This is a genomic window from Rhodobacter capsulatus (assembly GCF_003254295.1).
In the GTDB taxonomy this organism is placed as follows: Bacteria; Pseudomonadota; Alphaproteobacteria; order Rhodobacterales; family Rhodobacteraceae; genus Rhodobacter; species Rhodobacter capsulatus.
Genome location: NZ_QKZO01000003.1, coordinates 244068 through 300335, shown reverse-complemented (window position 1 = coordinate 300335; position 56268 = coordinate 244068). Strand labels below are relative to the sequence as shown.

General features: G+C 64.7%; 52 protein-coding genes, 2 tRNA genes and 2 pseudogenes (1 of these 56 cut by a window edge). 27 read left to right on the top strand and 29 right to left on the bottom strand.

The window, feature by feature from the left end; translation table 11 throughout:
* Positions 1-84: 84 nt before the first annotated feature.
* The 3 genes from nth to LY44_RS06030 are packed head-to-tail and all read left to right on the top strand — an operon-like array spanning position 85 to position 2378.
* Complete coding sequence (nth, locus tag LY44_RS06040) at positions 85-729, top strand: endonuclease III (RefSeq protein ID WP_055212655.1); 645 nt, start codon at positions 85-87, stop codon at positions 727-729.
* Entirely contained in the window at positions 726-1712 is a 987-nt protein-coding gene (locus tag LY44_RS06035) for an adenosine kinase (RefSeq protein ID WP_055212656.1), read from the top strand. The genes nth and LY44_RS06035 overlap by 4 nt, the downstream gene beginning before the upstream one ends.
* Before the next feature lie 3 nt (positions 1713-1715).
* Positions 1716-2378, top strand: a complete 663-nt coding sequence (locus LY44_RS06030) for a class I SAM-dependent methyltransferase (protein WP_055212657.1) — start codon at positions 1716-1718, stop codon at positions 2376-2378.
* Between the two features lie 253 nt (positions 2379-2631).
* Here the strand turns inward: LY44_RS06030 and LY44_RS06025 are convergent, their stop codons facing one another.
* Positions 2632-3450: a sulfotransferase family protein gene (locus LY44_RS06025; protein ID WP_055212658.1), complete on the bottom strand. Its 819-nt coding sequence runs from the start codon at positions 3448-3450 to the stop codon at positions 2632-2634.
* 146 nt (positions 3451-3596) lie between these two features.
* Between LY44_RS06025 and LY44_RS06020 the strand changes: the two genes are divergently transcribed.
* From LY44_RS06020 to LY44_RS06000, 5 genes are all read left to right on the top strand, one after another.
* Positions 3597-5171, top strand: coding sequence for a DUF5928 domain-containing protein (locus tag LY44_RS06020; protein ID WP_055212659.1), 1575 nt, complete (start codon positions 3597-3599; stop codon positions 5169-5171).
* An 11-nt stretch (positions 5172-5182) separates the two neighbouring features.
* Positions 5183-5563 (top strand): HIT domain-containing protein, encoded by a 381-nt coding sequence (locus tag LY44_RS06015; RefSeq protein WP_055212660.1) that lies wholly within the window; start codon positions 5183-5185, stop codon positions 5561-5563.
* Positions 5564-5777: 214 nt separating this feature from the next.
* A complete protein-coding gene (locus LY44_RS06010; RefSeq protein WP_055212661.1) occupies positions 5778-5960 on the top strand; it encodes a zinc-finger domain-containing protein in 183 nt (60 codons plus the stop codon).
* Between the two features lie 94 nt (positions 5961-6054).
* Positions 6055-8907 (top strand): DNA polymerase I, encoded by a 2853-nt coding sequence (gene polA, locus LY44_RS06005; protein ID WP_055212662.1) that lies wholly within the window; start codon positions 6055-6057, stop codon positions 8905-8907.
* A gap of 73 nt (positions 8908-8980) precedes the next feature.
* Entirely contained in the window at positions 8981-9394 is a 414-nt protein-coding gene (locus LY44_RS06000) for a cytochrome c family protein (RefSeq protein ID WP_055212663.1), read from the top strand.
* Between the two features lie 66 nt (positions 9395-9460).
* Here LY44_RS06000 and groL read toward each other — a convergent pair whose 3' ends face one another.
* Together groL and LY44_RS05990 are read right to left on the bottom strand one after the other, a co-directional pair.
* Entirely contained in the window at positions 9461-11098 is a 1638-nt protein-coding gene (gene groL / locus LY44_RS05995) for a chaperonin GroEL (RefSeq protein ID WP_055212664.1), read from the bottom strand.
* Between the two features lie 48 nt (positions 11099-11146).
* The gene (locus LY44_RS05990) at positions 11147-11434 is read right to left on the bottom strand and encodes a co-chaperone GroES (RefSeq protein ID WP_055212665.1); all 288 of its coding nucleotides are present in this window, start codon (positions 11432-11434) and stop codon (positions 11147-11149) included.
* Positions 11435-11674: 240 nt separating this feature from the next.
* Between LY44_RS05990 and LY44_RS05985 the strand changes: the two genes are divergently transcribed.
* The 7 genes from LY44_RS05985 to LY44_RS05955 all read left to right on the top strand — a co-directional run bounded on the left by LY44_RS05985 (position 11675) and on the right by LY44_RS05955 (position 22487).
* The gene (locus LY44_RS05985; RefSeq protein ID WP_055212666.1) at positions 11675-12595 is read left to right on the top strand and encodes a manganese-dependent inorganic pyrophosphatase; all 921 of its coding nucleotides are present in this window, start codon (positions 11675-11677) and stop codon (positions 12593-12595) included.
* A gap of 268 nt (positions 12596-12863) precedes the next feature.
* Positions 12864-14600 carry a hypothetical protein gene (locus LY44_RS05980; protein WP_055212667.1) on the top strand — a complete coding sequence of 579 codons (1737 nt, stop codon included), beginning with the start codon at positions 12864-12866 and terminating at the stop codon, positions 14598-14600.
* 106 nt (positions 14601-14706) lie between these two features.
* The gene (locus tag LY44_RS05975) at positions 14707-15831 is read left to right on the top strand and encodes an efflux RND transporter periplasmic adaptor subunit (protein ID WP_055212668.1); all 1125 of its coding nucleotides are present in this window, start codon (positions 14707-14709) and stop codon (positions 15829-15831) included.
* Positions 15832-15840: 9 nt separating this feature from the next.
* Positions 15841-18933 carry a multidrug efflux RND transporter permease subunit gene (locus LY44_RS05970; RefSeq protein WP_055212669.1) on the top strand — a complete coding sequence of 1031 codons (3093 nt, stop codon included), beginning with the start codon at positions 15841-15843 and terminating at the stop codon, positions 18931-18933.
* Positions 18930-19628: a response regulator gene (locus LY44_RS05965; protein WP_055212670.1), complete on the top strand. Its 699-nt coding sequence runs from the start codon at positions 18930-18932 to the stop codon at positions 19626-19628. The genes LY44_RS05970 and LY44_RS05965 overlap by 4 nt, the downstream gene beginning before the upstream one ends.
* The gene (locus LY44_RS05960; protein ID WP_055212671.1) at positions 19618-20709 is read left to right on the top strand and encodes an ATP-binding protein; all 1092 of its coding nucleotides are present in this window, start codon (positions 19618-19620) and stop codon (positions 20707-20709) included. The genes LY44_RS05965 and LY44_RS05960 overlap by 11 nt, the downstream gene beginning before the upstream one ends.
* Positions 20706-22487, top strand: coding sequence for an ABC transporter ATP-binding protein (locus LY44_RS05955; RefSeq protein WP_055212672.1), 1782 nt, complete (start codon positions 20706-20708; stop codon positions 22485-22487). Before LY44_RS05960 ends, LY44_RS05955 begins: the two co-directional genes overlap by 4 nt.
* Positions 22488-22664: 177 nt before the next feature.
* Here LY44_RS05955 and LY44_RS05950 read toward each other — a convergent pair.
* The 7 genes and pseudogenes from LY44_RS05950 to LY44_RS05920 all read right to left on the bottom strand — a co-directional run bounded on the left by LY44_RS05950 (position 22665) and on the right by LY44_RS05920 (position 27465).
* Positions 22665-23393, bottom strand: a pseudogene (locus LY44_RS05950) (transposase).
* Between the two features lie 145 nt (positions 23394-23538).
* Positions 23539-23615 (bottom strand) — tRNA-Met (locus LY44_RS05945).
* Positions 23616-23677: 62 nt separating this feature from the next.
* Positions 23678-24724: a tRNA 2-selenouridine(34) synthase MnmH gene (mnmH, locus tag LY44_RS05940; RefSeq protein WP_055212673.1), complete on the bottom strand. Its 1047-nt coding sequence runs from the start codon at positions 24722-24724 to the stop codon at positions 23678-23680.
* Complete coding sequence (locus tag LY44_RS05935) at positions 24724-25326, bottom strand: L,D-transpeptidase (protein WP_055212674.1); 603 nt, start codon at positions 25324-25326, stop codon at positions 24724-24726. The genes mnmH and LY44_RS05935 overlap by 1 nt, the downstream gene beginning before the upstream one ends.
* Before the next feature lie 85 nt (positions 25327-25411).
* Positions 25412-25912: an acyl-CoA thioesterase gene (locus LY44_RS05930; RefSeq protein WP_055212740.1), complete on the bottom strand. Its 501-nt coding sequence runs from the start codon at positions 25910-25912 to the stop codon at positions 25412-25414.
* Between the two features lie 176 nt (positions 25913-26088).
* Complete coding sequence (locus LY44_RS05925) at positions 26089-26736, bottom strand: GntR family transcriptional regulator (protein WP_055212675.1); 648 nt, start codon at positions 26734-26736, stop codon at positions 26089-26091.
* Positions 26737-26766: 30 nt separating this feature from the next.
* A complete protein-coding gene (locus LY44_RS05920) occupies positions 26767-27465 on the bottom strand; it encodes a M48 family metallopeptidase (RefSeq protein WP_055212741.1) in 699 nt (232 codons plus the stop codon).
* A 116-nt stretch (positions 27466-27581) separates the two neighbouring features.
* On the opposite strand from LY44_RS05920, the gene LY44_RS05915 reads away from it, so the two are divergent.
* The 3 genes from LY44_RS05915 to LY44_RS05905 all read left to right on the top strand — a co-directional run bounded on the left by LY44_RS05915 (position 27582) and on the right by LY44_RS05905 (position 29244).
* The gene (locus LY44_RS05915) at positions 27582-27911 is read left to right on the top strand and encodes an FYDLN acid domain-containing protein (protein ID WP_055212676.1); all 330 of its coding nucleotides are present in this window, start codon (positions 27582-27584) and stop codon (positions 27909-27911) included.
* Positions 27912-28107: 196 nt separating this feature from the next.
* Positions 28108-28183: transfer RNA gene (locus tag LY44_RS05910), tRNA-Ala, on the top strand.
* Positions 28184-28614: 431 nt separating this feature from the next.
* Complete coding sequence (locus LY44_RS05905) at positions 28615-29244, top strand: SOS response-associated peptidase (protein WP_055212677.1); 630 nt, start codon at positions 28615-28617, stop codon at positions 29242-29244.
* Between the two features lie 191 nt (positions 29245-29435).
* Here the strand turns inward: LY44_RS05905 and LY44_RS05900 are convergent, their stop codons facing one another.
* The 5 genes from LY44_RS05900 to LY44_RS05880 all read right to left on the bottom strand — a co-directional run bounded on the left by LY44_RS05900 (position 29436) and on the right by LY44_RS05880 (position 33131).
* Positions 29436-30389 carry an SDH family Clp fold serine proteinase gene (locus tag LY44_RS05900; protein ID WP_081024370.1) on the bottom strand — a complete coding sequence of 318 codons (954 nt, stop codon included), beginning with the start codon at positions 30387-30389 and terminating at the stop codon, positions 29436-29438.
* A gap of 4 nt (positions 30390-30393) precedes the next feature.
* A complete protein-coding gene (locus LY44_RS05895; protein WP_146707205.1) occupies positions 30394-30579 on the bottom strand; it encodes a hypothetical protein in 186 nt (61 codons plus the stop codon).
* 277 nt (positions 30580-30856) lie between these two features.
* Entirely contained in the window at positions 30857-31282 is a 426-nt protein-coding gene (locus LY44_RS05890; protein ID WP_055212679.1) for a hypothetical protein, read from the bottom strand.
* A gap of 213 nt (positions 31283-31495) precedes the next feature.
* Entirely contained in the window at positions 31496-32563 is a 1068-nt protein-coding gene (locus LY44_RS05885; RefSeq protein WP_055212680.1) for a type I restriction endonuclease, read from the bottom strand.
* Between the two features lie 121 nt (positions 32564-32684).
* Positions 32685-33131 carry a hypothetical protein gene (locus LY44_RS05880; RefSeq protein ID WP_055212681.1) on the bottom strand — a complete coding sequence of 149 codons (447 nt, stop codon included), beginning with the start codon at positions 33129-33131 and terminating at the stop codon, positions 32685-32687.
* Between the two features lie 430 nt (positions 33132-33561).
* On the opposite strand from LY44_RS05880, the gene LY44_RS05870 reads away from it, so the two are divergent.
* Complete coding sequence (locus tag LY44_RS05870) at positions 33562-33840, top strand: hypothetical protein (RefSeq protein ID WP_055256385.1); 279 nt, start codon at positions 33562-33564, stop codon at positions 33838-33840.
* Here LY44_RS05870 and LY44_RS17605 read toward each other — a convergent pair.
* Positions 33818-34195 (bottom strand): hypothetical protein, encoded by a 378-nt coding sequence (locus LY44_RS17605; RefSeq protein WP_146707204.1) that lies wholly within the window; start codon positions 34193-34195, stop codon positions 33818-33820. The genes LY44_RS05870 and LY44_RS17605 overlap by 23 nt on opposite strands.
* 218 nt (positions 34196-34413) lie before the next feature.
* On the opposite strand from LY44_RS17605, the gene LY44_RS05860 reads away from it, so the two are divergent.
* The 3 genes from LY44_RS05860 to LY44_RS17860 are packed head-to-tail and all read left to right on the top strand — an operon-like array spanning position 34414 to position 36271.
* On the top strand, positions 34414-34821 hold the full coding sequence (locus LY44_RS05860) for a hypothetical protein (RefSeq protein WP_146707203.1): 408 nt from the start codon (positions 34414-34416) through the stop codon (positions 34819-34821).
* Positions 34818-35678 carry a helix-turn-helix domain-containing protein gene (locus LY44_RS05855; RefSeq protein ID WP_055212686.1) on the top strand — a complete coding sequence of 287 codons (861 nt, stop codon included), beginning with the start codon at positions 34818-34820 and terminating at the stop codon, positions 35676-35678. The genes LY44_RS05860 and LY44_RS05855 overlap by 4 nt, the downstream gene beginning before the upstream one ends.
* Positions 35679-35689: 11 nt before the next feature.
* Complete coding sequence (locus tag LY44_RS17860) at positions 35690-36271, top strand: hypothetical protein (RefSeq protein ID WP_160320016.1); 582 nt, start codon at positions 35690-35692, stop codon at positions 36269-36271.
* Between the two features lie 129 nt (positions 36272-36400).
* On the opposite strand, the gene LY44_RS05850 is transcribed toward LY44_RS17860, so the two are convergent.
* On the bottom strand, positions 36401-37105 hold the full coding sequence (locus LY44_RS05850) for a hypothetical protein (RefSeq protein WP_055212688.1): 705 nt from the start codon (positions 37103-37105) through the stop codon (positions 36401-36403).
* A 315-nt stretch (positions 37106-37420) separates the two neighbouring features.
* On the opposite strand from LY44_RS05850, the pseudogene LY44_RS05845 reads away from it, so the two are divergent.
* Positions 37421-37621, top strand: a pseudogene (locus LY44_RS05845) (ATP-binding protein); the annotation flags it as partial.
* A 581-nt stretch (positions 37622-38202) separates the two neighbouring features.
* Here LY44_RS05845 and proS read toward each other — a convergent pair.
* On the bottom strand, positions 38203-39543 hold the full coding sequence (gene proS / locus LY44_RS05840) for a proline--tRNA ligase (RefSeq protein ID WP_055212690.1): 1341 nt from the start codon (positions 39541-39543) through the stop codon (positions 38203-38205).
* Between the two features lie 271 nt (positions 39544-39814).
* Between proS and LY44_RS05835 the strand changes: the two genes are divergently transcribed.
* The 4 genes from LY44_RS05835 (at position 39815) to LY44_RS05820 (ending at position 46746) form a co-directional block, all read left to right on the top strand.
* Positions 39815-43036: a calcium-binding protein gene (locus LY44_RS05835; protein ID WP_055212691.1), complete on the top strand. Its 3222-nt coding sequence runs from the start codon at positions 39815-39817 to the stop codon at positions 43034-43036.
* Between the two features lie 284 nt (positions 43037-43320).
* Positions 43321-43950, top strand: coding sequence for an outer membrane protein (locus LY44_RS05830; protein WP_055212692.1), 630 nt, complete (start codon positions 43321-43323; stop codon positions 43948-43950).
* Between the two features lie 275 nt (positions 43951-44225).
* Positions 44226-46172 carry a threonine--tRNA ligase gene (gene thrS / locus LY44_RS05825; protein WP_055212693.1) on the top strand — a complete coding sequence of 649 codons (1947 nt, stop codon included), beginning with the start codon at positions 44226-44228 and terminating at the stop codon, positions 46170-46172.
* A 367-nt stretch (positions 46173-46539) separates the two neighbouring features.
* Positions 46540-46746, top strand: coding sequence for a cold-shock protein (locus LY44_RS05820; RefSeq protein WP_055212694.1), 207 nt, complete (start codon positions 46540-46542; stop codon positions 46744-46746).
* Positions 46747-46811: 65 nt separating this feature from the next.
* Here the strand turns inward: LY44_RS05820 and LY44_RS05815 are convergent, their stop codons facing one another.
* From LY44_RS05815 to LY44_RS05765, 11 genes are all read right to left on the bottom strand, one after another.
* Positions 46812-47093, bottom strand: a complete 282-nt coding sequence (locus LY44_RS05815) for a helix-turn-helix transcriptional regulator (RefSeq protein WP_055212695.1) — start codon at positions 47091-47093, stop codon at positions 46812-46814.
* Positions 47094-47223: 130 nt separating this feature from the next.
* Positions 47224-47544, bottom strand: a complete 321-nt coding sequence (locus LY44_RS05810; RefSeq protein ID WP_055212696.1) for an arsenate reductase family protein — start codon at positions 47542-47544, stop codon at positions 47224-47226.
* Positions 47541-48224, bottom strand: coding sequence for an ABC transporter ATP-binding protein (locus tag LY44_RS05805; protein WP_055212697.1), 684 nt, complete (start codon positions 48222-48224; stop codon positions 47541-47543). The genes LY44_RS05810 and LY44_RS05805 overlap by 4 nt, the downstream gene beginning before the upstream one ends.
* Positions 48217-49509, bottom strand: coding sequence for a lipoprotein-releasing ABC transporter permease subunit (locus tag LY44_RS05800; RefSeq protein ID WP_055212698.1), 1293 nt, complete (start codon positions 49507-49509; stop codon positions 48217-48219). The genes LY44_RS05805 and LY44_RS05800 overlap by 8 nt, the downstream gene beginning before the upstream one ends.
* Positions 49510-49646: 137 nt before the next feature.
* Entirely contained in the window at positions 49647-50738 is a 1092-nt protein-coding gene (locus LY44_RS05795) for a DUF1972 domain-containing protein (protein WP_055212699.1), read from the bottom strand.
* A complete protein-coding gene (locus tag LY44_RS05790) occupies positions 50735-51733 on the bottom strand; it encodes a sulfotransferase family protein (RefSeq protein WP_055212700.1) in 999 nt (332 codons plus the stop codon). Before LY44_RS05790 ends, LY44_RS05795 begins: the two co-directional genes overlap by 4 nt.
* Positions 51734-51866: 133 nt before the next feature.
* Positions 51867-52784 (bottom strand): NAD-dependent epimerase/dehydratase family protein, encoded by a 918-nt coding sequence (locus tag LY44_RS05785; RefSeq protein ID WP_055212701.1) that lies wholly within the window; start codon positions 52782-52784, stop codon positions 51867-51869.
* Positions 52781-53995, bottom strand: a complete 1215-nt coding sequence (locus tag LY44_RS05780) for a glycosyltransferase (protein WP_065118426.1) — start codon at positions 53993-53995, stop codon at positions 52781-52783. The genes LY44_RS05785 and LY44_RS05780 overlap by 4 nt, the downstream gene beginning before the upstream one ends.
* A complete protein-coding gene (locus LY44_RS05775) occupies positions 53973-55100 on the bottom strand; it encodes a hypothetical protein (RefSeq protein ID WP_055212703.1) in 1128 nt (375 codons plus the stop codon). The genes LY44_RS05780 and LY44_RS05775 overlap by 23 nt, the downstream gene beginning before the upstream one ends.
* Before the next feature lie 70 nt (positions 55101-55170).
* The gene (locus tag LY44_RS05770) at positions 55171-56241 is read right to left on the bottom strand and encodes a glycosyltransferase family 4 protein (protein WP_055212704.1); all 1071 of its coding nucleotides are present in this window, start codon (positions 56239-56241) and stop codon (positions 55171-55173) included.
* Positions 56238-56268, bottom strand: partial view of an oligosaccharide flippase family protein gene (locus tag LY44_RS05765; RefSeq protein WP_074552495.1) — the end only. Its footprint extends 1292 nt past the window's final position; 31 of the gene's 1323 nt are visible here — the last part of the coding sequence; its start codon lies off the right edge, out of view; the stop codon is at positions 56238-56240. The genes LY44_RS05770 and LY44_RS05765 overlap by 4 nt, the downstream gene beginning before the upstream one ends.

Sequence of the window (56268 nt, the reverse complement as noted above, 5' to 3'; positions counted from 1 at the left end):
GGCGAATTGTCCGCAAATTGCCGAATTCGGTTAATCCTGCGCGCGCCCTCTTGCCCCGTGCGGGAACGGCGGGCAGAAGGGGGCATGGGTGCACAGCTTGACTATCCGACGATGAAAGAGGTCTTCCGCCGGTTTGCGGCGGCCAATCCGCATCCCGAGGGCGAGCTTGAGCATGTGAACGCCTTCACCCTGCTGGTCGCGGTCGCGCTGTCGGCGCAGGCGACCGATGTGGGGGTGAACAAGGCCACGCGCGGCCTGTGGCCCGTCGCCGACACGCCGCAAAAGATGCTGGCGCTGGGCGAGGAGGGGCTGACCGAACATATCCGGTCGATCGGGCTTTACCGCACCAAGGCGAAGAATGTGATCGCGCTCTCGCGCCTGCTGGTCGAGCGCTTTGGCGGTCAGGTGCCGTCCTCGCGCGCGGCGCTGATCAGCCTGCCCGGTGTCGGGCGCAAGACGGCGAATGTCGTTCTGAACATGGGCTGGGGCCATCCGGCGCAGGCGGTCGACACCCATATCTTCCGCGTCGGCAACCGCAGCGGCATCTGTCCGGGCAAGGATGTCGATGCGGTCGAGCGCGCCATCGAAGACAATGTGCCGGTGGAATTTCAGCGCCATGCGCATCACTGGCTGATCCTGCACGGGCGCTATATCTGCACTGCCCGCAAACCCCGCTGCGCCGATTGCCTGATCCGGGATCTGTGCCGTTACGAGGAGAAGACCGCATGAAGAAGTATCAGGTTGTCGGCATCGGCAACGCCATCGTCGACGTGATCGCGCAATGCGACGATGAATTCCTGGCCGCGATGGGCATCGAAAAGGGCATCATGCAGCTGATCGAGCGCGAGCGCGCCGAAAAGCTTTATGCCGCGATGGCCGAGCGCACCGAGGCCCCCGGCGGCTCGGTCGGCAACACCATCGCGGGGCTGGGCAACCTTGGCCTGACGGCGGCCTTCATCGGCCGCGTCGCCGATGACACGCTTGGCCATTTCTACAAGGCCGCGCTGAATGCCGAGGGCACGGATTTCCCGAACCCGCCGGTGAAGGCGGCCGATCTGCCCTCGTCGCGCTCGATGATCTTCGTCACGCCCGATGGCGAGCGCTCGATGAACACCTATCTGGGGATTTCGGCCGAGCTTTCGACCGAGGATGTGCCGCTGGAGGTCGTTGAAAACACCGAAATCCTGTTCCTTGAAGGCTATCTTTTCGACAAGGATCACGGCAAGGCCGGGTTCCTGAAAGCGGCGCAGGGCTGCCACCGCGGCGGCGGGCGGGCGGGGATCTCGCTTTCGGACCCGTTCTGCGTCGATCGCCACCGCGACAGCTTCCGCCGTCTGGTCAAGGACGAGATGGATTTCGCGCTGGGCAATGAACACGAATGGGCCTCGCTTTACCAGACCGATCTGGAAAGCGCGCTGCAACAGGCGGCCTCGGAATGCGGGCTTGTCGTCTGCACCCGCTCGGGCGCCGAGGTGGTGGTGATCCGCGGCGAAGAACGGGTGGAAGTGCCGGTGCATCGCGTCGTGCCGGTCGATGCGACCGGGGCGGGCGATCAATTCGCGGCCGGGTTCCTTTATGGCGTCGCCACCGGGAAAAGCCTTGAGATCGCGGGCAAGATGGGCTGCATCGCCGCGGCCGAGGTGATCAGCCATTACGGCGCGCGCCCCGAGACCGACATTCTGGCGCAGTTCAAACAGGCCGGGCTGCTCTGATCCATGGGCCGCTCGCCCTATCTGGCGCCGGATTTCTACGGCAAGGCGCTGGCCGAGGGGCGGCACCGCGCCATCGTCGGCGGGCGCTGGGACGAGACCGGGCGGGCGCAGATGGCGGCGCTGATCGAGGTGGGGCGGCTGGCGCCCCACCATCATCTGCTCGACATCGGGGCGGGGGCGCTGCGGCTGGGCTGCAAGGCCGTCACGTATCTGCAGCCGGGGCATTACTGGGGCACCGATGCCTCGCGCGAACTGATGCTGGCGGGCCATGCGGCGGAACTGGCGGACCCGGCGCGGCTCGACCCGGCGCAGCTGATCGCGGATGACGCCTTCGCCTTTCCGGGCGTGCCCGAGGTGATCACCCATACCATCGCCTTTGCCGTCTTTCCGCATCTGCCGCATGACTGTCTGGGGCTGGCGCTGGCGAACCTCGCCCGGTTTCCGCGGCTGGAAGTTTTTCTGTTCACGGTGTTTCTGGCGCCCGAGGCGCAGGCGGGGGCGCCCTTCCGTCAGCCTGACGGGGTGGTGACCCATCCGGACCGGCCGCCCCGGCATGTGCTGGAGCGCGATGTTCTGGCCGCCGCCGCGGGCTGGGATCTGACGAAACACGACCGGATGCTGCCGCGCGGTCAGGTGCTGTTCGAGGCGCGGCGGGCGGGGGGCTGAGCCCCGGTTTCGGGCGGAGAAGGAAAGGCATCGCCTTTCCCCGCCCGCAGGACAACGGGTTTGCCGGGACCGTTTCCCCAAGCGCAACAGAGGCCGGCGCCCGTCCCGGCGGGCGAGAAGCGCCCGCCAGGGGCGGGGCGGGCGCTGGCCGAGGGCCTTTGGGCCCCCGGCGGTCGCGGGGCTGATGGTGCGCGGGGCCGGGGCCGATGGCCTCGGTCAGGGCAGGCGGTGCTGATCCGCCCGAAACCCCGTCTCAATCGCCCAGCTTCACATGCACCTCGTCCAGATCGACCTCGCCGATCGGCATCTTGTTGTCGGGATTGTCGAAATCATATTTGAACAGCTGGAAATCCTTGCGGTAGATCTCCCACACCAGATGCCGCGACAGATCGTCGAAATAGGCCGAGACCGGATGCGCCCGCTTCGGCCCGTGGCCCTCGCTTTCGTTGAACTTCGGCACCGCCTTCAGATCGACCGGATGGCGCGTCCGGATGTTGTCCAGCACCACCTGCATCCCGGCGTCGAATTTCTCGGTGAAGAAGATGTGGTCATAGCGCCCGCCGTTGACGATGAAGGTCGCGATATGCCCCGACATCGCCGACCAGTGAATGTCGGGCTCCATCGGGCGGCGCCAGCGGATGGTGTCGCGCGCGAACAGCAGAAACCGGCGGAACGAGGCCACCTGATCGAACTCGAAGCCGTTGTCCGGGCTGCCGACATCGATGCCGTATTTCTGAATGAGCTGCGGCACCAGCGCGCCGCGGTAGCGCTTGCCGTTCCTCTGAATCCCCGCGATCTTGTCGAAAAACGACGACAGGATCCGCGCATAGGGATTGCGCACGCAGGTGAAGGCATAGGATTTGTGCGCCCTCACATTCGCCTCGATCGGCTTCTGGCTTTGCTCCTGGCTCCATTTGTGCAGCCCCGCCGCGCTGTCATGGATGTCGCCGTCGAAAAACCGCCCGTGATCGGAATAGAACATGATCTGCCCGATCGAGGAGCAGGCGCATTTCGGAACGACCCGATAGACGACGCTCTCGCTCTCGGTCATCCAGGTGCCGGGAAACCCCATGATGTGAACCTCCAGTCGCAGTGCGCCAAGCCTGTCACACCACTCTTCAAGAATTCCTACCCTTGAAGCAAAGAACCTCTGTTTTTTCAATGTCCTTTGACGGTATCTAGGCGAATAGGGCATAACTGGCACGGCTTGTTTCCAATATGGCAAAAATCGCCTTCATCCTGCTGACCCACAAGGACCCCGAGGGGATCATCGCGCAGGCCGAACGGCTGACCTCGACGGGGGATTTCGTCGCGATCCATTTCGATGCCCGCGCCAGCCAGGCCGATTACGCGCGCCTCCGCGCGGCGCTGCAGACCAATCCCGCCGTCACCTTCGCGCGCAAGCGGCACAAATGCGGCTGGGGCGAATGGAGCCTCGTCGCCGCGACGCTCGAGGCGGTCCGGGCGGCGCTGACCGCCTTTCCGCAGGCGACACATGTCTACATGCTCTCGGGCGATTGCATGCAGATCAAGACGGCGGAATATGCGCATCGCTTTCTGGACGCCGAGGATGCCGATTACATCGAATGTTTCGATTTCTACGCCTCGGACTGGATCAAGACCGGCTTCAAGGAAGAACGGCTCGCCTATCGGCACTGGTTCAACGAACGCACGCAAAAGACGCTGTTCTACACCTCGGTCGACTGGCAAAGGCGGCTTGGCCTGACCCGCAGGGTGCCCGCGGATCTGCAGATGATGATCGGCTCGCAATGGTGGTGCCTGCGCCGCAGCACCATCGAGGCGGTGCTCGATTTCGTCGCCCGCCGCCGCGACGTGATGCGGTTTTTCCGCACCACCTGGATCCCGGACGAGACCTTCTTTCAGACCATCGTGCCGCATCTGGTCCCCGAGACCGAGATCCGCCGCCGCACCCTGACCTTTCTGATGTTCACCGATTACGGCATGCCGGTGACCTTTTACAACGACCATTACGACCTGCTGGTGTCGCAAGATTACCTGTTCGCGCGCAAGATCAGCCCCGATGCGCTGGCGCTGAAGGACCGGCTGGGCGTCCTGTGGGAGCAGCGCGGCGTCAGCTTCACCGTCTCGAACGAGGGGCGGGCGCTGTTCAACTTCCTGACCGGGCGCGGCCGCGAGGGGCGCCGCTTCGCGCCGCGGTTCTGGGAGCGCGAGGCAAGTCTGGGCCGCGACCGCACCCTGCTTCTGGTCGCGTGCAAGAAATGGCATGTGGCGAAACGTCTGGTCGAACAGGTCCGCCAGCAGGCGGGGCTGGCGGCGGTCGAGTACATCTTCAACGAAGACGGCGGCCTGCCCGATCTGGGCGGCATCGAACGCTCGGTGGAGAAGCGCAACCGGCATCGCCGCGCGCTGTTGCGGATGCTCTTCGAGTATCACGGCACCGACCGGCTGGTGCTCTGCCTCGATCCGGCGGCGATCGATCTGATGCGGGATTTCGCCACCGACAAATGCACGCTGCGGGTGCTTGAGATCGCATGCGACTTTACCGACGCCTATCTGATCGGCCATGCCCGCCGCGTCGGGCTGGCGGGGGAGACGACCCCGCCCGAGGTGCTCGACCGGCTCTTGCCGACGATCCGCAACGATCTGCGCCACGAAAGCGACCAGATGCGCGACGCCGGTTTCCCGGTCTTCCTGCGGATGCGCCAATGCGACAGCCCGGAGGTGAACGCCGCCCCGCTGGCGGCGTTTCTGGGCATTGCGCCCGATCTTGCACATCGCATCGCGGCGACCGATTATCTGTTCGTCGATTGAGGAGAACGCCCTTGGCCTATGTCTATGACACCACGAACATCTTCGCCCGCATCCTGCGCGGCGAGATCCCCAACCGCACGGTTCTGGAGACCGAACACGCGCTGGCCTTCCGCGACATCGCGCCGAAGGCCCCCGATCATGTGCTGGTGATCCCCAAGGGCCCCTATGTCACCTACGATCATTTCTGCGCCGAGGCGTCGGAGACGGAGATCGTCGATTTCACCCGCGCCGTGGCCGCGGTGGTGAAGCTGATCGGCGCCGAGGCGCATTCCGGGGCCAAGGGCTTCCGCGCCATCACCAATGCGGGCGAAAACGGCGTGCAGGAAGTGCCGCATTTCCACCTGCACATCCTGGCCGGGCGCTGTATCGGCCCGATGGTCGTCACCGACTGACCTTTCTCCCAGTCGCATCCGAGAAAGGGCGTATTTGGGCCAAGAAAAAGCCAGCTGTGTTTTTTCTTGGTGCAAATACGCTGGGGGTCCGGGGGCAAAGCCCCCGGCTTTCCACACTTCGTGCTGGGCACTGCGCCGTCTCGGAACGCTTGCGCGCTGCGGCGTTATTTCGCATAACTCCGCCCGACCCATTTGCCGCGCTCAGGAGCCAGCCATGTCGAACGCCCCCGAAATCAAGGTCGTCACCCATTGGAAAGGCGCCTGCGACGGCGGCGAAGGCGCTTTGGGCCATCCCAAGGTCTGGCTGACGATCCCGCGCGAGAGCGGCGAGATCTGCTGCCCCTATTGCGGCAAGAAATTCATCATCGACCGCGCCAACGCCGTCGAAGACCACTGAGCCCGCGCCTCCGCGCGCGCTGGAGGCGGCCGCGCTCCGGCCGCCTTTTCGTTTCCGGGGGGCTGTGGCACAACAAGGAAAAGGGGAGGCGCACATGAGTTTCACCAAGGGCTGCCATCTGCATCTGATCGACGGCTCGGCCTTCATCTTCCGCGCCTATCACGCGCTGCCGCCCTTGACGCGCAAATCCGACGGCCTGCCCGTCGGCGCCGTCGCGGGCTTCACCAACATGATCTTCCGCTATATCGAAGACGCGCGGGGCGCCGATGCGCCCACCCATGCGGCGGTGATTTTCGACTACAGTTCCAAGACCTTCCGCAACGAGATCTATCCCGCCTACAAGGAAAACCGCCCCCCCGCGCCCGAGGATCTGCGGCCGCAGTTTCCGCTCACCCGCGACGCCACCCGTGCCTTCAACCTCGCCTGTCTGGAGATCGAGGGCTATGAGGCCGATGACATCATCGCCACCCTTGCCCGTCAGGCGCGCGAGGCGGGCGGGCGCGTGACCATCATTTCTTCGGACAAGGATCTGATGCAGTTGGTGGGCGATGGCGTCGTGATGCTCGATGCGATGAAGAACATCGTCATCGGCCCCGACGAGGTCGAGGCGAAATTCGGTGTCCGCCCGAACCGGGTGATCGATGTGCAGGCGTTGGCGGGCGATTCCGTCGACAACGTGCCCGGCGCTCCGGGCATCGGCATCAAGACCGCGGCGCAGCTGATTGCGGATTATGGCGATCTGGAAACGCTGCTGGCGCGGGCGGGCGAGATCAAGCAGCCCAAGCGGCGCGAAACGCTGCTCAATTTCGCCGAGCAGATCCGGGTCTCGAAGCGGCTTGTGACGCTCGAGGATCATGTGCCGCTCGACTTCGGGCTTGACAGTCTCGAGGTGAAGGAGCCCGAGCCCGAGGCGCTTATCGCTTTCCTGGAGGCGATGGAATTCCGCAACCTGACCAAGCGCGTGGCCGAGAAATTCGGCCGCGAGGTGCCGGTGGGGGCGCCTGCGCCCAAATCCGATGCCGCCGCGCGCTGGGCCGAGGGGGCGGCGCCGCAGGCCCGGATCCAACCGCAGGCCGAGGATGTCGCGCCGATCGACCCCGCCCGCTATCTCTGCCTCACCGATCCCGCCGCGCTGAGGGAATTTCTGGCCGAGGCCCAGGCAACCGGCGTGCTGGCGGTCGATACCGAGACCACCTCGCTTGATGAGATGCAGGCCGATCTGGTCGGTGTCTCGCTTTGCACCGGGCCGGGGCGGGCCTGCTACATTCCGCTGGGCCACACCACCGGCGGCGACGATCTGTTCGGCACCACGGCGCTTGCGGCGGGGCAGATGCCGATGGACGAAGCGCTGGCGATCCTGAAGCCGGTGCTGGAGGATGAAAGCATCCTGAAGATCGGCCAGAACATGAAATACGACTGGAAGATCTTCGCCCGGCGCGGCATCCGCATCGCACCCTTCGACGACACGATGCTGATGTCTTACGCGATGTTTTCCGGCCTGCACGGGCATGGCATGGACGCGCTGTCCGAGGAATATCTGCAGCACCGGCCGATCCCGATCAAGGAGCTGATCGGCACCGGCAAGGCGCAGATCACCTTTGACAAGGTGCCCGTGGACAAGGCCACGGCTTACGCGGCCGAGGATGCCGAGATCACCTTCCGGCTTTGGGCCGCCTTCAAGCCGCAGCTGCACCGGGCCAGGGTGACCACGGTTTACGAGACGCTGGAACGCCCGCTGGTCCCGGTTCTGGCGGAAATGGAAATGGCGGGGGTCAAGGTCGATCCCGCGGTTCTGGCGCGGATGTCGAATGTCTTCGCGCAGCGCATGGCGGGGCTTGAGGAGGAAATTCAAGCCCTTGCCGGGCAGCCCTTCAATGTGGGCAGCCCCAAGCAGCTGGGCGAGATCCTGTTTGACAAGCTGGGCGTGCCGGGCGGCGAAAAGGGCAAGACCGGGGCTTGGGCGACCGGGGCCGATGTGCTCGAAGACATCACCACGATGGCGGAGCACAAGCAGGCGGCGGAGCTGGCGGCCAAGGTGCTGGACTGGCGCCAGATCGCCAAGCTGAAATCGACCTACACCGACGCGCTGCAGACGCATGTGAACCCGGAGACCGGCCGGGTGCACACCTCTTACTCCATCGCGGGGGCGAACACCGGGCGGCTTGCCTCGACCGATCCGAACCTGCAAAACATCCCCGTGCGCTCGGATGAGGGCCGCCGCATCCGCGAGGCTTTCGTGGCCACGCCAGGGCATCGCATCGTCTCTCTCGACTACTCGCAGATCGAGTTGCGCATCCTCGCCCATGTCGCGAACCTGCCCGAGATGAAGGCGGCTTTCGCCCGTGGCATCGACATTCACGCGATGACGGCGTCTGAAATGTTCGGCGTTCCGGTCGAGGGGATGGACCCGATGGTGCGCCGCCGCGCCAAGGCGATCAACTTCGGCGTGATCTACGGGATTTCCGGCTTCGGTCTGGCGCGCAACCTGCGCATCCCGCGGAGCGAGGCGCAGGGCTTCATCGACCGCTATTTCGAGCGTTTCCCGGGCATCCGCGCCTATATGGACGAGACGGTGGCCTTCGCCAAGGCGCAGGGCTTCGTGCAGACGCTTTTCGGCCGCAAGATCCACACGCCCGAGATCAACGCCAAGGGGCCCGGCGCAGGCTTTGCCAAACGCGCCGCGATCAACGCGCCGATCCAGGGCGCGGCGGCCGACATCATCCGCCGCGCGATGATCCGCATGCCCGCCGCCATCGCCGATCTGCCCGCAAGGATGCTGCTGCAGGTGCATGACGAATTGATCTTCGAGGTCGAAGAGAGCGCGGTCGAGCCGCTGATCGCCGCGGCGCGGGCGACCATGGAAGGCGCGGCCGATCCGGCGGTGCGGCTTTCGGTGCCGCTGGTCGTCGATGCGGGGCAGGGGGCCAGCTGGGCCGAGGCGCATTGAGGCCGGCCATTTGCGCTGCATCAGGGCGGGCGGCCCGGCCGCGTGCTTTGCTGGCCGCAAATGGAGGTGTGCGATGCGTGCGATTCTGATGTGCTTCGGCGGGGCGATGGGGCTGGCGGCCTGCATGGGGGCGGTCGATCTGACGGCGCCCTCGCCTGCAAGGGACTATGCCGATTACTGCGCGGGCTGCCATGGCAGCGGCGGCGATCCCGGCCCGATCGCGCAGGAGCTGGAGCTGCACCCGGTCTCGCTGTCCGATCTGACGATGATGAACGACGGCAATTTCCCCGAAGCGCGGGTGATGTCGAAGATCGTCGGCCACCGCGAACATGGCGAGATGATCGGGGCGCAGGCGGGCGAGATGCCGTCCTTCGAGCCGATGCTGGACGGGCCGGTGGTGCTTTACGACACGGGCGACGGCATCGCGACGCCGACCCCGGCGCGGCTGGTGCGGCTGATGGAATACATCAAGGGCATGCAGAAATAACCGCCTGATCCGCAACGAAAAAGGGCGCCCTTGCGGGCGCCCTTCGATCTTCCCGATTGGGGAAGATTACATCATGTCCATGCCGCCCATGCCGCCCATGCCGCCGGCCGGGGCCGCTTTCGGCTCGGGCTTCTCGGCGATCATGCATTCGGTGGTGATCAGCAGACCGGCGATCGAGGCCGCATCTTCCAGCGCGGTGCGGGTGACCTTGGCCGGGTCGATGACGCCGAAGCCGAACATGTCGCCATATTCCTCGGTCTGGGCGTTGAAGCCGAAGGCCGGGTCGGAGGATTCACGCACCTTGCCCGCCACGACGGCGCCGTCGACGCCCGCGTTTTCGGCGATCTGACGCAGCGGCGCTTCCAGCGCGCGACGCACGATCGAGATGCCCGCATCCTGATCCGAATTCGCGCCGGTCAGGTCGTTCAGCTTCTTCGCGGCCTGAACCAGAGCCACGCCGCCGCCGACGATGATGCCTTCCTGCACGGCCGCGCGGGTGGCGTTCAGCGCGTCATCGACACGGTCCTTGCGCTCTTTCACTTCGACTTCGGTCATGCCGCCGACGCGGATCACCGCAACGCCACCGGCCAGTTTGGCCACGCGCTCTTGCAGCTTCTCACGGTCGTAGTCCGAGGTGGTTTCCTCGATCTGGGTGCGGATCTGGCTGACGCGGGCGGCGATTTCCGCCTTGTCGCCATGACCGTCGACGATCGTGGTGTTCTCTTTCGAGATCGTCACTTTCTTCGCACGGCCCAGCATGTCGAGCGTGACGTTTTCCAGCTTCATGCCGAGGTCGTCCGAGATCACCTGACCGCCGGTCAGGATCGCGATGTCCTGCAGCATCGCCTTGCGACGATCACCGAAGCCCGGCGCCTTGACGGCAGCGATCTTAAGCCCGCCACGCAGCTTGTTGACCACGAGGGTCGCCAGCGCTTCGCCTTCAACGTCTTCCGCGACGATGATCAGCGGACGGGTCGACTGGATCACGGCCTCGAGCAGCGGCACCATCGGCTGCAGCGAGCTGAGTTTTTTCTCGTGCAGCAGGATGTAGGCGTCTTCCAGATCCGCGATCATCTTGTCGGGGTTGGTCACGAAATAGGGGCTCAGGTAGCCGCGGTCGAATTGCATCCCTTCGACGACTTCGACTTCGGTGTCCATGCCCTTGTTTTCTTCGACGGTGATCACACCCTCGTTGCCGACTTTCTGCATCGCGTCGGCGATGAAGCGGCCGATCTGGGCTTCGCCGTTCGCCGAAATGGTGCCGACTTGCGCGACTTCGTCGCTGTCCTTCACCGGGCGGGCGGCGGTTTTGATCGCTTCGACGACCGTGGTGGTGGCCAGGTCGATGCCGCGCTTCAGATCCATCGGGTTCATGCCCGCGGCGACGGCTTTCATGCCTTCGCGGACAATGGCCTGCGCCAGAACGGTCGCGGTGGTGGTGCCGTCACCGGCTTCGTCGTTGGTGCGGGAAGCGACTTCCTTCACCATCTGCGCGCCCATGTTCTCGAACTTGTCGGAAAGTTCGATTTCCTTGGCGACCGAGACACCGTCCTTGGTGATGCGCGGGGCGCCGAAGGATTTTTCGATCACCACGTTGCGGCCTTTCGGGCCGAGCGTCACCTTGACCGCATCGGCCAGGATGTTGACGCCGCGCAGCATCCGGTCGCGGGCGTCGGTGGAGAATTTGACTTCTTTGGCTGCCATTCTTTCGGCTCCTTCAAATATCGTGGGGGATCAGGGTCTTCTCGTCGATTACGAGATGATCCCCATGATGTCCGACTCTTTCATGATCAGCATCTCGACGCCATCCAGCGTGACTTCGGTGCCCGACCATTTGCCGAACAGGATGCGGTCGCCCACGGCGACCGAGGGGGCGATCAGCTCGCCGCTGTCCTTGCGCGCGCCCGCGCCCACGGCGACGACTTCGCCCTCGGCCGGTTTTTCCTTCGCCGTATCGGGGATGATCAGGCCGCCCTTGGTTTTTTCTTCGCTTTGAACGCGTTTGACCAGCACGCGGTCATGCAGCGGTTTGAATGCCATCTGGGTCACTCCCTAAGGTTCCAGGTTCATGCTTTCAGCACTCACAGGTAGCGAGTGCTAACGACCCGGGAGTTAGTCATCGCCCCCCCGGCCTGTCAACACCCGAGCCGTGAAATTTTTGCGACCCCGCGATCCCGCGCCGCGATGCTGCAGCTGCGAAATGGCGCGTGCAAGACGTGACAAGCGGGGGCCAAAGCCCTATAAGGCGCCAAAATCCCCATCCAAACCCCCGAGGAACGCATGACCACCAAGGTTTTCGGCCACAAATCCCCCGACACCGACTCGACCGGCTCGCCCATCATCTGGGCCTGGTACATGACCGAGGTGCTGGGCCAGCCCGCGAAACCGGTGCTTTTGGGCGAGCCCAACACCGAAGCGGCTTTCGTGCTGAAACACTGGGATCTGCCGAAACCCGAGATCATCGCGGGCGTCGAAGCCGGTGAAAAGGTCGTCATCGTCGACACGAACAACCCGGCCGAACTGCCCGAGGGCATCAACAAGGCCGACATCACCGCGATCATCGACCACCACAAGCTGGTCGGCGGTCTGGAAACCAAGGGCCCGATCGACATCACCATCCGTCCGCTGGCCTGCACCGCCACGATCATGTTCGACCTGATGGGCGAAGCCGTGGCAACGGCGCCGCGCGGCATCAAGGGCGCGATGCTCTCGTGCATCCTGTCGGACACGCTCGAGTTCCGCAGCCCCACCACCACCGCGCATGACAAGGCCGTGTGCGAGAAACTGGCCGCCGATCTGGGCGTGAACATCGGCGAACTCGCCACCGCGATGTTCGAGGCGAAATCCGACGTGTCGGAGTTCTCGGATGCCGCGCTGCTGCGCATGGATTCGAAAGAATACACCGTCGACGGCAAGGAACTGCGCGTTTCGGTGCTGGAAACCACCGCGCCGAAGCTGATCCTGGACCGGAAAGACAGCCTGATGGCCGCGATGGTCGATGTGGCCAAGGAAGACGGCGCCGATCAGGTGCTGCTGTTCGTCGTCGACATCCTGAAGGAAGAAGCGACGCTGCTGGTGCCGAATGATTTCGTCAAGCGCATCGCCGAGGCCAGCTTCCCCTGCACCGTGACCGGCGACACCGTGGTTCTGCCGGGCATCATGAGCCGGAAAAAGCAGATCATCCCGGCGCTGAAGGTCTGATCGGATCTCCGCCCCGGACAACCGGGGGGTGGCGGGGGGCCTCGGCCCCCCGTCGCAGTCCCGCGGCGGCCCTGCCGCCGGGCTTGCGAACCGTCCTTGCGAACCGGGCCCGTCGCGCCATCCCGTGCCGTCGCAAGCGCAGCTTCGCACAATCACGTTTTGAACCTTTCCAGCCGCGATGCCCCGAACCGCGGTACAAGGCACGCAGTGAGTCTGCCCGATAATCTGCCGGTCGAAACGCCGGCGTTTTGCAAGTCAGGTCTGCCCCATGCATCCCAGCGTTGAAGACTTCACCGCCCCCGAGCCGCCAGATTTCGAGGCCATGCGCCATGGCGTGATCACCGGGACGCCCTATCAGCCGTCTTTCGGGTGCCGCAGCGATCTTGACGAGCATCTGGCGATGCTGCGCCGCGAATGTGTCGGCCAGCCGGAACTCAAGTTCGCCCATGCCGCCATGACCGTCCTGCTGCGGCGCAAGATTGCCCCCGAAACGGTCTACCGGCACTATCGCGCGCTCTGGTCGGAGCATGCGGACATCCTGCTCGAGATCCTCGACAGCCGCTGGCTTGTCTCGGCCTGCGACACGCTCAGCGACCTGAGCGCGGACCCGGACGAGGCCCGGACCGCCACTTTGCTTGCCCTTTTCGTCAATACCGTGAAGCTTTACGAGACGGAACGTATGATGGACGGGGCGCCACGCCCGCAGGCCGCGCCTTTGGACCAGCGCACCCCGTTGCATGACGGGCTGACCGGCTTCATGGTGGGCGGCGGCGACATGGTCGCCAATCTGCTGCACAGGCTTGACCGGTCGCTTCGACCCGATGCGCTTGTCGACCGGATCGCCCGCCAGCTGATCAGCCGCGCGCTGGCTTCCGACACGGTGTTTTGGCGGTTCGGCCAGCGCCAGTCCCGCAACAGCTGGTCCCCCTGTCTGCCGATGCCGCCGATCCGGCCCGGAGCGGTCGGGCCGAAAGCGGCGCGCAAGCAGACGCCGGTCAAACGGCCGCAATATGTTTTGCTCAATGACACCGCGCGGCTGGGCGGCGGTTTCCATCTGGGCACGCTTTACGCCTGTCATGCGATCCGCAGCCATCTTGCCGCGCGCGGCCTGCAGGAGGCCTTCTGGGCCAATGATCTTGCGGGCTTCCGCGCGCATCTTGAGCGCTGTCCGACGCCGCCGCAGCTTCTGGTCCTCAACGGGGAGGGAACGCTGCATCATGGCGCGCCGCGCGCCCGCGCGCTGCTGGAGGCCTGCCGGATCGGCAAGAGCCTCGGCATGAAAGTGGCGGTCCTCAACACGGTCTGGGAGGCCAATGACGACGAGATGCTCGCCTGCCTGCAGGCGGCCGATGCCGTCCATGTCCGCGACACCCGGTCGCTTGCCGCCCTGCCGCCCGGGTTTCCGGCCCGGGTGACGCCGGATGCCTCGATCCCGGTCTTCCGGGAGGTCACGCGCTCGGCGGGCTTTCCGGCCGCCGTGCATCCGGTCGCGGTCATGGACAATGTCGTGCCGCACGCCGCACAGGCGCTGCTGCGCTTCGCCGAAGCCGGTGCCCTGCCGTTCTTCGCCATGCCCGGGGCCGCGCTGGGCCAGTTGCGGCAGGGCGTTTCCGGCAGAGCCGGGCCGGTCTGGCCGCGCCTGCTGCAGATCACCGATTTGATGGCGGCGCAGGGCTGGGTCACGGGGCGGTTTCACGGCATGATCGGCGCGCTTTGCGCCGGGCGGCCGGTTTGCGCCATCGGGTCGAATACCGCCAAGATCGAGGGTCTGCTGGACGATTTCGAGCTGGGCGCGGAATGTCTGCTGGGCGCGGACTGGCACCTGAAACCGCCCGCCGCGCAGCGCGTCGACGTCGAGAGATGTCTGGACTTGCAGCAGGATCCTGCCTTCATCGCCCGGCGCGAGCGGGCGCTGCACGCGGCCTGCGACCGGATCGGCCGGATGTTCGATCAGGTCGCGGCGCTGGTCGTGGACGCGCCGCCGAGGGCGGCCGGGCAGGGCTGAGCGCAAGCGGCGGGCCGGATCTCCATCAAATCTCCACGAACCCTGCGCAAATCATCGACGCGGCGCTGTCATGGGCTCGGGCCGAACCGCTCGGGGACCGATTGCCATGACCTGCCCGCCTGCCTTGACGCTTTTGCTTGTCTGCGCCCTGATCGCAACGCCGGTTTTCGGCCTGACGGCCGCTGTGCCCGAGGACGAAAGCCCGCCGCCGCTGCGCCTTGGCGTCGCCACCGTGATGCCCGAACCTGTCGTGCTGTCCGACATCGTCCCCGGCCGGGTGGCGGCGTCGCGGCGGGTCGAGATCCGGCCGCAGGTCGGCGGCCTCATCCTGGACCGGCCCGCGCCCGAGGGGGGGCGCGTCGATGCCGGAGAGGTGCTGTTCCGCCTCGATCCCGCGCCGCTCCGGGCCGATCTGGCCAGTGCCGAGGCCGGGCTGGCCCGCGCCCTTGCGGCAAAGGATCAGGCCCGCCGCACGCTGGGTCGTTCCGAAACCCTGCTGGCGCGCAAGGTCGCCAGCGCCGAAAAGACCGAGGCGGCGCGCAATGATCTGGCCTTGGCCGAGGCCAGCCTTGCCGAGGCGCAGGCCAGCGTCGCGCGTCGCAGGCTTGATCTGCAACAGGCGACGCTGCGGGCGCCCATCGCGGGCTACGTCGCGGCGGGGGCGGCCGAGATCGGCGCACTGGCGGTGCCGGGGGCCGAGCGGGCTTTGGCGGTGATCCAGGATCTGGACCGGGTTCGCATCGATCTGCGGCTGCCTGCGGCGCGGCTTGCAGCGATCCGGGCCGCGGCTTCGGCGGGGCCGGGCGATGTCGAGATCCTCGGCGACGGCGAGCAGCCCCATCCGGCGCGGGGGCGGCTCGACTTTGCCGATACCGTCATCGATCCGGGCACCGGCACCGTCACGCTGCGCGTCACGGTCGCAAACCCCGGCCTTGTGCTCTTGCCGGGCCAATATGTCCGGGCGCGGCTGCCGCGCGGCCAAGTGCCCGCGGCGCTCTTGGTGCCCGAGGAGGCGATCTTGCGCGACAGCGCGGGGGCCGCGCAGATCGTCGTCGTCTCGGGCGGCACCCTGGCCGAGCGGCGCGCGGTGACGCTGGGCGAGCGCATCGGCGGGCGGGTGATCGTCACCGCGGGGCTGCGCCCGGGCGAGACCGTCGCCGTTCTGGGACAGGACCGCGTGGCCGAGGGCCCCGCCGTCGCCGTCACGACCACCTCCGCCGAAGCCCAGTGAGCCGAGCCGATGTCGCGTTTCTTCATCGATCATCCGATCTTCGCCACCGTCATCGCGATTTTCATTGCGCTGGCGGGGCTTGTGGCGATCCCGCAGCTGCCCGTCGCGCGCTTTCCCGACATCGCCCCGCCCGCGATCAGCATCTTTGCCACTTATGCCGGGGCGGATGCGCAGACGGTGAATGACAGTGTCGTGCGACCGATCGAGCGGGAACTGGCCAGCGTCAAGAACGTGCTTTCGGTCGATGCCAGCGTCGATGCGACCGGCGGCGCGATGCTTTCCGTGACCCTCAAGCCGGGCACCGACCCGGAACTGGCGCAGGTCGATGTGCAGAACCGGCTGAAGAACGCCGAGGCGCTTCTGCCCGAAGAGGTGCGCCGTGCCGGGATCGGCGTCGAGGCCGCCGAGGCAGGGTTTCTGATGGTGCTGACGCTGAAATCCCGCAGCGGCGCCATGGACGAGCTGAGCCTTGGCGATTATCTCAGCCGCACCCTGTCGGAGGAGTTGAAACGCCTTCCCGGGGTCGGGCGGGTGCAGCCCTTCGGCTCGGAACGGGCGCTGCGGATCTGGGTCGATCCGGCGAAACTGGCGGCTTACGGGCTGGGCCTGTCCGACGTGACCGAGGCGATCGCGCGTGAAAACATCCGCGCGACGCCGGGCCGGGTGGGCGATGCGCCGACGGTGCCCGGAACCCGGGTTTCGACGCCCTTGATCCTGCAGGGCCAGCTGACCACGCCCGAGGCCTTCGCCGCCATTCCGCTGCGCGCGAACGCGGACGGATCGCGGCTGGTGCTGGGCGATGTGGCGCGGGTCGAAATCGGCGCGCAGACGCTGTCCTTCAGCGTCAGCGCGAATGGCAAGCCCGCCGCCGCCGCCGCCGTGCAGATGGCGCCGGGCGCCAATGCCCTGCGCACCGCCGCCGCGATCGAGGCGCGGCTGGACGAGCTGCGACCGGGCCTGCCCGGCGACATGGAGGTGACGATCTCCTACAACACCGCGCCTTTCGTGAAAGTCTCGATCGCCAAGGTGATCAGCACGCTTTTCGAGGCGATGGGGCTGGTGTTCCTTGTCGTGCTGCTCTTCTTGCAAAACCTGCGTGCGACGCTGATCCCCACCATCGTGGCGCCGATCGCGCTTCTGGGCACTTTCGCGGTGATGGCCGTGGCGGGCTATTCGATCAACGTGCTGAGCATGTTCGGCATGGTGCTGGCGATCGGCATCATCGTCGATGACGCCATCGTCGTGGTCGAGAATGTCGAGCGGATCATGACCCGGCAGGGGCTGTCGCCCAAGGAAGCGACGCGGCAGGCGATGGGCGAGATTTCCGGCGCCATCGTCGGCATCACGCTCGTTCTGGCCGCGGTCTTCATTCCGATGGGGCTGGCGGGCGGATCGGTGGGGGCGATCTATCGGCAATTCACCCTGTCGATGGCGGTCTCGATCCTGTTCTCGGCCTTCCTCGCGCTGACGCTGACGCCTGCGCTTTGCGCGACACTGCTCAAACCCGCAAAGGCCCATGCCCGCACCGGATTTTTCGGCGCCTTTAACCGCGGCTTTGCGGCGCTTTCCGCGCGCTATACCGGCTGGGTCGGCCTTGTGCTGCGGCGCGGCGGGCGGATGGCGGTGCTTTATCTCGTCCTGCTTGCCGTGCTGGCCATCGGCTACACGCACCTGCCCACCGCCTTCGTCCCCGAGGAGGATCAGGGCAATTTCATCACCTCGGTCGAGCTGCCCGCCGGGGCCACGGCCGAACGCACCCGCGCCGTCGTCGCCGCCTTCGAGGCCCATGCGGCGACCCGCCCCGCCATCGACGAGACGACGGTGATCCTGGGCTTCGGCTTCACCGGATCGGGCCCCAACGCGGCGCAGGCCTTTGCCAGCCTGAAGGATTGGTCCGACCGCGACGTGAGCGTTGACGACGAAATCGCCGCGGCCGATGCGGCGATGGCCGAGGTTCCCGAAGGCACGGTGAGCGTGATGAAACCGCCCGCGATTGAATCGCTCGGCGCCACCTCGGGCTTTTCGCTGCGGCTCGAAGACCGGGCCAATGCGGGGCCTGTCGCGCTGAAGGAAGCCGTGGATCAGCTGGTTGCGCTGGCCGCCGAAAGCCCGCTTTTGAGCGACGTGATGTCCGAGGGGCTGCCCGACGGCCCGAGCATTTCCCTGCAGATCGACCGGCCCAAGGCGCAGGCGCTGGGCCTGTCCTTTGCCGCGATCAACGACACGATCTCGACCGCGATCGGCTCGGGTCATGTCAGCGATTTCCCGAACCAGGGCCGGATGCAGCAGGTGATCGTGCAGGCCGATGCCCCGGCGCGGATGCATGTCGAAGACGTGCTGCGCCTTGAGACCCGCAATGCCGAGGGTGGCATGGTGCCGCTTTCGGAAGTGGTGCGGCCGGTCTGGACCTTCGCGCCGATGGCCTTGAGCCGCTTCAACGGCTATCCCGCCACCGGGATCTCGGGCGCCGCCGCGTCGGGGGTGTCCAGCGGCGCCGCCATGGCCGAGATGGAGCGGCTGGCGCAGGCCTTGCCGAAGGGCTTCGCGATCGACTGGGTCGGGCAATCGGCGCAGGAAAAGCAGGCCGCGGGGCAGGCGCCCTTGCTGCTCGCCGCTTCGATGCTGGTGGTGTTTCTGGTGCTGGTCGCGCTTTACGAAAGCTGGTCGATCCCGGTCGCTGTGCTGCTGGTGGTGCCCCTGGGCGTGCTGGGCGCGGTCACGGCAGTGCTGATCCGCGGCGGCGAGAATGACGTCTTCTTCAAGGTCGGGCTGATCACGATCATCGGGCTTTCGGCGAAGAACGCGATCCTGATGATCGAATTCGCCCGCCATCTGCGCGAGCAGGGTTTCGGCCCCTACCGCGCCATCTTGCAAGCCGCGCGGCTGCGGCTGCGGCCGATCCTGATGACCTCGCTCGCCTTCATCCTTGGCGTCGTGCCCTTGATGCTGGCCCATGGCGCGGGCTCCGAGATCCAGAACGCCATCGGCACCGGGGTTTTCGGCGGCATGATTTCGGCCACGGTGCTGGCGGTTTTCTTCATTCCCGTGCTCTATATCCTTGTCAGCCTGCGCGCTGACGGTTTCCGACGGACCAAGCCATGATGAACGCTCTGATCCTGATCATCGAAGACGAACCCGAGATTGCCGAGATCCTTGAAAGCTATTTCGCCCGCGAAGGCTTCCGGGTGATCTGCGCGGGTGACGGGCCTTTGGGCCTTGCGCATCACCAGCGGCTGCGCCCCGATCTTGTGGTGCTCGACATCAAGCTGCCGGGGCTGGACGGCTACGAGGTGCTGGCCGCGCTGCGGCGCCGGGGCGAGACGCCGGTGATCATGGTCACCGCGCTGGCCGAGGATCTGGACAAGCTGCAGGCTTTGCGCATCGGCGCGGATGATTATGTCGTGAAGCCCTTCAACCCGCTCGAGGTCGTGGCCCGTGCCCGCGCCGTGCTGCGCCGAACTTTGGGCCGCGCGCCCGAGGCCGTGCTGCGCCTTGGCCCGCTGAGCGTCGATCCGCAGGCGATCCGCGCCGTGGTCGAGACCGCCGCGGGGCCTGTGCCGCTCGATCTGACACCGACCGAATTTCGCATCCTTGCGCATATGGCCGCCGCGCCCGGACGCGCCTTTGCCCGCGCCGATCTGGTCGATGCCTGCCTGCCCGAGGGCGAGGCGCTGGACCGCACCGTCGACAGCCATGTCAGCAACCTGCGCCGCAAGCTTTCCGCCGCCGGGGCCGAGGGGCTTTTGACCGGCGTGCGCGGCATCGGCTACCGGCTGGAGGCGCCGCATGGCCGCTAAGGGCGCCAATCTCCGCTCGCAGATCACCCGCGCGATGATCGGGCTGACGCTGACGGCCTTTGCGGTCGTCTATTTCGGCATGATGGCCTATTTCTTCGTGATCTACGAATGGCTTTACCCCGATGCCACGGCGGATGAAAGCTGGCGGCTCGGCGATACGGTGATGGTCGGGCTGGTGCTGGGCTTTGGTCTTCTCAGCGCCGCGCTGATCGGCTGGCGGCTGGGGCGGCGGATCCTCGCGCCGCTGGAAACCGTGGCCGTCGCCGCCCGCCAGATCGCCAGCGGCGATTTTTCCGCCCGTGCCGGTCTGCCCCGCGGCAGCTTCGGCGAGGCGGGCGATCTGGTGGCCGATTTCAACCGCATGGCCGAGCGGCTGCAACAGGCCGAGGCGGAACTGGCCTATTCGAATTCCGCCATCGCGCATGAGTTGCGCACCCCGCTGACGATCCTGCGCGGGCGCTTGCAGGGGCTGCTTGACGGGGTTTTCGAGCCCGGCCCGCAGCTTTATGCCCGGCTGATCGTGCATGTCGATGACCTGTCCGCCATTGTCGAGGAATTGCGCACGCTGGCCCTTGGCACGGCCGGGCAGCTGGATCTGATCTGCGCCCCGGTCGATCTGGCCGCGGAGGCCGAGGCGGCGCTGGACGCGCTCGACGCGCAACTGGCCGGTGCGGGGCTGGTCGTGACCTGCAGCCTTGCCCCCGCGGTGACCCGGGCTGACCGGGCGCGGCTGCGCCAGGCCTTTGTCGCGGTGCTGGAAAACGCCTGCCGCTACGCGCCGCAGGCCCGGCTGCGGGTCGAAACCGGCACGGCCGGGGATGTGGTCTTCTTCCGCTGCACCGACAGCGGCCCGGGCCTGTCGCCCGAGGGCCGCGCCCGCGCCTTCGAGCGGTTCTGGCGCGCGGAAGACTCGCGCGGGCGCAGCCTTGGCGGCTCGGGGCTGGGCCTGCCGATCGTGCGCGCCATCGCCCGCGCCCATGGCGGCGAGGCGCTGATCCTTGTCCCCGACAGCCCCGGGCTGGCGGTCGAAATCCGTCTGCCCTGCCGCGGACTTTCCCTTTCGGAGCAAGACCTTTCATGACCGATGATCCCGACACCGCCGAGACCTACGACGATCTCGCCGCGCGGCATGTCTCGCTGGCCCGGGTGCTGGCGCTTTTCGCCCCCTATCGGCGCCGGATCGCCGGGGTGGTCGCGCTGATGCTGCTCGCCGCCGCGATCGGTCTGGCCGGGCCGTTCCTGTTGCGCGCCGTCATCGACGTGGCGTTGCCGCGGCAGGATCTGGGGCTGCTCTTGCTTCTGGTCGGCGGCATGGTGACGGTGGCGCTGGCCGCCGCGGCGGTGGGGGCCTGGCAGGTGGTGCTGACCGCGCGCATCGGTCAGGCGATCTTGCATGATCTGCGGGTCCGGCTTTACGCGCATCTGCAAAGCCTGTCGCTGCGCTTCTTCACCGGCACCCGGACGGGCGAGGTGCAATCGCGCATCGCGGGCGACATTTCGGGCCTGCAGGCGATGATGACCGAGACCGCCTCGGAGCTGGGCCGGGCGCTTTCCGCGGTGGTGATGACCGCCATCGCCATCCTGATCCTGGATTGGCGGCTGGCACTCTTCGTTCTGTTCATCGTGCCGGGCACGGTGCTGATCAGCCATCGCGTCGCCAAGCTGCGCGAGGCGCTGATGTGGCAGCGCCAGGCCCGGGCCGCGGATCTTTCCGCCGCGGTGCAGGAGACGCTCTCGGCGCCGGGGATCATTCTGGCCCGCACGATGGGGCGCGGCCCGCATCTGACGCGGCGCTTTGCCCGGCTCTCGGACGATCTGGCGCGGCTCGATGCGCGGGCGCAGACGGCGGGCGAGGGGCAATGGATGCTGATCGGCTTCGCGCTCGCCGTTCTGCCCGCGCTGACGCTGCTGGCGGGCGGGCTGTTGATGCGCAGCGACGATCCGGCCAGCATCGGCACGCTGGTCGCGATGATCGCGCTGCAGGAACAGCTTTTGTGGCCCTTTGAACAGCTTCTGGAAATCGGCCGCGACATGCGCAAGACGCGCGCGCTTTTCGCCCGCGTCTTCGAATATCTCGACACGCCGGTCGAAATCACGGAACGCCCGGCGCCGGTGACGCTGGAGCGCGCCCGGATGCGCGGTGCGATCGAGCTGGATCACGTCGGCTTTTCCTATGCCGGCACCACCCGCCCGGCGGTGGACGACCTGACCCTGAACATCCCGGCGGGCAGCCATGTCGCCATCGTCGGGCCGACCGGCTCGGGCAAGACGACGCTCGGCTATCTTCTGGCGCGGCTTTACGATGTCGACCGCGGCGCGATCCGCTTCGACGGCGTCGATCTGCGCGATCTGAGCTTCGAGACGCTGTCGCAGATGCTCGGCGTGGTGTCGCAGGAGCCCTATCTGCTGCATGCCTCGGTGGCGGAGAACCTGCGCTTTGCCCGCCCCGAGGCGAGCGAGGCCGAGCTGATCGCCGCGGCGCAAGTGGCGCAGATCCACGAGGTGATCGCGGCGCTGCCCGAGGGCTACGAGACCCGGGTGGGCGAGGGCGGTTTCCGCTTCTCGGGCGGGGAAAAGCAGCGGCTGGCGCTGGCGCGCACGATCCTGCGCGATCCGCCGATCCTGCTTCTGGACGAGGCGACAAGCGCGCTCGATACCCGCACCGAACGGGCGATGTCGGAGGCGCTCGAAGGGCTGGCGCGGGGGCGCACGACGATCACCATCGCGCATCGGCTCTCGACGGTGCGGCATGCCGACCGGATCGTGGTGATGCAGGCGGGGCAGGTGGTCGAACAGGGCCCGCACGAGGCCCTGATCGCGCAAGGCGGGCTTTACGCCAGACTGCTGCGCGGCGCCTGAGCGCGGGAGAGGCGGAGCGGGGCGGGCGACCTGCCTTGAGGACTATCGCGCGGGCGTCACACGAGAAATCCCGCACGCGTATAGGGAGGATTCCCTTTGGCAGAACGGCGGATGGATCGGGACGGCATTGTTGCAGAACGGCGGGTTGAGGCGTGATTCCCCCTGTCCCGTTCTGGTTCAGCCCAGGCGGACGATCCCGGCAGTGCCGAGGGCATTGAAGCGGTTGATGAGTGCGACGCGGATGTGGATTTCGGCGGTTTGGCGGTCCGGGTCTCTTGCTGCGATGCGTTCGCCGAAAGCCTTGAGGCACCGCATCTTGGCCTCGATGCGGCTGCGGGCGTGGTATCCCGTCCATCGTTTCCGAGACATGCTCTGCCGTAGTGCCTGGTGGCTCGCAGGGTTTCGTTGCGGGGCAAGATAGTCTCCGCCATTGGTCCGAGGACAATATCGAGCGCAGCGGGGCAGTCTTCTTTCCACGCGCGTCTGTTCTTGCGGATCGGGATGATCGGAATGGCCTGCCGGTCGATGAAGACGGTGTGGCCGCGGCGTGTGTCATAGGCTCCGTCGGCGGTCACCGTGCCGATGTCTTCGCCTTCAGGGATCTGGACCAGCAGGGTCTTTTGTCGGCGGCACAGCGTGGAATAGTCCGGAACAGGCCTGCCGAAGGAGGCTGGCAGCCATACCGGTGGTTTGTCTGATCGGAAGCTTGAACAGCACCTTGATCGAGAGGCAAAACTGGATCGCCGAATCCGAGAACACCGGCGGGCGTTCAGGACGGCTTTTACGCGGTGCGTGCCAAGCCATCTTCTTGTCCAGCCAGATCAGCAGAGATCCGCGATTGCGAAGGGCGGTGTTTTAGGCAGACCAGTTGATCGTGCGGTAGCGGGCGCGTTTGGGCTTGCTCATGAAACCCGTCTAACTGCATGGATTCGTGGTGTGAATCCCTTCCAAATCGAATTCTGCAACAACGCCCAAGCACGCCAGGAAATTTTGCCGTGTAAACGGTGCCGCAAACCGTTCAAGGGGATCTTGACCATGTGCTTGATTTTGTTGGTGGCGAGGGGGGGACTCGAACCCCCGACCCCGTGATTATGAGTCACGTGCTCTAACCAGCTGAGCTACCTAGCCACTGGCGGCGTCACTAAGGGATGGCGCGGGGGGCGTCAAGGGCGAAATCGGGAAAAAGTGCTTCAGACCGCCAATCGCCCTGCCGCGGCCGTGACCTCTGCCGCCAGCGCGGTCAGCGCCTCGGGGGCAAGGTTGGCGGCCGCGATCTCGATCACCCGGTGGTCCTGCCGTGCGCGGTGCTTGTCATAGCGCGGATCGTAATGGCGCTGCATCAGCTCGGCCGCCAGCGCCTCGAAGGCCCGCGCCTCGGCCAGCCCGTGCCAGAGGTGAATCACCTCGGCGGCGTGATAGGGGCGCAGCTGGTCGATCAGCCGGGTCAGCCGCAAGGGATCGGCGACGATATCGGCATAGGCCCGCGCCAGATAGGCGGCGCGCGCGGGCAGGGGCGCCAGCAGCCGCAGCCGCGGCGCCGTGCGCAGCGCCGCCCACAGGCTTTTCGGCAGCTGGATCTGCCCCACCTTGGCGCTTTCGGCCTCCAAGATCACCGGCCGCGCCGGATCAAGCTGCGCCAGCGCCAGCGCCAGCTTGCCCTCGAAGCCGGTCTGCGCCGGTTGCCCGCCCGGCAGTGCGCCAAAGATCGAGCCGCGGTGATTGGCCAGCCCCTCGAGGTCGATCACCTGCGCGCCCTGCGCCCGGGCGGCCTGCAGGATCGCGGTCTTGGCCGAGCCGGTGTTGCCATCCAGCACGACGACCGGCGCCCGGATCGGTTGTTCCAGCGTCTCCAGCACCAGCCGCCGCCAGCTTTTATAGCCGCCCTCGACGAGATCGGTGCGCCAGCCCACCGCGCGCAGGATCGTTGCAAACGACCCCGAGCGCTGCCCGCCGCGCCAGCAATAGACCAAGGGCCGCCAGCCCCCGGTCTTCTCCGCCAAGGGGCCCTCCAGATGCGCCGCGACATTCTTCGCCACCAGCGCCGCGCCGATCTTGCGCGCGTCAAAGGGCGAGACCTGCTTGTAGATCGTGCCGACCCGGGCGCGTTCGTCGTTTGACAGCGCAGGCAGGTTGATCGCGCCGGGCAGATGATCAAGTGCATATTCCGCGGGCGAGCGCACGTCGATGATCGTGTCGACATCGAGCGCCGCCGCCTCGGCGACCGAGGTCAGGCGCATCAGTAGACCGTGACCGGCGTGCCCAGTTCGACCACCTTGTAAAGCGCCATCACATGATCGTTCACCATGCGCAGGCAGCCGTTCGAGACGGCATGGCCGATCGAGGACGGTTCGACCGTGCCGTGGATGCGGATCCCGGTATCATGGCCGTTCTGGTAAAGATACATCGCGCGCGCGCCCAGCGGGTTGCCCGGGCCCCCGGCCATGCCGGTTTCGGCATATTTCGCGTAATGGCCGGGGCTGCGCTTGACCATTTCGGGGGTGGGTTTCCAGCTGGGCCATTCGACCTTGCGCGCCACCGTCGCCTGGCCGCGGAACTGCAGCTCCGCGCGGCCGACCGCTACGCCGTAGCGCATCGCCTTGCCCGGCGCGATGATGTGGTACAGGAAGAACTTGTCCGAGACGACGATGATCGAACCCACCGCCAGATCGGGCTTCACCTCCACCTCGGTCGGGTAGAATTGCGGCGCGATCGGCCAGGTCTTGGCGGGAGCAGCCGCGGCCGGAGCCGGAGCCGCCGGAGCTGTGGCGGCCTGCGCGAACAGCGGCTTTGCGGCCACGCCCAGCGCGGCCAGACTCGTCAGAAAGGTGCGGCGATACATGCAGGTCTCCCGGTTCGGTTCGGGCAGGCTAGCAAAGCGCCTGCCGCCACTCAACGCAAAAGGACAGCCCGGGTTCCGGGCGCGCCTATTCCGACTTGCCCAGCGCTGCGGCCTCCATCTGTGCCGCGTGCTCGCGCCGCAGCGCCTTGCGCAGTTCGGCCGCCTTCCAGCGCAGCATCTCGGTCTCGTTTGCGGGCTCCAGCATCGGCACCGGCACGGTCTTGCCGGTCTCATCCACCGCCACCATGGTGAAATAGCAGCTGTTGGTGTGCCGCCGCGTGCCCTCGCGGATGTTCTCGGCCTCGACCCGGATGCCGATCTCCATCGAGGACCGCCCGGTGTGGTTCACGCTGGCGCGAAACCGCACCAGCTCGCCGACGTGAATGGGTTCCTTGAAGATCACCTGATCGACGGAAATCGTCACCGCATAGCGCCCCGAATAGCGCGAGGCGAGCGAGAAGGCGACGCGGTCGAGCCAGTTCAACAGCGCCCCCCCATGCACCTTGCCGGAAAAATTCGCCAGATCCGGCGTCATCAACACGGTCATTTCCAGCGTCTTGCGCTCTTCGGCGGTCAAAGGATTCATCATCTGGGCCTCGTCAAATCGAAAACGTGGCAGAGGCGTAGTTCAGCCGGGAAGAAACTGCCACAGCTTCTTGGCACATTTGCGCGATCAGGGACCCGGCCGCAACCCGGCGCCCTTTCATCTTGCTTCAAATACCTCGGGGGGCGTCCCGCAGGGACGGGGGGCAGCGCCCCCCCCTAGCCGGTCAGATGCCGCAGGCCCTGCGTGACATCGGTGCGCACCGCCAGCCGCAGCCCCGGTTCGTCGCCCGCCCGCAGCGCCGCCAGAATCAGGCGGTGATGCCGCGGCGGCTCGGTGCGGGGGAACTTGCCGTGCAGCTGCCGCATCGTGGGCCCCAGCTGCAGCCAGACCGTTTCCAGCACGGCCAGCATCGCGGGCGCCTGGGCGCGCAGGTATAACGTGCGGTGGAATTCCAGATTGGTGCGGATATAGGCCACCGCGTCGCGCCGCGCGACGGCCTCGGCATTCGCCGTGTTGATCGCGGACAGCCGGTCGATCAGCGCAAGGTGGGCGCGGGGCAGGGCGCGCGAGGCCAGCTCCGGCTCGATCAGCGCGCGCAGCGCGGCCAGCTCCTCGATCCGCTCGTTCGTCAGCTCGGGTGTCGAGACCCGCCCCGAGGAGGACAGCGTCAGCGCGCCTTCTGCCACGAGGCGGCGCAAAGCCTCGCGCACCGGGGTCATCGACAGGCCATATTGCTTGCCAAGGCCGCGCAGCGTCATCGCCTGGCCGGGCGCGAGCTCGCCGGTCAGGATCTGCTGGCGCAGGCTGCGGTAAAGCCGGTCATGGGCGGCGGTTTCGGTCGGGCGGGTCGCGGGTTGGGCCATGCCCCTTTGTGATCACGAATCCCGCCGCGGTCAATCCGTCAGACGGATCGCCTGCAGCGCCGCGCCGTTTTGTTTCAGCCAGGCCCGATGCCGGGCGTAGTCGGGGCAAAGCCGCGCCACCACGGCCCAGAAGGCCGGGGAATGGTTCATTTCGGCCAGATGCGCGACCTCGTGCGCGGCAACGTAATCCAGCACCTCGGGCGGGGCCATGATCAGCCGCCAGCTGTAAGAGAGCGAGCCATCCGCCGCGCAGGAGCCCCAGCGCGAACGGGTGTCGCGCAGCGTGATGCGCTTGAACGGGCGGCCAAGGGCTTTCGCATGGGTCTCGGTCGCGGCCTGCAGCCGGATCCGGGCGCAGTGGCGCAGGAAGGTTTCAAGCCGCGCCCCCAGCCGATCTTCGCCCGCGGGCACCAAAAGCCGGTCGCCCTCGCGTTTCGGCGCGCGCAGGGCCGCCGCCTCGATCCGCAGTGCTGCGCCCTCGAAGGGCAGCATGTCGCCGAAGCCGGGGCGGCTTTGCGCGGGCAGCTGCGAAAGCGTGCCGCGCAGCCAGTCCGTTTGCGCCGCGGCAAAGGCCACCGCCTCGGCCAGCCGGGCGCGGGCGGGCAGGGTCAGCGTCACCGCGCCGTCGATCCGGCTCACGCGCAGCGAAAACCGCCGCGCCCGGGCCGAGCGGCGCAGATGCACGGCGACACCGGGCAGATCGGGCAGGATCAGGGAGCTTTCCGTCATCGGCGGCATCGGTCCGGCTGGAAGCGGCAGGTTGCGCGCGAAAAGGCTTTGACACCCCGCGGCGGTTGTGGCAGTTGGCTGCGACTCTGTGCGAAAGAGCTTGCCAGGAGACTTCCATGCCGAAAGAGGATTGGGGCGTCAAGCGCCTCTGCCCGCATTGCGCGAGCCGGTTCTATGATCTGGCCAAAGACCCGATGACCTGCCCGGTCTGCTCGAACAGCTTCTCGCTCGAGAGCCTGACGGCCGCGGGCCGCAGCCGTGTGATGGTGTCCGACAAGGTGGCGCCGCGCGCGGCCGATCTTGATGTCGACGATCTGACCGATGACGATCTGGACGAGGACGGCGGCGACGTCGATCTGGACGACGATCTGCTCGAGGATGACGAGGACGACAACGTCTCGCTGGATGACATCGCCGATGTGGCGGGGGGCGAAGACGAGGCCTGAGTCGGCCCGAAAGGGGCGGATCACGGAAAAGACGGGACCGGGCGCGAGGGCAACTTCGCGCCTTTTCCTTTGCTGCAAGGCGGTTTTCAGGGGGCTGAAAAATTTTGCGACGAGGCGTGTTTTTTCCTCTTGCGCCCGTCGCTTGAGGTCCATATACACCGCCTCACGCAAGACGGAAACGTCAAGCGGACCCGGTGGGGTCATAGCTCAGATGGGAGAGCGCTTGAATGGCATTCAAGAGGTCCGGGGTTCGATTCCCCGTGGCTCCACCAATAAAAACAAAGACTTGAACGACAAGCGCCTCGCCCCGTGCGGGGCGTCGTCGTTTTCGGGGTAACGAATGGGGTAACAACGGCGAAAGCTACAGGTTACCCCGCCGTGGTGCCCGATGGCCGTTACCCCAAGGGCGTTACCCTGCCCCCTTCCGCCAGATCGAAGCACCCGCGGCCCCATGCGCCCGGCTTGATCGCTCATGTCTTCCACCTTACCGTTGCCGAGCATCGGTGTCTCGGCCAGCCATGTCATCCGGGGCGGATCAATCGCGGTGTCAGTCGTGGCGCGATTGCCGGTGCGCCTTTATCTCGGATGCTGGTCGATACTGCATGTCCCCCTGACGATCCGCTGGGCCGCAGCGCGGGCGCGACAAGCGCCCTTCGCTCTGCCATCCTGAACCGGACGCGGCGACGGCAAGGAGGCGGCGGGCATGTGCGGGCGGATTGTCGATCCGAACCTTCGGAACACCGAAGTGGACATGTCGCAGATCAAGCTCGACCCGTTCGGCAGCCGGTTCAACGTCAAGCCGACCGAGCCGGTGGTGATCCTCGCCAAGACGCCGCTGATCGCGATGGAGGCCCGCTGGGTCCTAATCCCGTCATGGTTCGATGGCGCCAGCCCGAGGGACTGGAAGGCGGCGACGTTCAACGCCCGGATTGAAGATGCGCGGGACAAGCCGACCTTCCGGCAGGTCTGGCGGCGTGGCCGGTGCCTTGTCCCGGTCGGCGGGTTCTATGAGTGGAGCGGCCCCAAGGGCGACCGCCAGCCGCATTTCTTCCGGCCCGGGGGCAACGAGGCGAACCTTCATCTGGCCGGTCTGGCGAGCCGCTGGCGCGATCTCCTGACCTGCACCATCATGACGCGGGCCGCGACGGCGGCGATGGGTGGCCTGCATGACCGTATGCCGGTCATCCTGAATGCCGACGAGCGCGAGGCGTGGCTGGGCAGCACCGACGATGTGGCGACCCGCGGGGCCGGGGCGATGCTGGCGCATCACCCGGTTGCGCCGTTTGGGCTGCGCGATGATGGGCCGGAGTTGATCGAGGCGCTTGCGGGTTGATAGCGCGGCGCAGATATGCCCATTAACGCCGCTCACGCGCTTAGCTGTAATAGCCCTCAGCGCCGCCGCAACGGCGTCTGATTGTATTGAGGCTACCGAAAGCCTGGACGCTCCGCCTGCCGTATCTGTTAGGGATTTGTGCTTTTGATGCGGCAGACGGAAACACTCAGATAGGAAGGGTCGTCGTGCACTTAGGCTTGTGCAATCATCCCTTGAGGTGCAACTTGAGGAAGCGGCCCCGCAAGGTGCCTGACGTTGGCACGCCCGTCCTGATTCTCAACAATCTTTATTGAGGTCGTGCTGGCCAGAGTGTGCATGTAGCAGTGGTGGACCGTCAGAACAGTGTCTTGCAACTCCGGATCCGCCTCCAACGAAATAACGTTGACGCCCAATTCACTCACTTCCTGCGCACTTATATGCCTGTCGTGAGCTTTGTTCCTCGCTGCGGTGGCCAAGGCATCTACAACTGCTCGCGCGGCTTTGCTTGGGTCATTGTGTTCAAAGAACATGTTCTTTGTGAGCACTTCTTCTACGAATGTGCGAGACCATGCACATGCGTGCTCGCATTGCGTCAAGAAAGATGGAGTGTAGCGGCCAAGAATCGGCGCCCAAACTGCCGCTTTCTTCGGATCTTCGGTGATTTCAGACATCGCCCGACTGAATTCCGCTACCACCACATCAGCAGGGATACCGCCAAACTGCGGATCAATCGGACCGAGCGATGACTGCTTACCCATCACCACAGACGAACATGATAGAGCAATCATCGTTCCCGCCGACATTGCGAGTTGCGGCACGATCGCTCGAATGTCGCGACCGAACATTGAACGAAGGTAGTTCACTATGGCCTGTGTCGCGGCGATACCGCCTCCCGGCGTATGAAGGATTAGGTCAAGGCCTTTAGCTCTTTCGAGGCCATGAATGCAACTCATCAGTGCATTCATGTCATCATCGTTCACTTCAACGCCATGAACACCGGGCTTCGTAAGCCACCCAGAATAATACGCAATCGTATTGCGACCTGTTAAGTCTGCGGGCGTCTTTAGATGTTTCCGCCTGACTATGTCCAGCGTCTGAGTCGCCTGCATCTGATGGAAAGTGCTATGCTCTTCGAGTTCCTTCAATACGTCGTGCCAGTTGGGCATTTTGTCAGCGTCTCTCGTTAACCTTGAACGGCCCAGTACCGGAAGCGTCGTAGACCTGCAGCACAACCATTGCGCTAGGGGGGCGGGTGTCGGTGCGATCAGAGGGCGTCACAATGCCTTGAGTGATCAGGCTCTGCAGTTGTTGCGCCAGTGGCGAAAGCACCGCGCCGTCAGAAATAAAATCTGCCATTAGATCCTCCTGCTCTGCCAAAAACGAGCCAACATGTAGCTGGTGGCCCGGGGTGAAGCACACATTCCTTAGCTTTACAAAAAGAAAACTAACAGATTGATGCCTTCGTCAAGCTTTCAGGGCTCGGTGGGACAAAAAGACTGCCTAGATCAGGTGGGGTGGATTCGAGCAACTTTTCCGAAAGTTATTTTTTTGCCAATGGCATAGGTGCTGCTTTCTATGAGCGACAGCGCCCGGCCTCGAATCGTGCAGGCGGCGCCCCGGCTTCTCGCGCCGCCTACCCGCCTTCTGCATCTAAGGGTTTGCGGGTTACCTTGCGCTCTGGCCACAATACAAGGATTCGGGCATCTCCCTCATGACGGCTGATCTGTTCGGGCGAGGGCATGACGCGCAGTCGCCGGGGGTCCGGTTCGTCGTCGCCCGCGGTTTCGGGCAGGCCCCAGCCCTCGGCCAGATGCTCGTCCAGTGTCACGACGAAGGGAAGGGAGACGGTCTTGACGCCGCCCGGCCCGACCCTGCCAGCCGCCCATTGCGCCCAGCGCAGGGCCTCGATCATGGTTTCCCCTACCGCCTTCGGGGTCCATTGCTCGGGGGCCGCGTTCGCGGCTTCATAGGCTTCGGCACGCCGCGCATTGAACCGGGCGGTGTATTGCTCCAAGAGGGCGGCCATTTCGGGATTGCGCACGGTTGCTCGGGCGTTCATGAGCGGCTGCCTCCTGATTGTGGGGATGCGACAAGATAGCACCCACCCACGGGCAGGGAAAGGCCGCCGCGCCCCTGTGCTGGCGCGTGGCGCACATCTTCGGGTTTCCGCCAACCAAGGGCTGACAGCGCAAGAAGCCTACAAGCGGGCCGGAAATCTGCCCCGCCGTCGATCCGCCCGCCGCGCGAGCTATTGCCCCGCCCTCTGATGCGGTCAGAGGTAGCTTTTGACGGTCGCCTCGATCTGCTCCGCAAACTTGTAGATGTCCGACAGATCGTCGATCTGGACTTTCGTTTCTGACTTGTCGGGCTGAGGCGCGAAGATACCGACCGACTTGCTGTTCTTCGCATTGAAGTAAAGGCGGCAGATCGGCTTGCGGTTGTTGTCATCGACGAAGATGCTGCAATAGGACAGCGCGTCCCGCATTGTGATCCGGCTCACGCTTGCCACTCTCGAAGCGATGGCCCGAACGATCATGAACGCCTGCATTTCGTCATCGGTCGTCACGGGCTCGCTGGCCGCAGGGGCATCGGCGGGCTTCTTGTCCGCGCCGTCGATCTGCGGAGCATCCTTGCCGAAAGTGAGGTTCAGGCGCTCCTGAATGCGATTGCGCACGATGTCATCCAGCGCGGCCTGAATGGCCGGGCGCAGCAGTTCAATCGCCCCCTTGGTCAGACTGCCCTCGTAAATGTGCTTCCCGAAGAAGCGGACGAAATCGTCATCCGGGTTTGCCAGTTGGCGCGAAATCTCGGCCGAAGCGGCTTTGACGTATTTCAGGTTCGACGCGGCCTCAAGGATTGCCTCGATGTCGAAGCCTTCCTTCTGGAACCGGGCCAGTTCGGCCACCTGCCTGTCATCGAAGTTCTGCAGATCGAAGACGAAGAACGGCTTCTTGTCCATCTTGTTCGTCTCGTCGATGTCCGAGAAGAACCACACCTCGCGGCCATTGGTCAGGATCGCAAGCCGCGCCTCTACCGTTGTGAAATAGCGGAACAACTGGCTGTATTGCGCCGACCCCAAGGACATTGAAATGGGCTTGGCCTCCACGAGGATGGCGGGTTTGCCTGCGATCTTGAGGGCGAAGTCGATCTTTTCGCCCTTCTTGATGCCGACATCGGCAATGAACTCGGGCACCACCTCTTCGAGGTTGAAGGGGTCAAACCCCAGCGCCTTGATCAGCGGCAGGATCACCGAAGTCTTCGTCGCCTCCTCGGTCAGCGCGTGCTGGCTGGCGTGTCGCGAGCGAGCCCCAAGGTCATCCACGCGCTGTTTGAAATCCATTTCGCCGTTCCTCCGTTAACCCAATGGTTGCACGGTGGGACACTTCCTCGCGATTCTCAAGGTCTTGAATGTGAGCGCCTGCCAGACCGCTGCGCCAGTTTGACGGATCAATGACGCGCCTTCAGTCTGGAAGCTGGGCAAGATCTGCGGCGATGCCTTCCTGCGCCTTCGCAAGCGCGGCCTCGATCACGCGCCGGTCCTGCCGGTCGCGGGTGACGCGGGCGGGAAGGCCGCCGATCCGGTCCACGATGATGCCGCACAGGAAATCCGTCGCCATCTCGGCCTCGCCGTCCGGAATAAAGTCACGACGAGAAACGGCCAAGGCAAGTTCGCTCGCCTCGGCCCGGGCGTCACGGGCGCGGGCCATCGCCGCCGATGCGCTGGCGGTGCGGGCGGTTTCGCGAAGGTGGGTGAGATACGCCTGCACCGCCTGCACCATCGGCAGATGGTCGCCGTCGAGGGCGGGCAGCGTGCCCGCCGCGATCAGGCTTTCCAGTTCGCCCGGCTCGGCGCCAGTGAGACGGCGCAGCCCGGCGAGCGTGATGGTGGCGGTGGGGCGGGTGGTCATGTCGTCGGCTCCTTGGGTCCGAGGCCTTTCACAGCGCGAGCATTGCGTCGCCCGAGGGCGACGGACAGCCGGTCAAGTTCATCGGCCAGCCGGGCGGCACGGCGGGCATCGACAGGCTGGGCCGGGGCTTGGGCGCGGGCCACATCGGCGAGGCGGGCCATGCGCCGGTCGATCTCTGCCACGAGAGGGGCGGCGGCGCGGGCGGCATCGGTGCGAAGGCGGCGCAGGTGAAGCGGCGTGCCATAGAGGCCGGGCCTCGGTCCCCTGCGGGTCGGGGTCAGGGCGGCGTCAAGGGCAGCGGTGTCAATCTTGCTGCGGAAGAAATCGACAGCGGCGGCAAGGGCATCCCCGAAGGCGATCCGACCATCTGCGCCAGAGGCTTTCCACAGAGCTAGACTTGCGGATCCGCGTGGCGTCACTGGAAGCGCAAATGGAGCGGATCATCGGCGACAGCGCTGACAGGCGCGCGGAGCAAGAGGTCGAGTTCCACGACTGGCTCGACGAACAGCGCAGCACGGTCATCAAGTTCCTGATTCTCACGCTCGAAGAGGCTGTACCGAGCTTCAACGCGGAAACGCTCAGGGCCAGATTGGTCCAAATGCTAGTTGAACCGTGGTCCCCACCCGTCGGATGCAGCGATGCGGCAAAGACCTTGATCTTGTTCCGGCGCGCCAGATGCGAGGAACTCATTTCCGAGTGCCTCCCTTGACCGAGGAAGTTATCTCAGCAAATGCCGCCTTCTGTCTTTCGCGGACAGTGGCCTCGATCGACTGGAGTTCTGCCGGTGGGATACTCATCGCAGCGTCGATCTCTGCCCGCCGCCGCGCGGTTTTGCTCATTCCGGTGGTCGAACTTCCGGTGTCGGTCTCGACCGACTTCCAGCCGCTGATGGGCATGCTCGGTTGCGACGCCCACCAAGCCAGATTGAGAGCGAAAGCCTCGTCATCGCCGCCGCGACGGGCATTCTCGTCGCGGCGTTCCTGCAGGAACGCGACCAGTTCGGAGAAGGGGTCGGACGCACCAAGAATGCGTTCGCTGACCACAAGGAGTTTGTCCTCGGCCATCACGCGGCCCTCCGCTTGCGGGAGGCCGCCGCGTCCACCGCCGCCTAATGCAAATACGCAAAATCCGACCTCGGGCGGTTTTCATCTTGCGCGACGCCCCCGATGCCCCTTTAATCATAGGTGCCCCCGGATGCTCACGCGGGGGCCTGCATTGATTGATTGGATGCTCCGGGCGCCACCAATACCCCGCCGAGGCGGGGATGCAGAGGAGGGCTTCCATGCCCAAGACAATGGAAAACCCCGGCAACGCCCGCCAGCGCGCCGAGGTCAAATCCAAACCCACCAGTCCCGAACATGGTGCCAGCAAAGCTTTCGCCGGTCAAGGCGCAGGCGATCCGCTGGCGGCGTGGCTTGACCGGATCGCGCACGATGCGGCGCTGCCGCCGCAGGCCGCGCGGGTGGCGATCCACGTTGCGCGGCTGATCCGGGCGGCGGGCACTCTATCGGTGGCCGTGCCTCTCAGACCGATCTCTGAAGCACTGGCCGTGTCGGATGACCTGATCGGCAAGGCCACTTACGCGATGCGCGACCGAGGTCACTTGCATATCAAGTCGCGGCGCGGCCCCCACGGCGGCGGGTCGATCCTGACGCCGATCCTGCCCGCCGGGCAAGGCGGTGCGCAATGAGTTTCGAACTCGTAGACGCGATCTTGAAAGGCGGCCCGGAGAGATCCGCAGATAAGCTGGTGCTGATCGCCATCGCGTCCTTCCAGAACGCGAAGACCGGCCGGTGTGACCCGTCGATGGCCGCGGTCGCGGAACGGGCGTCGATGACAGAACGCGGCGCGCGGTCGATCATCCGGCGGCTTGAGGCTGACGGCTGGCTTTCGGTTTCGACCGGCGGCGGGCGTGCGGGTTGCTCGACCTACCATGTAAACACGGAACGCCATTCCGGGTTTACCGGCGAAAACCCGGAACACGGTTCCCCCTTTCAGAACACGAAACCCGGAACGCCATGCACGGAAACCCGGAACGCCACGACACAAAACCCGGAACGGCATTCCGTAAACCCGGAACCACGTTCCGCCGAACCAAGAAGAACCAAGAAGAACAAGGAAGGGGGGAACCCACCTGCGGGAGCGGATTGCGCCGCGATTGATGGGGAGATCATTTCCGACGCGGCTGGCGATCCTAACTTCGCGGCGCAGTTTTCCGCCATCTATGAAAACTGGCCGCGCAAGTCTGGCGAGGCCGAGGCGCGCAAGGCCTTTTTCGCGGCAATCGCGTCTGGCGCATCGATTGAAGATATTGCCCGAGGCGCGGCGGCTTACGTTTTGGACCGCCGGGCAGATCGGCGCGGACCCGCCGCTGTGGTTCGATACACCACCGGGCTGGCGAAGTGGTTGAACGGGCGAGAGTGGGAGGCGTGGACTGGGTTGCCAGAGGCCGAGGCGCGGGCAGCCGCACAACAGGCGAGTGACTTTGAACTGATCCAAGAGCGTGCGCGCGCCCGAGAGGCGCGGCGCGGCCAGATGCTTTTCTGATGGAGGCGACGATGAAAACACTCGCGACCACCCACCACGCCACTACCCCAACCGCCGCCCCGGCGGAACAGCGCGCCGCGCTTCCTGCGCCGCTCACCGACAGGATAGCCATTGGCGTTGCTGGCATCAGACTCGCCCTGCCACCAGAAGGCGGCGTCAATGCGGTCCACTGTCTTGCCGGTCAGCGCGGTGGCCTCGGCGATCCGCTTCGTCATCTCCAGATCATCGGCCAGATCGTAGGGACCGCGCGTCTCCTTCATCACGTCCCGGAGATCGCGCAAAATACCCAGGAGTTCTTTCCCTTTTTCGACCCCGCTCTTGTAAGTGGCCCCAATGTCGGTGCCCGCGATCGATTTCGTCAGAGCATCTATATGTTCGGTCTGCCCCTTGAGGATTTGCGCCAGCAATGCCGTCTTGCCGACTTTCTGCCCAAACTCGATAGCGGCATCGGTCGCTCCTTCCGCCCCATATTGCGCCCGTTCCAGATCGACATCAGCGCGTTGCGGTGTTCCGCCTCGTACTTGGTCCGGGCGCGCTGGATGGTCCGTTCGCTGATCTCGGGCAGCGCATCGCCGAACCGGTCGCGCAGATAGGCACCAAGCTGATCCGCCGATAGGAAAGACTGCTTCGCGATCGCCCCCAGAAGGGCCGTGACCACCGCGCCGTCAGCTGCGGCCTCGATCTTCGCCGGGCGCCCGCGGCGGTCGATGCCCAGGGCATCGTCACCGTCCCGGCGGCGGATCGTGCGCCATTCGTAGAGAGTGCGCGTGCTGACGGACGGGATTTGCAGCCGAATGTCGTCCGGGGCGGTGATCAAGCACCCTGCCCAGATGCGCCAGCAGGTGACACTGCGCCATCACACGGTCAAGGATTCCGCCCGCCGTGTCGTCGTTCAGCCATTCTCCATCGGTCAGGTCGAAGCTTTGGAACAGGTGCCCATAGGCCCGCGCGCAGGCTTTCCAGTAGCGCCGCCGGGCGAGGGTGTCTCCGCCGTCGTCATGTGCGGGCACGATCCCTCTCGCCGCGCCGAAGCGGTCGAGCCTGCGCACCGCTGCGCCACGGTCCCAGAAGTCAAGAACCGCCGTGATCGCGGGCACGTTCAGCGCCTGCCGGATGCGGTGCGCCTCGAGTAGCAGTGCTTCGCCCTCGGTGCGCTCGGCCTTGCGCTCGAGCGCGTCGGCTTCCTCTTGCGTCAGGATCTGCGCCGCGATCAGCTCGGTCCGGTGCCGGGCTTCCTCGGCCGCGCTCGCCGCCTTCACCCACTCGCGCGATTTGCGGATGCCAGGAAGGCCGCCGATCTGATCCGCGATCATGCCGCAGAGGAAATCGGTCGCTGTCTCGGCCTCGGCATCGGGAACGAGGTTACGGCGGGCGATTGCCAAGGCCAGCTCGCTTGCCTCGGTCCGGGCATTGCGGGCGCGTGCCATCGCCGCCGAGGCGCTGGCCGTGCGGCTCGCCTCGCGCAGATGGATAGGCGTGGATGGCCTCGACCATGGGCACGCGCTGTTCCCGGCCCTCGGGGGGGATGGCGCCAGAGGCAATCAGCGCCTCAAGTTCCCCTGCCTCAGCGCCCGTCAGGCGGCGCAGACCGGAAAGGGTGATCGTTGCAGTCGGGCGGGTGGTCAGACCCGCGACCTCGGCCATCGGTCCGAGCGACAATGGCGAGCGCGGCCTTGATGCCCTTGCCGGTGGCCTTTGATGACCTCGTCGAGGTGAGCAAGCGCGTCTCGCCAACCTGCCCGAGCCAACTTCACGCACGCACCAGCGTCGTCATCACAACGAACCTGAGCTTCAGCGAATGGGCCACGGTCTTCGGCGACGCCAAGGTGACCACCGCCTTGCGCGACCGCCTCACGCACCGCTGTCACATCCCTGAAACCGGAAACGACAGCTTCCGCTTCAAGGCCAGTTCAGCCGCAGCAGCCCGGAAAAAGAAGGAGTGAAACCCGCCCTTGCCCCACAACTGACGAGAAAGCCATCACCAGAGGCGGCTCACGTCTTGATGGAAAAACCGGCGCAGTTCTGGGGGGAAATGACAAGGAGGGCTCATCTGTCAGGTCTGCTGGCGGAGCCTGAATCGCGTCAAAGACCCGAAATCAAGGGGTCTGAAGCCTGGCGGCACTGCGGTGAAGCTCAAGGCGCCTTGAGCGTTGCCCTCGGCGCATGGCTGTCTTCTTGTGCCGGTCATGCCGTGTCCCGGGTAACTTGTCGCGCGACACCCGCCGCGGGCGGGCTGGGGCGGGCGGGCGCAGAAGGGCTGCAGAAGGGCCGCAGAAGAGCCACCGTCGATGACGGCGAGGTGGCTCAGGCGCCGTCTGGGGCGGTTCTTTCAAAAGATGGTCCGCGGCCTGCGGCAAGGCGCCTGGATCAACGCCAAAACCGCGTTGCGCGGCGGAGGGGCCGCCGTTTCGGGCGGGCGGATGCGGTTGACACCGGGCTTGGCGGCAGGGCCGATCCCGCCCGGGGAGACCGGCCCGGTCGGATCGCCGCTTGCGCCGCGATCCGGTTTTCAGAGCGGCCGCGCTCAGCGATGCGCGGCGTAGATCTGCGCGATGCGGTCCACCGCCGCCTCGGCCGACATTTCCTCGCTTTCGCCGGTCCGGCGCGAGGTCACCTCGACGACGCCATTGCCCAGACCGCGCGGGCCGACGGTGATCCGCCAGGGCAGGCCGATCAGATCCATCGTGGCGAATTTCGCCCCCGCGCGTTCGTCGCGGTCGTCGTAAAGGGGCTCGAGCCCCTTGGCCACCAGCGCCTTGTAGATCCCGGCGCAGGCGGCATCGGTCGCCCCGTCGCCCTGTTTCAGGTTGACGAGGCCGACATGGAAGGGCGTCACACCCTCGGGCCAGATGATGCCGCGCTCGTCATGGTTCGCCTCGATCAGCGCGCCCAGAAGCCGCGAAACGCCGATGCCGTGGCTGCCCATCTCGACCGGCACACGGGTGCCATCGGGGGTGACGACGGTGGCGCCCATCGCTTCGGAATATTTCGTGCCGAAGTAGAAGATCTGCCCCACTTCGATGCCGCGGCCGACGCAGCGGCGGTCTTCGGGGATTTCGTTGAACACCGCCGCGTCGTGGGTTTCGTCGGTGCGGGCGTAAAGCGTGGTGAATTCCTGACAGATCGCCGCCACCTGATCGCGGTCGTCGTAATCCACCGCCCGGTCGCCCAGTTTCAGATCGGGCACCTTGGCGTCATAGAACACCTCGGATTCGCCGGTCTGGGCGAGGACGAGGAACTCATGCGTGTTGTCGCCGCCGATCGGCCCCGAGGCGGCGCGCATCGGAATGGCGGTCAGCCCCATCCGTTCATAGGTGCGCAGGTAGCTGACCATGTGACGGTTGTAGGCATGCAGCGCGTCTTCGCGGGTCAGGTCGAAGTTGTAGCCGTCTTTCATGTAGAATTCGCGGCCGCGCATGACGCCGAAGCGCGGGCGGACCTCGTCGCGGAACTTCCACTGGATGTGGTAAAGCGTCAGCGGCAGGTCCTTGTAGGAGGACACATGCGCGCGGAAGATGTCGGTGATCATCTCCTCGTTCGTCGGACCATACAGCATCTCGCGCTCGTGCCGGTCCTTGATGCGCAGCATTTCCTGGCCGTAATCGTCATAGCGGCCGCTTTCGCGCCACAGATCGGCCGGTTGCAGCGTCGGCATCAGCAGCGGAATATGCCCGGCGCGGATCTGTTCTTCATGCACGATCTGTTCGATGCGCTTGAGCACCTTGAAGCCGAGCGGCAGCCAGGAATAGATCCCCGCCGCCTGCTGCTTGATCATGCCCGCGCGCAGCATCAGCCGGTGGCTGACGATCTGCGCCTCGGCGGGGTTTTCCTTGAGAACGGGGAGGAAGTAGCGGGAAAGGCGCATGGACAAGCCTCGGCACAGGGTTTCGTTGCGCAAGTGGGTAGTGGAAACGGCGTCGCGGGGCAAGATGGGCCGGGGGCGCCGCGGGCTGGACGCGCGCCGCCGCGGTGCGGAACCTGTCCCAAAAGACAGTCGTCACGCGCCGGAAAAGCAATCTTGTCGCAGTCGGGCCATGCCGGATCGGGTGTATCATCCGGCTGTCGTCCGTAACCCAATGGACAAGGCCAATTCCGGCTGACGTCATGCTGCACAGCGGACGAAAGAGGAGGAGACCATGGCTATTACTGGACTTCCCGTCACCAGCGGCAACAACACCGTCACCGTCACGCCAACCGGGATCTACAGCGTCAACGCCGCGGGGGGCGTTGATACGCTGGTGGTGAATTACACGGCGCTTGCAAGCGACATCATCTATGAATATGCGGGCAACGGCTTTTATCGTTTCACCGATTACCTGTCGTCCAGCATCGATTTCTACAACTTCGAGCGGTTCATCCTGCGCGGCGGATCGGGGGATGACGACCTGCGCGGGGCGAATGACGTCGACCAGCTTTACGGCGGCGCCGGGGCCGACAACCTGACCAGCGGGCTCGGTGCCGATGTCGTGCATGGCGGCGCGGGCTTCGACCGCTGGACCGCCGGTTACGGCGCCGTCACCGGCAACGTGCTGATCACGCTCTCCGCCGATCCCGCGATCACCCAGCTGGTCGCCGCCACCGGGGCGCGCTTCGCCCAGATCGAGGCGCTCTCGATCACCACCGGCATCGGCGATGACGTGATCAACACCTCGGCCTTTGTCGGCAATGACGACATCTCGACCGGCAACGGCAGCGATCAGGTCAACGGCGGGCGCGGCATCGACTGGATCAATGGCGGCGAGGGCACCGACATCATGATCTTCGACTGGTCCGCGATCACCGATCCGAGCTTCGCGATCCGCAATGCCTATGTCTCGAACGGCTGGTATCGCTATTCGGCGCTCAGCGGCGATCAAGTGAACTACATCAACTTCGAGCGCTATTTCCTGACCGGCGGCGCGGGCAACGACTGGCTCTCGGGCGCCGGGCAGGCCGACCGGCTGACCGGCAACGGCGGCAATGACACGCTGATCGGCGGCACCGGGGCCGATACCGTCGCGGGCGGCGCCGGGGTCGACCTGTGGCAGGTCGATCTGACCGACATCGAGGCGAACACCTCGGTCAGCCTGGTCAGCCAGACCAGCAACACCGGCGCGGTGTTCAGCGGCATCGAGCGGCTGAGCTATACTGGCTCGGCCTTTGACGACACCGTCGTGGCGCAATCCGGGCGCTACAACGACAGCTTCAGCACGGGCGCGGGCGACGATGCCGTCACCACCGGCCGCGGCGTCGACAGCGCCAATGGCGAGGCGGGCGAAGATCTGCTGGTGATGAACTGGTCGGGCATCACCGATGCCACCCAGGGGATCAGCCGCAGCTATGTCTCGAATGGCTGGTATCGCTTCGGCGCGGCCAGCGGCGACCGGCTCGACTACATCAACTTCGAACGCTTCTTCCTGACCGGCGGGGCGGGCAACGACTATCTGCTTGGCGCGGCGCTGAACGACCGGCTGGTCGGCAATGGCGGCGACGACACGCTCTCGGGCGGCGGCGGGGTCGACGTGATCACCGGCGGCGACGGCGTGGATCTGTGGGAGGCGAACCTCTCGGAACACGAGACCAACGTCCTCATCAATTTCCAGACCCAGACCACGAATTACGGCGCGGTGATCAGCGGGCTGGAACGGCTGAATTACACCGGAACCGCGGTGCGCGATCTCATCACCACCCGCAGCGGCGCCTATGACGACAACCTTTATCTGGGCGCGGGCAATGACAGCGCCGCGGTCTGGCGCGGTGTCGATGCGGTCAATGGCGCCGAGGGCGAGGACACGCTGATCCTCGACTGGTCGGGCATCGCCGGGGCGACGCAGGGCATCACCTACAGCTATGTCTCGAACGGCTGGTATCGCTTCAGCTCGACCAGCGGCGATCAGGTCGATTTCATCAACATCGAGCATTACGACATGACCGGCGGCGCGGGGCACGACAGCCTTGTCGGCGGCGCGATGACCGACACTTTGCGCGGCGGCGCGGGCAATGACACGCTCGACAGCGGCGCCGGGCGGGCGGTGATCGACGGCGGCGCGGGCAGCGACCTGTGGCGGGCGGATCTCTCGGCGATCTCGGCGGGGCTGCGCTTCAGCGCCTCGGCCAGCCAGACCGCGGCGCAGGCGACCGGCTCGGGCTGCGACGTGCGCAACATCGAACAGGTCAGCCTGACCGGCGGCGCCGGGGCCGATCTGATCGACACCACCGGCCAAAGCGGCAACGACTGGTTCGCGGGCAATGCGGGCAATGACACCGTCTCGCTCGGGCTGGGTCAGGACGGGTTCGACGGCGGCGCCGGGGTCGATCTGCTGATCCTCGACTATTCCGCCAGCACCGAGGCGATCCAGAGCCGCTACACCTCGAACGGCTGGAACCGCTACGGCGAACAGGGGGACGCGCATTTCCTCGACTACATCAACGTCGAGCGCTTCAACGTGACCGGCGGGGCCGGGGCCGACACGCTGATCGGCGCCGGGGCGGCCGACACGCTGACCGGCGGCGCGGGCAATGACTGGCTCAATGGCGCGGCCGGGGCCGACGTGATCAACGGCGGCGCGGGCGTCGACACCTGGCAGGCCAGCTTTGCGGGCGCGACGGTGGCGATCGGTCTGACGCTGAGCGCGGCGGGCGCGGCCACGGTCAGCGGGGCGGGCACGGTCCTGACCGGGATCGAGGCGGTGTCGCTGACCACCGGGCAGAATGCCGACATCGTCAACCTCTCGGCGGGGACCGGCAATGACACGGTGGCGACGAACGAGGGCAATGACAGCGTCAATCTGGGCCGCGGCCGGTCGGAATGGGCGGATGGCGGCGCGGGCAGCGACAGCCTGACGCTGAACGCCTCGCTGGCGACGGCGGGGCTGCGGATGGATTATGTCTCGAATGGCGCCTATCACATCTATGCCACCGACGGCAGCTATGACGCCACCTTCAACAACTTCGAGACCTACAACATCACCGGTTCGGCCCGCAACGACCGGCTTTACGCCTTTGGCGGCAACGACCGGATCAGCACCGGCGCCGGCAATGACATCCTGAACGGCGGCGACGGCAACGACACGCTGCTCGGTGGCGCGGGGGCGGATGTGTTCCAGTTCACCAACCTTTACGGCTGCGGCATCGACACGATCGCCGATGGCGCCAGCGGTGACCGGCTGCGGCTGAGCGGGCTGACGCTGAACGGCATCGCCAATGGCGCGGGCACGACGCTGAGCGCCGGGCAGATCGCGGTTTCCGCCGCGGGCGGGGTGACGACGCTGGCGATCGGCCTGGACGGCACCGCCGGGGCGGATCTGACGATCCGGCTGACGGGCAGCTTCACCGCGGCCGATTTCAGCCTCTCGGGCAGCGACGTGATCTTCGTCTGACGCGATCCGTCCCGCCCGGGGTCGTCCCGGGCGGGACATTGCGGCCGTATCCTCGGGTCTGCCCGCGATCGCATCGCGCCGATCCACACCGGATCGTGAGCCCGGCCCGGCCGCGAACCGATTGAAAACAAAGCCCGCGCCGCAAGGACGCGGGCCTTTTCATCACTTCGAGGGCACGGGCTCTTGAGCGAACGTGTTTCGATGTTCCCGGTCAAAATATTGAACTTGTTCGGAAAAATGCAAATCTTGCTGGCATGACGCATCTTTGCTGAAGGAAGAGTAAGATGAAAAAGCTCAGTGTTGCGATTGTCGCGATGGCAAGCCTTGCCGCCCCCGCCTTTGCCGGTAACCTCTCCGCGCCCGTTGTCGAAAGCGAACCGACGGTGGCGGCGACCCCGGCGCCCGCGCCCGTGCAAGCCTGGGACGGGTTCTACGCCGGGATCACCGGCGGCTCTGTCACCGGCGGCGGCGCCAGCTACACGCCCGACGGCACCGCCTTCGGCATGGGCCGCGGCAGCTACGGCGTGATGGGCGGCTACAACCTGCAATCGGGCGCGCTCGTCTACGGTGGCGAGATCGCGGCCCAGGCCACCGATTTCAACCTGGAGGGGGCGCCGGGCAAGTTCGACAACATGATCGACCTGAAGGCCCGCGCCGGGATGGCCTATGGCAAGGCGCTGCCCTATGCCTTCGTCGGCTATTCGCGCGGCGACTGGAAGAATGGCGACGGCCAGACGAATGGCGCGGCCGATGGCATGAACTACGGTCTGGGCGTCGATTACGCGGTGAACGACAAATGGTCGGTCGGTGCCGAACTGATGCGCCGCGAGCTCAGCACCGATTTCGACGGCTCAGCGCGCAGCATCGACACCAACTTCAACACCGTGCAGGTGCGCGCGGGCTTCCGGTTCTGAGCCGGAGCGCTTGCGAAACACCGGGGAGGGGGGCTCTGCCCCCCGTCCTTTCAGGACTCCCCCCGGGATATTTGAGGCAAGATGAACGCATGGTCTTTCATCTTGCTCCATACATCCCGGGGGGTGAATTGGCCGAAGGCCAAGAGGGGGGCAGCGCCCCCCTTTTGCCTGCGCAAAAGCGCCACGGTTGACACGCTGCGCGCCCCGGCGCATACCCGCCGCATCATAACCCGCAACCGGGCGCTTTGTAGCCGCCAAACCGACGAGGAGGACGCATGTCCCAAATCTCCCTTTCCTTTCCCGATGGCGCGAAGCGCGATTACCCCGCAGGGGTGACGGCGGCCGAAGTGGCGGCCTCGATCTCGCCCTCGCTGGCGAAGGCGGCGATCTCGGCGCAGCTCGATGGCGCGCATTGGGATCTGCAATGGCCGATCAAGCGCGACGCCCGGATCTCGATCAACACGATGAAGGACCCGGTTCCGGCGCTGGAGCTGATCCGCCACGATCTGGCCCATATCATGGCCCGCGCCGTGCAGGAAATCTGGCCCGATGTGAAAGTGACGATCGGCCCGGTCCGCGATGCGGGCTGGTTTTACGATTTCGACCGCGCCGAGCCCTTCACCCCCGAAGACCTTGGTCAGATCGAAGCGCGGATGAAGCAGATCATCAACGCCCGCGAGCCTGTCCGCACCGAAGTCTGGTCGCGCGCCGATGCCATCGCGCATTACGAAAAATCGGGCGAGCCCTACAAGGTCGAGCTGGTGAACCGCATCCCCGAGGGGGAAGACCTGCGGATGTATTGGCACGGGAGCTGGCAGGATCTGTGCCGCGGCCCGCATCTGCAACACACCGGCCAGGTGCCCGCCGACGCCTTCAAGCTGACCCATGTCGCGGGTGCCTATTGGCTGGGCGACAGCACGCGCCCGATGCTGCAGCGCATCTACGGCATCGCCTTCCGCACCCGCGATGACCTGAAAGCCCATATGACCATGCTCGAGGAGGCCGCGAAGCGCGACCACCGCAAGCTCGGCCGCGAGATGGATCTTTACCACATGCAGGAGGAAGCCCCGGGCCAGGTGTTCTGGCATCCGAACGGCTGGACGATCTACACCACGCTGCAGGATTACATGCGTCGCCGCCAGCGCGCCGACGGCTATGTCGAGGTGAACACGCCGCAGGTGGTGAACCGCAAGCTCTGGGAGGCCTCGGGGCATTGGGAAAACTACCGCGAGAACATGTTCATCGTCGAAGTCGATGAAGAGGGCGCGCGGGACAAGGTGATCAACGCGCTGAAACCGATGAACTGCCCCTGCCATGTGCAGATCTTCAACGTCGGGCTGAAAAGCTACCGCGATCTGCCCTTGCGGATGGCGGAATTCGGGTCGTGTGCGCGCTATGAGCCCTCGGGGGCGCTGCATGGCATCATGCGGGTGCGCGGCTTCACGCAAGACGATGCGCATATCTTCTGCATGCCCGATCAGATCGAGGCGGAAACGAAGAAATTCATCGACTTCCTCTCGGCCGTCTATGCCGATCTGGGGTTCGACACATGGCGCATCAAGCTTTCGACCCGGCCCGAAAAGCGCATCGGCACCGAGGAAAGCTGGGATCATGCCGAAGCGGCGCTGGCCAATGCCGTCACCGCCGCCGGGCATGACTACGAGATTTTCGAGGGCGAGGGCGCGTTTTACGGGCCGAAGCTGGAATTCGTGCTGACCGATGCGATCGGGCGCGACTGGCAATGCGGCACGCTGCAGGTGGACCCGAACCTGCCCGAGCGGCTCGATGCGAATTACATCGGCCCCGACGGCGCGAAACATCGCCCGATCATGCTGCACCGCGCCTGTCTGGGCAGTTTCGAGCGCTTCATCGGCATCCTGATCGAATCGCATGCGGGCAAGCTGCCGCTGTGGCTGGCGCCGCGGCAGGTCGTTGTCGCCTCGATCACCTCCGAGGCCGATGATTACGTGGAGGAAGTGGCCGCCAAGCTGATCGCGGCGGGGATTCGCGCCGAATGCGACACCCGCAACGAAAAGATCAACTACAAGGTCCGCGAACACAGCCTGGGCAAGGTGCCCTATATCTTCGCCATCGGTGCGAAAGAGGTCGAGACCCGCACGGTCTCGGTCCGCCGTCTGGGCGACACCCGCACCGAGACGGTGGATCTCGACGCGATCGTCGCGGCGCTGAAAGCCGAGGCGACGCCGCCCGATCTGCGCTGAAATCGCCGCCTGAACGACCGGGACGCCATGGGGAAACCTGTGGCGTTTCGCCGTTTCAAGCCCTGCGCGGCTATGGCGCGGGACGCGGGGGCCGGGCGGGTGTTTTGGTTTTGTTCCTGTTTTCGAGGGCCTTGCAACACTTTGAAACTATTCCATCTTCAACTTGGGGATGCAAAAATGTCGCAGGCTTTGAAATCAACACCTGCGGCGCTTTGGCCGTTGATTTTTGGAATCTGTATGGCACGCTTCCCTTCGCGTGAACTTGGACTTTCCTACCGCTCCCTTTTCGGGGCAGCCGGAAGACACTGGAAGACCTGGCTGCACGTCCGGGGGCAATGTCGCCCCAGGCCAATACGAGGAGAGAGATATGGCTACCGGAACCGTGAAATGGTTCAACACCACCAAGGGCTACGGGTTCATCGCCCCCGATGGGGGTGGCAAGGACGTGTTCGTCCACATCTCGGCGGTGGAACGCGCCGGGCTGAAGTCGCTCAGCGACAACCAGAAGATCAGCTTCGAACTGATCTCGGGGCGCGACGGCCGCTCGTCGGCGGGCGATCTGAAACTTCTCTGAACGACGCTCCTGCCGTCGAGAAGGCCCGCGGCGCCCACGCGGGCTTTTTTCTTTTCCGGGGCGTCTCAGTCCTGCAGATCGCCGACGCCAAGGCCCAGCGAGGCCGCCAGCGCCACCAGTTCCAGCCGGCTGGGGGTGTGGCGCCGCGCTTCGATCGCGGTGATGGTTTCGGGGGTGACGCCCGATTCCCGGGCCAGATCGCTCACGCTCATCCGGGCGGCGCGGCGCCAGGCCATCAAGGGCGAGGCCCCCGCGCTGATCCATGCGAGCTGTGTCCAGAAGCTTTGCGACTGGGAACGGATTTCCTCGCGCGGGATTTCTATCCGCGGCTTCGGAATTGCGGTCATGACGTCCTGCCTGTATCTCGCCTCTTCCCCATGGGAAAAGTAGCGCGAAAAGCCGCGCCAGCCTATCATCCAGAAGTTATAAGATGTCGCAACTTTGAGATTACTTGGACGCGTCAGAGGTAAGAAAGAGTTATAATTGAGCCATTTGCGCGGCAGCGTCCCAGCCCAGCGTCAGGCTGTCGCCGCGGATCACCGGCCGTTTCATCAGCGTCGGATGGGCGCGCAAAAGGGACTCGATCGGCGCGTCGCGCTCGGCCTCGGAAAGCCCGCGCCAGGTGGTCGAGCTGCGGTTGATCAGCTTCTCGCCAAAGGCCGCGATGAATTCCGCGATCTCGGCCTCGGTCAGCGGCTCCTTGCGGATATCGCGCAGCACCGGCGCCTTGCCCGCCGCCGTCAGGGCTGCCAGCGCCTTTTGCACCGTGCCACAGGTCTTGATGCCATAAACGATCATTTTGCCTCCACCAGTTGCCCGTCCGTCAGCCGCAGCACCCGGTCCATGCGGGCGGCAAGCTCCAGATTGTGCGTCGCGATCAGCGCCGAAAGCCCGGTCGCCCGCACCAGCTCCATCAGTGCCGAGAACACGGTTTCCGAGGTGGTCGGGTCAAGGTTGCCGGTGGGCTCGTCGGCCAGAAGCAGGGCAGGGCGGTTCGCCAGCGCCCGGCAAAAGGCCACGCGCTGCTGTTCCCCCCCCGAGAGCGCCGAGGGCCGGTGCCCGGCGCGCGCCGCCAGCCCGACCCGGGCCAGCAGATCCTGCGCCCGCGCCTCGGCCGCCTTGCGGGCACTGCCATTGGCCAGTTGCGGCAGGACGATGTTTTCCAGCGCGGTGAATTCCGGCAGCAGGTGGTGGAACTGATAGACAAAGCCCAAAGCCTCGCGCCGCGCCGCGGTGCGGGCAGCGTCCTTCGCCCCGGTCAGGTCCTGCCCATTCACGATCACCCGGCCGGAATCAGGCGTGTCCAGCAGCCCGGCGATATGCAGAAGCGTCGATTTCCCGGCCCCCGAAGGCGCGACAAGCGCCACCACCTGCCCGCGCGGAATGATCAGAGAGGCCCCGCGCAAGACGATGATTTCATTCGCCTTGCCCCGGTTGTAGCCCTTTTCGAGCCGATCAAGCCGCAACACCTCATTCATAGCGCAGCGCCTCCACCGGATTGAGCCGCGCCGCCCGGCGGGCCGGAAAGATCGTCACCACGAAACTGAGCCCCAGCGCCAGAAGCACCGCCTTGGCCACGTCCCAGGGCAGCAGTTTCGCGGGCAATTCATAGATGCCGCGGATCGACGGGTCCCAGGCGCCGCCGCCGCTGACCCAGTTCACCGCATCCATCACATGGCTGATGTTGAGCGCGAAAAGCACCCCCAGCCCCACCCCCAGCGCCGTGCCGATCGTGCCGGTAAACGCCCCGCAGAGGAAGAACACCCGCATCACCGAGCCCTCGGTCAGCCCCATGGTGCGCAAAATGCCGATGTCGCGGCCCTTGTTCTTCACCAGCATGATCAGCCCCGAGGTGATGTTCATCGTCGCGATCAGGACCAGCACGGACAGGATCACGAACATCACGTTGTCCTCCATCGTCAGCGCGCGCAGGAACGAGCCCGAGGCATCGCGCCAGCTCCACAGCATCGTGCCCGCGCCCCCCGCCGCGATCAGTTGCAGCGTCAGATCATCGACATGTTCGGGGTCCTTGACCATCACTTCGATCTCGTCGGCGCCGCCCTCGCGGTTGAAGAAGCTCTGGGCCTCGGCAAAGGGCATGTAGATGCGGGTGCGGTCGATGTCCCAGCGCCCGGCGGTGAAGATGTAGACGACGGTATAGGCATTCACCCGCGGCGAGACGCCGAAGGGGGTCTTGACCCCGTTCGGAGAGATCAGCTTGACCGTGTCGCCCGCGGAAACGCCCAGTTCCCGCGCCAGTTCGGACCCCATGGCGATGCCCTGACCGAAGCTCTCGATCTCGCCGTCGATCTGCGCCGAATGTGCGACGCGGGGAATGGTCATCAGGTTTTCATAAGAAATCCCATAGACTTCCGCGACGTTCGAGCGGTCGTTCATCGTCGCCATCACCTGACCCCGGATCAGCGGCGCCGCCCGGGTGACGCCCGGCACCTGCGCGATCCGCGCGGCGCGCGCGGCGTAATCGGGCATCAGGCTGGAAAAGATCCCGGTCTCGGGCGCCACTTCCATCGGCGCGGAATAGACCGTGACATGGGCGTTCGAACCCAGGATCGTGTCGACGAATTCGGCGCGAAAGCCCGCGCGCACGGCCAGCGTGATGATCAGCGCGGCCACGCCCAGCATGATGCCGATCAGGCTGATCCAGGTCATCACGCTGACGCCGCCCTCGGCGCGGCGGGCGCGCAGGTAGCGCCAGGCGATCAGGAATTCGAAGCCGGAAAACGGCGCGGTGCGTGTGGCCATGGATCGCTCCCAAAAGTCGGCGCAAGCTGGCCTCTGGGCGACCAAAGGTCAAGGCAAGATGCGTAAAGATGCCGCGAGGCGGCGGCCTTCCCGGTCGCGCAAGCGTCGCCTTGGCCGGGGGGGGCGGCCTGATCCGATCAGATCGATCGGATCAGGGCAAAATAGGCGCGGCCGATCTTGTCCCAAAGATACAGCTGCCGTGCCGTTTGCTGCATGGCAAACCCGACCGCGCGGGTGGTTTGCGCATCGACCGCGCGGATCGCGGCGATCAGCTCTTCGGAAGTCTTGAAGTAAAGCGCTTCGCCCTGTGTCGAATATCTGTTGAAACTGCAATCATAGGCATGAATCAGGATGCCAAAATGCATCATCTCGACCAGAGACGGGTTGGTGCCCCCGGCGGAATGGCCGTGAATATAGGATGTCGCGCGGCCACGAATTTCCCGCAACCGGCCCGGATCATAAATCGGGTTCAGCAGGGTGATATTCGGGCAAGCGCCATATCGTTTCCGCAGATCCTTTCCATAATCGCTGTTGTCCCAGTTTCCGACAAAGACAAGATTGCGTTCCGGCATTTTCGAAAAGGCCTCAAGGATCACGCCGACATTGTTTTCGGGTTCGATCCGGCACAGTGAAAGCGAAAACGCCTGCGGCAGATCAAGATCGGGATCCGTCACCGGCGTGGCAGAAATCGCGTGATCCCCACCGTAAGCGATGACGTGGCAATCGACCCCGTAGCGCGCGCGGACATGTTCTGCGATCGCCTGATTGTCCGCGATGACGGCATGCGACCAGCGAACGGCCGACCATTCCGACCAGCGCAGGATCCATCGGGCCAGCCCGCGCCATTTTTCACGTTTCCATTCGATACCGTCAATATTCGTGACGATCCGGGATCTGGAGAAAAGCCGCAGAAAGGGCAAGGCCAGCGCACCGGAAACGCCAAGCAGCAAAATAACATCGGTTCCTCGGCGTGCCGCATCAAAAAGCGAAACAACATCATAGGGAACGGATTGCAGCCCATTCGCTTTCAGTCCGATATAGCGCAGATTTGCGGTCAAATATCGGGTCGGATGCGTCTTGAACGCAAGGCGGGAACAATAGACCGTCAGATCCGTATCCGGAAGTCCGGTCCCGTGAAGGCGAACAAGGTTCTCGGCCAAAGTTTCAAAGCCGCCATAATTTCCCGGAACCCCCACTGTTCCGAGAATGGCCCATTTCAATCCGGTCAATGGCGTATCTCCAAACTGTTGATTGTGTTTCTGAAAGGTTCCTCGATGATCTCGGGCAGTGCGAAGGGAAGATGCGGCCTGGGGGGCGACAGCTTTTGCCTTGCGAATTGCAGGAAAACCTCGTCCGGCTCCAATCCTGTAAATTGGCAGATTTCGGATAAAACCCGTGTCGGATCGGCACAAAGTTTCTCGTAAGAAATGTGAATAACCGATGCCGGGTGCTGCTGCAGCAAGCGCAATCCTTCGCGCATGGTCACGATCCATTCTGTCGCCGCGCGTGCGCGCTGATCCGAAAATGTCCTGATCTCGTCAAGGTGCAAGGACAGATCCGGGTGTTCGGAAATGATCTGATCGACAAGCAGATTCCATTTTCGTCCATTCACCCCCCACCAATCATGCGTTTCACCATGCGCCGTCACGCCTAGACGGCTCGACCATTGCGTGATGGAGGCGCAGGTGTCCCAACCGTTTCGCGACAGAAAAATGAACTTTGCATCGGGAAAAATCTTCAACAGGAACGGAATTCGAAAAATCAATTCTGGGTATTTATCCAAAACCCTCCTGCCGCCGGTGATGCGCAGATAAAAGCCGTATATTCTTTCGATTTTCGACGTGACGTCGCGCGTCGCATCTTCAGCGTCAAGACGATAGCGCGCCTTGCCCCGATGATAGCTGCCGATCAGATCTTCGTCGGGTCGCAAATACGCCCAGATGGCTTTGGGCTCATTCAGAAACGATATGTCGCGATGCATGGACATCACCACGCCCAGAATTGTCGTGCCGGACCGTCCCGTCCCCAGAATGAAGATCGGGGCGCTGACCTTTTTCAGGCGTGGCAGGCGCGATTGCAGCGCGAAGAGCCGGAACAGGATCGGGTTGATCCATTGTCCGCGCGTCGTCAGGGGCCGCCCCTCGAACATCGCATAACTGATCAGGCGGCTCCACAAACGACCCGGGCGGTGCCGCAGGTATTCCATATCAATTTGAGCGACCATCCCCAAACCTTCCTTGAAACGTCGATGAATATTGGCCCGATCTCGCGCAGGTGAAAACCCGGCCAAACTCCGCGGTCGATGCCTGCAAACCCATATGAAGACAGAAGATCGGCAGGTGTTTTTGAACACGCGATCAAGACGCCTGTTTCCGGATCCATTCCCAAGTTTCCGCGATCCCGTCAGCCAGGGCAATCTGCGGTTTCCAGGAAATTTTTTCGCGGATGGCGGAGATGTCGAGAATGACGCGCGGCACGTCAAATCCGCGCCCGGGCTTGAAACGCGGCTCGACAGGTTTTCCGACCACCTCCGAGATTGTCTCGACGACTTCCAGGATCGAATGACCGGTGCCGCTGCCGGCATTGAAGATGCCGGTGATGTCCGACAGGCCGCACAGGGCGCATAATTCCGCCAGATCCGTGATCTGGATGAAATCTCGGACAATCTTGCCGTCGCCCCATATTTCAATCGGTTCCCGTGATGCAAGGCGCCAAAGAAAGGTGCCGATGACGCCCTGGACACCCCCATGCCCCTGCCGCGGACCATAGGGATTCGAGGGTCGAAGAATGACGGGTTTCAGCCCATGCAGATGCTGTTCCATCATCAGATATTTCTCGATCGCGCCCTTGACCACACCATAGGAACTGATCGGTTTTTGCGGATGATTTTCCCGCACCGGATCCATTTCCGGAATGCCATATACGGTGCCGCCGGACGACAGATAAACGATCCTGCGGACACCGGCGCCCCGCATCAATTCAAGCAGGCGAACCGTCCCGATCAGATTTCCCGTAATATCCCCGACCGGGTCCAGATTGGATGTCGACGGCACCGAGGTGCTGAGCAGATGAAACACCACATCCATGTCATTCAGCGCTTCGGCGAGCGAGGCGGAATCGTCAAAACTGCCCTGCCGAAAATCCACCGGGGCAGGCGTGTCGCGAAACCGCTCGGCAGAGCGGTCATAAACGCGCACCTTCACCCCGCGCTGCAACAATCGATCCACAAGATGCGATCCGATAAAGCCGCTGCCGCCAATGACAAGTGCCTTCATTGCAAAATACCCCCATATATGCGAAGCACCTCCGCGTAGATCGTTTCGTCGCTGAATTCTTTCGTGACGTAAGACTGCGCCGCCCGCCCCATTTCGAGAAGCGCCGCATCGGGCATTTGCACGACATCCCGCATCCGGGCCGCCAGAGCCTGCAGGTCAAGCGGGTCGACCAGCCAGCCATGCGGACCGGCCTCGACCAGCTCGGGAATGCCGCCGCGCGCGGCGCCGATCACCGGCTTGCCCGCCGCGAAAGCCTGCAAGATCACATAGGGGAAGTTTTCGTGCCACAGCGACGGGACCACCACCGCCCGCGCGCCCTGCAGCCAGCCCTTCAGCGCCTCTCCCCAGGCCGGTCCGACGACACGCAGTTGCGGCAGATCGGCGGCGGCGCGCTCGATCGCGGCGCGGTCGGGCCCGTCGCCGACGATCACCACCGGAACATCGGGGGCAAGCCGGGCCGCCGCGACCAGCTGATCCACACCCTTTTCGTCAATCAACCGTCCGAAATACAAGATGTAGCTGCCCGCCTGCAGCGGCAGATGATGCGCCGCCGCATCGAAAGGATTGCGCAGAAAGTCGATCGCGACGCGCCCCGGGCCCCAGAACGCCTCGGTCCGGGCCGCCATGAAGCGGCTTGCGAAGAGGAAACAGGTCACGTTCTTGCGCCAGATGTCGAGGCGCTCATGCACCTGCGCCTCCAGCATCGAGACGGCGCTGATCGCAAGGCTGTCATGGCAGCACCGGTTGACAAGCGCCTTGTGGAACCGCCCGCCCTTGCAGTCTTCGCACAGGCGGCCGTGATGGAACAGTTTGTAGTTCGGGCATATGTGCTTGTAATCGTTGCACGAAAGCACCACCGGAACGCCGGCGTCGCGCGCTGCCTGCAGCACCGCGGGGGTCAACCTTCCGTAGACGGCAAAGCCATGCACGAGATCGGGGCGAAAATCGGCGATGAGCCGCGCCATCGCATCGCGCGCGTCGCGGTTGTAGATGACGCGCGGGATCCGCGCCGCCTTGGCAAGGAGCCCGCCGCTGGCATAATGGTCCACCTTCGGGAAATAGGCGACCTGCGGGGCGGTCACGCCCTCCTCGGCGCAGGAGAACATCGCCACCTCGTGGCCGTTCTCGCGCAGCAGGCGCGCGATTTCATGATAAAAGACTTCCGCGCCGCCCTGGATCGCGTAATTGTTATGGACGAGCAATATTCGCATGGTGTTGAACCTCTCGTTTTTTCTGAACCGTCTTTCCAAATCCTGTCTCAAGTGACATTGCCGTCAGAGATACGAGAATTGAAAGTCCGACCGAGATCACGTTCGCTCCGGCGATTAGAAAAGGAGCAATGGTCGCTATAACAAGAAAGGTGCGGAAATTTTTTCCTGCCACCGATTTTATAAGCAAGTAATAGAACAGAAAGCCAAGTAGTCCCATCTGCATCCATATGATCAAGATTCCGACATCGGCACTCACTGAACCGAAGACAGTATTGGTATTGTATTTTTCCGCCACAAAGTCGTTCATGCCAAGGATGTTTCTTTCAATGTCTCTATTCGTTTCAAAGGCTGGGATTGATCCGAATTTCTCAAGTCCGAATCCGAAAATAATGCTTTTGTCAACGACTTCTCCTCCGTATTCAGCGAGTAGGAAAAGGCGCATGTTTCCGTAAGGATCGACGGTGATAAAGCGTTCGGAAAGGAAAGATGATCGCCGCCCGTCCATAAAGTTCGCAGAGTTCGGGCTGAAGAACAGCCATACATGAGGTGCAAACAATATCGCGAAAATCGCGCCTGTGCCGATGAAAAAACTTCTGATCGGACGAGTTAAGCCAACGAGCATCAAGGCTGAAGCAATGATCTGTTTTTTCATGGAAAAAAGCATGATGATGGCTGATATATATAAGGGTGCCGGTCGGCGGCCTTGCAGATTCAATATGAATTCGACGTTGAAAATAAAAAGAATGCATAACATCTGGGGCATGAAACCAAGATCGAAACCTTTGAGCTGGATTACAGATAAGGCGAGTGAAAGCCATAAGGTTCTTCGGATGATTTCCCAGCCTTTGTCGTCGAGCTTGGCGAGAGACCAGTATAATGTATAGCAAAACGACAGGATTATGATGAGCTTTCCGAAGCCGCGAAAGGCAAGATCGATGTCATTTTCAAGATAGAAAATGTTGCTGGCAAAAATAACGATTGCGACCAGAATGGCTGCAATGAAGTCGAGGCGAACACCGAGTCCGTTTCTGAAAAAAAACAACAAGACATGAACGATCGCGAGAAGCTGGGACGCTGCGTTGAAGCCCAGCGTCCACGTGGACATCACAATGCCGCCTGTAATCGCTTCAACGTGAGATCCTGAAATTCTCATTGAAAAGATACGCCTCCTCGACTCATGAAAGCAGATTTTCGATTTTCTGAAGCTGTTGCTGGGCCGAGAACGAGGCCTCGGCGCTTTCATGCGCCTGCCGCGACAGCCGCGCGCGCAGCTCCCGGTCCTGCAGCAGCTGCTCCAGCGCGGCGGCAAGGGCCTCTGCATCCTCGGCCGGAACCAGCAGCCCCTCCGCCATGTCGGTGACCGCGTCCAGATTGCCGTTCACCGCCGTCGCCACGATCGGCTTGCCCATGAACATCGCATCCAGAAGCGTCCGCGGCAGGCCCTCGAACCGCGAGGGCTGCGCGTAAATGTCAAAGGCGGCCAGCAGGTTGTTGTAATCCTCGCCCTGGATCGTGCCGGTGAAAAGGATCTGCGGATGTCCGGCGGCTTCCTTTCGCATCTCCTCGAGCGTCGGCCCGTCGCCGACAAGGACAAGGCGCAGGTCGCCGCGCCCCTGCGCCAGCTTGCGGAAGGCCCGGATCAAGAACTCCTGGCCTTTCTGGACATGCATCCGGCCGATGCAGCCGATCAGGGTGGTCTCGGCGCCAAGGCCGAATTTCGCCCGCGTTTCGGCCGCGGAGAGGCTTGGCTTGCGCGCCGAAAAATCGACCCAGTTCGAGACCACCGTGATGCGGTCCTGACGATGGCCGCGCCGCAGAAGATAGGTTTCGATATCCTTGCAGCCCGCGACAAGGCCGTCGAAGCGGTTCAGCACCCAGCGGTCAAGCGCCGGATAGGCCATCGCCTTCGACACGGTCTGCAGCGAAATCCGCCGCGTGCCGAAGGGGGCGGCGATCGCAAGGGCGACAAGATTGCCGATGAACGAGGTCGACAGCACGACATCGGCGCGCAGCGAGACGCCCTTGCGCACCGCCCGGACAAGCTGGGGCAGCGATCTTTTGCCGGATTTGTAGGGGAAGGCCGCCGGGCGCAGCCGGGCATCGAGCCCGGCCTTTTCGAAAGCGCCGGTGCCGTGCAGCCCGATCACATGCACCTCGTGCCGCTGGGCCAGATAATTGGCCAGTTCAAGGAACTGCAATTCCGCGCCGCCGACGCCCTTGGCGTTCATAACCATCAGGATTTTCATGAAGATTCCCCTTCGTTGCATCGCCCC

Coding starts and splice junctions, on each gene's coding strand:
- nth (WP_055212655.1), top strand. CDS start 85: ATGGGTGCACAGCTTGACTATCCGACGATGAAAGAGGTCTTCCGCCGG.
- LY44_RS06035 (WP_055212656.1), top strand. CDS start 726: ATGAAGAAGTATCAGGTTGTCGGCATCGGCAACGCCATCGTCGACGTG.
- LY44_RS06030 (WP_055212657.1), top strand. CDS start 1,716: ATGGGCCGCTCGCCCTATCTGGCGCCGGATTTCTACGGCAAGGCGCTG.
- LY44_RS06025 (WP_055212658.1), bottom strand. CDS start 3,450: ATGGGGTTTCCCGGCACCTGGATGACCGAGAGCGAGAGCGTCGTCTAT.
- LY44_RS06020 (WP_055212659.1), top strand. CDS start 3,597: ATGGCAAAAATCGCCTTCATCCTGCTGACCCACAAGGACCCCGAGGGG.
- LY44_RS06010 (WP_055212661.1), top strand. CDS start 5,778: ATGTCGAACGCCCCCGAAATCAAGGTCGTCACCCATTGGAAAGGCGCC.
- polA (WP_055212662.1), top strand. CDS start 6,055: ATGAGTTTCACCAAGGGCTGCCATCTGCATCTGATCGACGGCTCGGCC.
- LY44_RS06000 (WP_055212663.1), top strand. CDS start 8,981: ATGCGTGCGATTCTGATGTGCTTCGGCGGGGCGATGGGGCTGGCGGCC.
- groL (WP_055212664.1), bottom strand. CDS start 11,098: ATGGCAGCCAAAGAAGTCAAATTCTCCACCGACGCCCGCGACCGGATG.
- LY44_RS05990 (WP_055212665.1), bottom strand. CDS start 11,434: ATGGCATTCAAACCGCTGCATGACCGCGTGCTGGTCAAACGCGTTCAA.
- LY44_RS05985 (WP_055212666.1), top strand. CDS start 11,675: ATGACCACCAAGGTTTTCGGCCACAAATCCCCCGACACCGACTCGACC.
- LY44_RS05980 (WP_055212667.1), top strand. CDS start 12,864: ATGCATCCCAGCGTTGAAGACTTCACCGCCCCCGAGCCGCCAGATTTC.
- LY44_RS05975 (WP_055212668.1), top strand. CDS start 14,707: ATGACCTGCCCGCCTGCCTTGACGCTTTTGCTTGTCTGCGCCCTGATC.
- LY44_RS05970 (WP_055212669.1), top strand. CDS start 15,841: ATGTCGCGTTTCTTCATCGATCATCCGATCTTCGCCACCGTCATCGCG.
- LY44_RS05965 (WP_055212670.1), top strand. CDS start 18,930: ATGATGAACGCTCTGATCCTGATCATCGAAGACGAACCCGAGATTGCC.
- LY44_RS05960 (WP_055212671.1), top strand. CDS start 19,618: ATGGCCGCTAAGGGCGCCAATCTCCGCTCGCAGATCACCCGCGCGATG.
- LY44_RS05955 (WP_055212672.1), top strand. CDS start 20,706: ATGACCGATGATCCCGACACCGCCGAGACCTACGACGATCTCGCCGCG.
- mnmH (WP_055212673.1), bottom strand. CDS start 24,724: ATGCGCCTGACCTCGGTCGCCGAGGCGGCGGCGCTCGATGTCGACACG.
- LY44_RS05935 (WP_055212674.1), bottom strand. CDS start 25,326: ATGTATCGCCGCACCTTTCTGACGAGTCTGGCCGCGCTGGGCGTGGCC.
- LY44_RS05930 (WP_055212740.1), bottom strand. CDS start 25,912: ATGAATCCTTTGACCGCCGAAGAGCGCAAGACGCTGGAAATGACCGTG.
- LY44_RS05925 (WP_055212675.1), bottom strand. CDS start 26,736: ATGGCCCAACCCGCGACCCGCCCGACCGAAACCGCCGCCCATGACCGG.
- LY44_RS05920 (WP_055212741.1), bottom strand. CDS start 27,465: ATGACGGAAAGCTCCCTGATCCTGCCCGATCTGCCCGGTGTCGCCGTG.
- LY44_RS05915 (WP_055212676.1), top strand. CDS start 27,582: ATGCCGAAAGAGGATTGGGGCGTCAAGCGCCTCTGCCCGCATTGCGCG.
- LY44_RS05905 (WP_055212677.1), top strand. CDS start 28,615: ATGTGCGGGCGGATTGTCGATCCGAACCTTCGGAACACCGAAGTGGAC.
- LY44_RS05900 (WP_081024370.1), bottom strand. CDS start 30,389: ATGCCCAACTGGCACGACGTATTGAAGGAACTCGAAGAGCATAGCACT.
- LY44_RS05895 (WP_146707205.1), bottom strand. CDS start 30,579: ATGGCAGATTTTATTTCTGACGGCGCGGTGCTTTCGCCACTGGCGCAA.
- LY44_RS05890 (WP_055212679.1), bottom strand. CDS start 31,282: ATGAACGCCCGAGCAACCGTGCGCAATCCCGAAATGGCCGCCCTCTTG.
- LY44_RS05885 (WP_055212680.1), bottom strand. CDS start 32,563: ATGGATTTCAAACAGCGCGTGGATGACCTTGGGGCTCGCTCGCGACAC.
- LY44_RS05880 (WP_055212681.1), bottom strand. CDS start 33,131: ATGACCACCCGCCCCACCGCCACCATCACGCTCGCCGGGCTGCGCCGT.
- LY44_RS05870 (WP_055256385.1), top strand. CDS start 33,562: ATGGAGCGGATCATCGGCGACAGCGCTGACAGGCGCGCGGAGCAAGAG.
- LY44_RS17605 (WP_146707204.1), bottom strand. CDS start 34,195: ATGGCCGAGGACAAACTCCTTGTGGTCAGCGAACGCATTCTTGGTGCG.
- LY44_RS05860 (WP_146707203.1), top strand. CDS start 34,414: ATGCCCAAGACAATGGAAAACCCCGGCAACGCCCGCCAGCGCGCCGAG.
- LY44_RS05855 (WP_055212686.1), top strand. CDS start 34,818: ATGAGTTTCGAACTCGTAGACGCGATCTTGAAAGGCGGCCCGGAGAGA.
- LY44_RS17860 (WP_160320016.1), top strand. CDS start 35,690: ATGAAAACACTCGCGACCACCCACCACGCCACTACCCCAACCGCCGCC.
- LY44_RS05850 (WP_055212688.1), bottom strand. CDS start 37,105: ATGGCACGCGCCCGCAATGCCCGGACCGAGGCAAGCGAGCTGGCCTTG.
- proS (WP_055212690.1), bottom strand. CDS start 39,543: ATGCGCCTTTCCCGCTACTTCCTCCCCGTTCTCAAGGAAAACCCCGCC.
- LY44_RS05835 (WP_055212691.1), top strand. CDS start 39,815: ATGGCTATTACTGGACTTCCCGTCACCAGCGGCAACAACACCGTCACC.
- LY44_RS05830 (WP_055212692.1), top strand. CDS start 43,321: ATGAAAAAGCTCAGTGTTGCGATTGTCGCGATGGCAAGCCTTGCCGCC.
- thrS (WP_055212693.1), top strand. CDS start 44,226: ATGTCCCAAATCTCCCTTTCCTTTCCCGATGGCGCGAAGCGCGATTAC.
- LY44_RS05820 (WP_055212694.1), top strand. CDS start 46,540: ATGGCTACCGGAACCGTGAAATGGTTCAACACCACCAAGGGCTACGGG.
- LY44_RS05815 (WP_055212695.1), bottom strand. CDS start 47,093: ATGACCGCAATTCCGAAGCCGCGGATAGAAATCCCGCGCGAGGAAATC.
- LY44_RS05810 (WP_055212696.1), bottom strand. CDS start 47,544: ATGATCGTTTATGGCATCAAGACCTGTGGCACGGTGCAAAAGGCGCTG.
- LY44_RS05805 (WP_055212697.1), bottom strand. CDS start 48,224: ATGAATGAGGTGTTGCGGCTTGATCGGCTCGAAAAGGGCTACAACCGG.
- LY44_RS05800 (WP_055212698.1), bottom strand. CDS start 49,509: ATGGCCACACGCACCGCGCCGTTTTCCGGCTTCGAATTCCTGATCGCC.
- LY44_RS05790 (WP_055212700.1), bottom strand. CDS start 51,733: ATGGTCGCTCAAATTGATATGGAATACCTGCGGCACCGCCCGGGTCGT.
- LY44_RS05785 (WP_055212701.1), bottom strand. CDS start 52,784: ATGAAGGCACTTGTCATTGGCGGCAGCGGCTTTATCGGATCGCATCTT.
- LY44_RS05780 (WP_065118426.1), bottom strand. CDS start 53,995: ATGCGAATATTGCTCGTCCATAACAATTACGCGATCCAGGGCGGCGCG.
- LY44_RS05775 (WP_055212703.1), bottom strand. CDS start 55,100: ATGTCCACGTGGACGCTGGGCTTCAACGCAGCGTCCCAGCTTCTCGCG.
- LY44_RS05770 (WP_055212704.1), bottom strand. CDS start 56,241: ATGAAAATCCTGATGGTTATGAACGCCAAGGGCGTCGGCGGCGCGGAA.